General features: G+C 61.9%; 57 protein-coding genes. 6 read left to right on the plus strand and 51 right to left on the minus strand.

Annotation, left to right across the window (positions count from 1 at the left end; genetic code table 11):
• Positions 1-155 precede the first annotated feature (155 nt).
• Together CFR80_RS06755 and CFR80_RS06760 are read left to right on the plus strand one after the other, a co-directional pair.
• Positions 156-3,452: an efflux RND transporter permease subunit gene (locus tag CFR80_RS06755; protein ID WP_010513059.1), complete on the plus strand. Its 3,297-nt coding sequence runs from the start codon at positions 156-158 to the stop codon at positions 3,450-3,452.
• A gap of 5 nt (positions 3,453-3,457) precedes the next feature.
• Positions 3,458-5,026: an efflux transporter outer membrane subunit gene (locus CFR80_RS06760; protein WP_010513060.1), complete on the plus strand. Its 1,569-nt coding sequence runs from the start codon at positions 3,458-3,460 to the stop codon at positions 5,024-5,026.
• Between the two features lie 55 nt (positions 5,027-5,081).
• Here the strand turns inward: CFR80_RS06760 and CFR80_RS06765 are convergent, their stop codons facing one another.
• The 48 genes from CFR80_RS06765 to CFR80_RS06995 form a co-directional block, all read right to left on the minus strand.
• The gene (locus CFR80_RS06765; RefSeq protein ID WP_010513061.1) at positions 5,082-5,261 is read right to left on the minus strand and encodes a DUF1328 domain-containing protein; all 180 of its coding nucleotides are present in this window, start codon (positions 5,259-5,261) and stop codon (positions 5,082-5,084) included.
• Between the two features lie 61 nt (positions 5,262-5,322).
• Entirely contained in the window at positions 5,323-5,580 is a 258-nt protein-coding gene (locus CFR80_RS06770) for a hypothetical protein (RefSeq protein ID WP_010513062.1), read from the minus strand.
• Positions 5,581-5,682: 102 nt separating this feature from the next.
• Positions 5,683-6,495: an ABC transporter ATP-binding protein gene (locus CFR80_RS06775; protein WP_010513063.1), complete on the minus strand. Its 813-nt coding sequence runs from the start codon at positions 6,493-6,495 to the stop codon at positions 5,683-5,685.
• Between the two features lie 11 nt (positions 6,496-6,506).
• Positions 6,507-7,271 (minus strand): ABC transporter permease, encoded by a 765-nt coding sequence (locus CFR80_RS06780; protein WP_010513064.1) that lies wholly within the window; start codon positions 7,269-7,271, stop codon positions 6,507-6,509.
• Positions 7,268-8,311, minus strand: coding sequence for an ABC transporter substrate-binding protein (locus tag CFR80_RS06785; protein WP_029329233.1), 1,044 nt, complete (start codon positions 8,309-8,311; stop codon positions 7,268-7,270). Before CFR80_RS06785 ends, CFR80_RS06780 begins: the two co-directional genes overlap by 4 nt.
• A 170-nt stretch (positions 8,312-8,481) precedes the next feature.
• Positions 8,482-8,907, minus strand: coding sequence for a 50S ribosomal protein L17 (gene rplQ / locus CFR80_RS06790; RefSeq protein ID WP_010513067.1), 426 nt, complete (start codon positions 8,905-8,907; stop codon positions 8,482-8,484).
• Positions 8,908-8,940: 33 nt separating this feature from the next.
• Positions 8,941-9,960, minus strand: a complete 1,020-nt coding sequence (locus CFR80_RS06795) for a DNA-directed RNA polymerase subunit alpha (RefSeq protein ID WP_010513068.1) — start codon at positions 9,958-9,960, stop codon at positions 8,941-8,943.
• 121 nt (positions 9,961-10,081) lie between these two features.
• Positions 10,082-10,474 carry a 30S ribosomal protein S11 gene (gene rpsK / locus CFR80_RS06800; protein WP_003621069.1) on the minus strand — a complete coding sequence of 131 codons (393 nt, stop codon included), beginning with the start codon at positions 10,472-10,474 and terminating at the stop codon, positions 10,082-10,084.
• Positions 10,475-10,551: 77 nt separating this feature from the next.
• Positions 10,552-10,929, minus strand: a complete 378-nt coding sequence (gene rpsM / locus CFR80_RS06805; protein ID WP_010513069.1) for a 30S ribosomal protein S13 — start codon at positions 10,927-10,929, stop codon at positions 10,552-10,554.
• Between the two features lie 233 nt (positions 10,930-11,162).
• Entirely contained in the window at positions 11,163-11,822 is a 660-nt protein-coding gene (locus CFR80_RS06810; RefSeq protein WP_010513070.1) for an adenylate kinase, read from the minus strand.
• Complete coding sequence (secY, locus tag CFR80_RS06815) at positions 11,819-13,168, minus strand: preprotein translocase subunit SecY (protein ID WP_039732875.1); 1,350 nt, start codon at positions 13,166-13,168, stop codon at positions 11,819-11,821. The genes CFR80_RS06810 and secY overlap by 4 nt, the downstream gene beginning before the upstream one ends.
• A gap of 158 nt (positions 13,169-13,326) precedes the next feature.
• On the minus strand, positions 13,327-13,815 hold the full coding sequence (gene rplO, locus CFR80_RS06820; protein WP_010513072.1) for a 50S ribosomal protein L15: 489 nt from the start codon (positions 13,813-13,815) through the stop codon (positions 13,327-13,329).
• 1 nt (position 13,816) lies between these two features.
• Positions 13,817-14,005, minus strand: a complete 189-nt coding sequence (rpmD, locus tag CFR80_RS06825; protein ID WP_010506714.1) for a 50S ribosomal protein L30 — start codon at positions 14,003-14,005, stop codon at positions 13,817-13,819.
• Positions 13,998-14,576 carry a 30S ribosomal protein S5 gene (rpsE, locus tag CFR80_RS06830; RefSeq protein WP_010513074.1) on the minus strand — a complete coding sequence of 193 codons (579 nt, stop codon included), beginning with the start codon at positions 14,574-14,576 and terminating at the stop codon, positions 13,998-14,000. The genes rpmD and rpsE overlap by 8 nt, the downstream gene beginning before the upstream one ends.
• Before the next feature lie 17 nt (positions 14,577-14,593).
• Complete coding sequence (gene rplR, locus CFR80_RS06835; RefSeq protein WP_025439063.1) at positions 14,594-14,956, minus strand: 50S ribosomal protein L18; 363 nt, start codon at positions 14,954-14,956, stop codon at positions 14,594-14,596.
• On the minus strand, positions 14,956-15,489 hold the full coding sequence (gene rplF, locus CFR80_RS06840) for a 50S ribosomal protein L6 (protein ID WP_010513076.1): 534 nt from the start codon (positions 15,487-15,489) through the stop codon (positions 14,956-14,958). Before rplF ends, rplR begins: the two co-directional genes overlap by 1 nt.
• Positions 15,490-15,499: 10 nt before the next feature.
• Positions 15,500-15,898 (minus strand): 30S ribosomal protein S8, encoded by a 399-nt coding sequence (gene rpsH / locus CFR80_RS06845; RefSeq protein WP_010506719.1) that lies wholly within the window; start codon positions 15,896-15,898, stop codon positions 15,500-15,502.
• A gap of 12 nt (positions 15,899-15,910) precedes the next feature.
• Positions 15,911-16,216, minus strand: coding sequence for a 30S ribosomal protein S14 (gene rpsN / locus CFR80_RS06850; RefSeq protein WP_010513077.1), 306 nt, complete (start codon positions 16,214-16,216; stop codon positions 15,911-15,913).
• 106 nt (positions 16,217-16,322) lie between these two features.
• The gene (gene rplE / locus CFR80_RS06855; RefSeq protein ID WP_010513078.1) at positions 16,323-16,892 is read right to left on the minus strand and encodes a 50S ribosomal protein L5; all 570 of its coding nucleotides are present in this window, start codon (positions 16,890-16,892) and stop codon (positions 16,323-16,325) included.
• Positions 16,893-16,902: 10 nt separating this feature from the next.
• Positions 16,903-17,223, minus strand: a complete 321-nt coding sequence (gene rplX, locus CFR80_RS06860; RefSeq protein ID WP_010506725.1) for a 50S ribosomal protein L24 — start codon at positions 17,221-17,223, stop codon at positions 16,903-16,905.
• Positions 17,223-17,591 carry a 50S ribosomal protein L14 gene (gene rplN / locus CFR80_RS06865; RefSeq protein ID WP_007399629.1) on the minus strand — a complete coding sequence of 123 codons (369 nt, stop codon included), beginning with the start codon at positions 17,589-17,591 and terminating at the stop codon, positions 17,223-17,225. Before rplN ends, rplX begins: the two co-directional genes overlap by 1 nt.
• A gap of 15 nt (positions 17,592-17,606) precedes the next feature.
• A complete protein-coding gene (gene rpsQ, locus CFR80_RS06870; protein ID WP_010513080.1) occupies positions 17,607-17,888 on the minus strand; it encodes a 30S ribosomal protein S17 in 282 nt (93 codons plus the stop codon).
• Between the two features lie 13 nt (positions 17,889-17,901).
• Positions 17,902-18,138, minus strand: a complete 237-nt coding sequence (gene rpmC, locus CFR80_RS06875) for a 50S ribosomal protein L29 (protein WP_010513081.1) — start codon at positions 18,136-18,138, stop codon at positions 17,902-17,904.
• Between the two features lies 1 nt (position 18,139).
• Entirely contained in the window at positions 18,140-18,556 is a 417-nt protein-coding gene (gene rplP, locus CFR80_RS06880; RefSeq protein ID WP_007399626.1) for a 50S ribosomal protein L16, read from the minus strand.
• 53 nt (positions 18,557-18,609) lie between these two features.
• The gene (gene rpsC / locus CFR80_RS06885) at positions 18,610-19,287 is read right to left on the minus strand and encodes a 30S ribosomal protein S3 (protein ID WP_010506729.1); all 678 of its coding nucleotides are present in this window, start codon (positions 19,285-19,287) and stop codon (positions 18,610-18,612) included.
• Positions 19,288-19,290: 3 nt separating this feature from the next.
• Complete coding sequence (gene rplV / locus CFR80_RS06890) at positions 19,291-19,692, minus strand: 50S ribosomal protein L22 (RefSeq protein WP_007399624.1); 402 nt, start codon at positions 19,690-19,692, stop codon at positions 19,291-19,293.
• Between the two features lie 2 nt (positions 19,693-19,694).
• Positions 19,695-19,973 (minus strand): 30S ribosomal protein S19, encoded by a 279-nt coding sequence (gene rpsS, locus CFR80_RS06895; protein WP_007399623.1) that lies wholly within the window; start codon positions 19,971-19,973, stop codon positions 19,695-19,697.
• A gap of 12 nt (positions 19,974-19,985) precedes the next feature.
• Complete coding sequence (rplB, locus tag CFR80_RS06900) at positions 19,986-20,816, minus strand: 50S ribosomal protein L2 (protein ID WP_010513082.1); 831 nt, start codon at positions 20,814-20,816, stop codon at positions 19,986-19,988.
• 16 nt (positions 20,817-20,832) lie between these two features.
• The gene (locus CFR80_RS06905) at positions 20,833-21,129 is read right to left on the minus strand and encodes a 50S ribosomal protein L23 (protein ID WP_010513083.1); all 297 of its coding nucleotides are present in this window, start codon (positions 21,127-21,129) and stop codon (positions 20,833-20,835) included.
• A gap of 35 nt (positions 21,130-21,164) precedes the next feature.
• Positions 21,165-21,779 carry a 50S ribosomal protein L4 gene (rplD, locus tag CFR80_RS06910; RefSeq protein ID WP_010513084.1) on the minus strand — a complete coding sequence of 205 codons (615 nt, stop codon included), beginning with the start codon at positions 21,777-21,779 and terminating at the stop codon, positions 21,165-21,167.
• Between the two features lie 12 nt (positions 21,780-21,791).
• Complete coding sequence (gene rplC / locus CFR80_RS06915) at positions 21,792-22,475, minus strand: 50S ribosomal protein L3 (RefSeq protein WP_029329235.1); 684 nt, start codon at positions 22,473-22,475, stop codon at positions 21,792-21,794.
• Positions 22,476-22,485: 10 nt separating this feature from the next.
• Positions 22,486-22,794 (minus strand): 30S ribosomal protein S10, encoded by a 309-nt coding sequence (gene rpsJ, locus CFR80_RS06920; protein ID WP_007282720.1) that lies wholly within the window; start codon positions 22,792-22,794, stop codon positions 22,486-22,488.
• Positions 22,795-22,899: 105 nt separating this feature from the next.
• Positions 22,900-24,090: an elongation factor Tu gene (gene tuf, locus CFR80_RS06925; protein WP_010513087.1), complete on the minus strand. Its 1,191-nt coding sequence runs from the start codon at positions 24,088-24,090 to the stop codon at positions 22,900-22,902.
• A gap of 93 nt (positions 24,091-24,183) precedes the next feature.
• Positions 24,184-24,660 carry a 30S ribosomal protein S7 gene (gene rpsG, locus CFR80_RS06930; RefSeq protein WP_007399617.1) on the minus strand — a complete coding sequence of 159 codons (477 nt, stop codon included), beginning with the start codon at positions 24,658-24,660 and terminating at the stop codon, positions 24,184-24,186.
• A 15-nt stretch (positions 24,661-24,675) separates the two neighbouring features.
• Positions 24,676-25,047, minus strand: a complete 372-nt coding sequence (rpsL, locus tag CFR80_RS06935) for a 30S ribosomal protein S12 (RefSeq protein ID WP_023979007.1) — start codon at positions 25,045-25,047, stop codon at positions 24,676-24,678.
• Between the two features lie 414 nt (positions 25,048-25,461).
• The gene (gene rpoC / locus CFR80_RS06940) at positions 25,462-29,658 is read right to left on the minus strand and encodes a DNA-directed RNA polymerase subunit beta' (protein WP_029329236.1); all 4,197 of its coding nucleotides are present in this window, start codon (positions 29,656-29,658) and stop codon (positions 25,462-25,464) included.
• A gap of 102 nt (positions 29,659-29,760) precedes the next feature.
• Positions 29,761-33,933 carry a DNA-directed RNA polymerase subunit beta gene (rpoB, locus tag CFR80_RS06945; RefSeq protein WP_010513090.1) on the minus strand — a complete coding sequence of 1,391 codons (4,173 nt, stop codon included), beginning with the start codon at positions 33,931-33,933 and terminating at the stop codon, positions 29,761-29,763.
• A gap of 257 nt (positions 33,934-34,190) precedes the next feature.
• Positions 34,191-34,568, minus strand: coding sequence for a 50S ribosomal protein L7/L12 (gene rplL / locus CFR80_RS06950; protein WP_010513091.1), 378 nt, complete (start codon positions 34,566-34,568; stop codon positions 34,191-34,193).
• Positions 34,569-34,670: 102 nt separating this feature from the next.
• Positions 34,671-35,189 carry a 50S ribosomal protein L10 gene (rplJ, locus tag CFR80_RS06955; protein ID WP_010513092.1) on the minus strand — a complete coding sequence of 173 codons (519 nt, stop codon included), beginning with the start codon at positions 35,187-35,189 and terminating at the stop codon, positions 34,671-34,673.
• A 15-nt stretch (positions 35,190-35,204) separates the two neighbouring features.
• Positions 35,205-35,378, minus strand: a complete 174-nt coding sequence (locus tag CFR80_RS19245) for a hypothetical protein (protein ID WP_181418174.1) — start codon at positions 35,376-35,378, stop codon at positions 35,205-35,207.
• 92 nt (positions 35,379-35,470) lie between these two features.
• Positions 35,471-36,166 carry a 50S ribosomal protein L1 gene (gene rplA / locus CFR80_RS06960; RefSeq protein WP_010513093.1) on the minus strand — a complete coding sequence of 232 codons (696 nt, stop codon included), beginning with the start codon at positions 36,164-36,166 and terminating at the stop codon, positions 35,471-35,473.
• 5 nt (positions 36,167-36,171) lie between these two features.
• The gene (gene rplK / locus CFR80_RS06965) at positions 36,172-36,606 is read right to left on the minus strand and encodes a 50S ribosomal protein L11 (protein WP_010513094.1); all 435 of its coding nucleotides are present in this window, start codon (positions 36,604-36,606) and stop codon (positions 36,172-36,174) included.
• Positions 36,607-36,718: 112 nt separating this feature from the next.
• The gene (locus tag CFR80_RS06970; protein ID WP_010513095.1) at positions 36,719-38,341 is read right to left on the minus strand and encodes an efflux transporter outer membrane subunit; all 1,623 of its coding nucleotides are present in this window, start codon (positions 38,339-38,341) and stop codon (positions 36,719-36,721) included.
• Positions 38,338-39,624, minus strand: coding sequence for an efflux RND transporter periplasmic adaptor subunit (locus tag CFR80_RS06975; RefSeq protein ID WP_010513096.1), 1,287 nt, complete (start codon positions 39,622-39,624; stop codon positions 38,338-38,340). Before CFR80_RS06975 ends, CFR80_RS06970 begins: the two co-directional genes overlap by 4 nt.
• Complete coding sequence (locus CFR80_RS06980) at positions 39,621-42,809, minus strand: efflux RND transporter permease subunit (protein WP_010513097.1); 3,189 nt, start codon at positions 42,807-42,809, stop codon at positions 39,621-39,623. Before CFR80_RS06980 ends, CFR80_RS06975 begins: the two co-directional genes overlap by 4 nt.
• Positions 42,810-42,965: 156 nt before the next feature.
• On the minus strand, positions 42,966-44,363 hold the full coding sequence (locus CFR80_RS06985) for a sensor histidine kinase (RefSeq protein WP_010513098.1): 1,398 nt from the start codon (positions 44,361-44,363) through the stop codon (positions 42,966-42,968).
• Positions 44,353-45,090 (minus strand): response regulator transcription factor, encoded by a 738-nt coding sequence (locus tag CFR80_RS06990; RefSeq protein ID WP_010513099.1) that lies wholly within the window; start codon positions 45,088-45,090, stop codon positions 44,353-44,355. The genes CFR80_RS06985 and CFR80_RS06990 overlap by 11 nt, the downstream gene beginning before the upstream one ends.
• Positions 45,091-45,140: 50 nt before the next feature.
• Complete coding sequence (locus tag CFR80_RS06995; protein WP_010513101.1) at positions 45,141-46,481, minus strand: DNA recombination protein RmuC; 1,341 nt, start codon at positions 46,479-46,481, stop codon at positions 45,141-45,143.
• Positions 46,482-46,722: 241 nt separating this feature from the next.
• Here CFR80_RS06995 and CFR80_RS07000 point away from each other — a divergent pair, with 241 nt between their 5' ends.
• Entirely contained in the window at positions 46,723-48,087 is a 1,365-nt protein-coding gene (locus CFR80_RS07000; protein ID WP_010513102.1) for a dicarboxylate/amino acid:cation symporter, read from the plus strand.
• Positions 48,088-48,150: 63 nt separating this feature from the next.
• On the plus strand, positions 48,151-49,452 hold the full coding sequence (locus tag CFR80_RS07005) for an MFS transporter (RefSeq protein WP_181418175.1): 1,302 nt from the start codon (positions 48,151-48,153) through the stop codon (positions 49,450-49,452).
• Between the two features lie 111 nt (positions 49,453-49,563).
• Here the strand turns inward: CFR80_RS07005 and CFR80_RS07010 are convergent, their stop codons facing one another.
• On the minus strand, positions 49,564-52,893 hold the full coding sequence (locus tag CFR80_RS07010) for an AsmA-like C-terminal region-containing protein (RefSeq protein WP_010513104.1): 3,330 nt from the start codon (positions 52,891-52,893) through the stop codon (positions 49,564-49,566).
• 65 nt (positions 52,894-52,958) lie between these two features.
• Between CFR80_RS07010 and CFR80_RS07015 the strand changes: the two genes are divergently transcribed.
• On the plus strand, positions 52,959-55,973 hold the full coding sequence (locus CFR80_RS07015) for a bifunctional [glutamine synthetase] adenylyltransferase/[glutamine synthetase]-adenylyl-L-tyrosine phosphorylase (protein WP_010513105.1): 3,015 nt from the start codon (positions 52,959-52,961) through the stop codon (positions 55,971-55,973).
• Between the two features lie 124 nt (positions 55,974-56,097).
• Positions 56,098-56,604: a peroxiredoxin gene (locus CFR80_RS07020; RefSeq protein ID WP_042658743.1), complete on the plus strand. Its 507-nt coding sequence runs from the start codon at positions 56,098-56,100 to the stop codon at positions 56,602-56,604.
• Position 56,605: 1 nt separating this feature from the next.
• Here CFR80_RS07020 and CFR80_RS07025 read toward each other — a convergent pair whose 3' ends face one another.
• Entirely contained in the window at positions 56,606-56,908 is a 303-nt protein-coding gene (locus tag CFR80_RS07025; RefSeq protein ID WP_048856420.1) for a hypothetical protein, read from the minus strand.
• 137 nt (positions 56,909-57,045) lie between these two features.
• On the minus strand, positions 57,046-57,654 hold the full coding sequence (locus CFR80_RS07030) for a DUF4412 domain-containing protein (protein ID WP_029329239.1): 609 nt from the start codon (positions 57,652-57,654) through the stop codon (positions 57,046-57,048).
• Between the last annotated feature and the right edge of the window lie 17 nt (positions 57,655-57,671).

Here is a 57,671-nt window from a genome sequence, read left to right on the forward strand (position 1 = left end):
ATCGTCGGCGGCCTCGCCGTCAGCCAGCTGCTGACACTGTTCACTACGCCAGTCATCTACCTCCTCATGGATGGAATCAGCCAGAAGCTCGCGCGGCGGTTCCGCAGTGTGGATAATGGCGGCAATGACGGTCTGCCCGGACCGCAGGCTTTAACGTGACCCCCCTGTCCATCTTTGTCCGCAGGCCGGTCGCCACCATCCTGCTGACAGTGGCCCTGATCATCGGGGGGGTGATCGGGTACCTGACGCTGCCGGTGGCGGACATGCCCAATGTCGATTTCCCGGTCATTCAGGTGCAGGCGCAACAGGCCGGTGGCTCGCCAGAGGAAATCGCCAGCTCCGTCGCGGCCCCGCTTGAGCGGCATCTGGGCGCGATCGCGGACCTGACGGAAATGACATCGCAGTCATCGGCCAATCAGGCGCGGATCACGCTGCAGTTCTCGCTTGACCGCGACATCAATGGCGCAGCCCGTGATGTAGAGGCCGCGCTGCAGGCGGCGCATGCGGACCTGCCATCATCCCTGCGGCAGAACCCAAGCTATTCCAAGGCAAACCCAAACGGCGCGCCGGTCATGATCCTTGCGCTGACATCACGCACGCGCACTGCGCCGCAACTGTATGACCTTGCCTCCAACGTGCTGCAGCAGCACCTGTCGCAGATACAGGGCGTGGGCCAGGTTGAGATCGGGGGCAGTTCACTGCCGGCCGTCCGGGTGGAAATGAACCCGCTGGCGCTGTACAAATTCGGTATCGGGTTTGAGGATATCCGCGCGGCCCTTGCATCGGCCAACGCCCATACGCCCAAGGGCTTCATTGACCAGGGCGACCACCGTTTCGTGCTGGCGACCAATGACCAGGCGCATAACGCGCAGGCCTACCGCGACCTGATCGTGGCCTATCACGACAGCCGTCCCGTCCGGCTGGAAGACGTGGCCTATGTCCATGATGGCGTGGAGGACCTGCGCAACGCCGGGTACGTGGATGGCAAGGCCGGGGTGCTGGCCATCATCTTCGCGCAGGCGGGGGCCAACATCATCAACACCAATGACCAGATCCGCGCCAAGCTGCCGATGCTGCGCGAGGCCCTGCCGGCGGATGTGGACCTTGGCAAATTCATGGACCGGTCCACCACCATCCGCGCGGCGCTGGCCGATACGCAGTTCACGCTGGTGCTGTCGGTCTGCCTTGTGGTGCTGGTGGTGCTGCTGTTCCTGCGTTCGCCCCGCATTACCATCATTCCCGCCATTGTGGTGCCGACATCCATCATCACCACCTTTGGCGTCATGCGGCTGCTGGGATATTCGATCGACAATCTTTCGCTGATGGCGCTGACCATTTCCACCGGATTCGTGGTGGATGACGCCATCGTGGTGGTGGAAAACATCAGTCGTCACATGGAAGCGGGCATGGACCGCCTGCAGGCCACCCTGCTGGGCACGCGCGAGGTGGCGTTCACGGTCATGTCCATCACGGTATCGCTGATTGCGGTGTTCCTGCCCATCCTGCTGCTCAGTGGTGTGGCGGGGCGGCTGTTCCATGAATTCGCCATGACGATGTCGATCACCATTGTCGTCTCCATGGGGCTGTCGCTGTCGCTGACCCCCATGATGACGGCCCACCTGCTGCGCCAGCATGAAGTGCCCCGGTCCACCGGTGTGTTCGGGCGCATCGGCATGTGGCTGGAAACCGGCATCAATGCGACCCAGCAGGGATATGCCCGTTCGCTGGAATGGGCGATCACGCACCGCCGGATCACCATCCTGTCCCTGCCCGTGACCATTGCCATCATGGTCGGCCTGTTCATCAAGATGCCCAAGAGCCTGTTTCCCGAATCAGACACCGGCATGCTGATGGGCCACCTGATGGGCGACCAGTCCATTTCGTTCCAGGCCATGCAGAGCAAGATCGCCACCACGCAGCAGGCCGTCCTTGCGGATCGGGATGTAGTTCATGTCATGGGCTTCATGGGGGGGCGCGGCAGTTCCAACCAGGCCAACATGTTCGTGACTCTGAAGGACAAGTCGTTACGCAACGATACGCCCGCACAGACCATTGCCCGCATTACGCGCCGGCTGCGCAACATGACGGGGGCGACCTTCTATATGTCCGCACCCGGGCAGTTGCGCATTGGCGGACGGCAGAGCAATGCGGCCTACCAGTATTCGCTTCACTCCGATTCCTCGAAAGATCTGTACAAATGGACGCCGCTGCTGGTCACCGCGCTGCAGAAACATCCCGAACTGTCCGACATTTCATCGGACGTGCTGCAGGGCGGGTCGGCGCTCGATGTGCAGATCGACCGTGATACCGCAAGCCGCCTGAACATTACGCCACAGCTTGTGTCCAATACGCTGTATGACGCCTATGGGCAGCGTTCGGCCTCGGTCATCTACAATTCCCTCAACCAGTACCGCGTGGTCATGGAAGTCGAGCCGCGTTTCTGGCAGGATCCCACGACACTCAAGCAGGTGTGGGTCAGTGTTGCCGGCGGCACGGCGGGGGGCGGCACGCAGTCCAACACCATCCGGGTCAAGACCGATACGGGCACCACGCAATCGCAGCTGAGCGAACAGTCCTTCCGCAACCAGATCGCCAATACGCTGGCGGGCGGGAACAGCACCTCCACCGGGTCCGCCGTTTCCACCAGTTCGGAATCCATGGTGCCGCTGACGCTGGTTTCCGTGCTGAAACCCACCAAGACGGCGCTGAGCATCAATCATGACGGCCAGTCGGTGTCCACCACGGTTTCGTTCAACCTGAGCAATGGTGTCCCGCTGAGCCAGGCGGTGCAGATCATCAATGAAGAGACCGTGCGCCTGCACATGCCCGCCAATATCCAGGGCAATTTTGCCGGCAACGCGGCGCAGTTCCAGAAATCGGTCAACAATGAACCGCTGCTGATCCTTGCGGCCCTTGCCGCGGTGTACATGACGCTGGGCATCCTGTACGAAAGCTACGTTCATCCCCTGACCATCCTGTCCACCCTGCCTTCGGCCGGGGTCGGGGCGCTGCTGGCGCTGCAGTTTTTTGGTGAGGCATTTTCCCTGATCGCCATGATCGGGGTGATCCTGCTGATCGGCATCGTCAAGAAAAACGCCATCATGCTGGTGGATTTCGCCATCACCGCCGAACGTGACGAAGGCCATACCGCGCTGGAGGCGATCCGTACCGCCTGCCTGCTGCGCTTCCGCCCGATCATGATGACCACCTTTGCCGCCGCCCTGGGCGCGCTGCCCCTGATATTCGGCCACGGCTACGGTTCCGAACTGCGCCGCCCGCTGGGCATTGCGATTGTAGGCGGGCTGATCGTCAGCCAGGCGCTTACCCTTTACACAACACCGGTTGTCTATCTCTATCTCGACCATCTGGGGGTAGCCTGCCGCACGCAATTCAACCGGCTGTATGGACGGCTGTCCCGACGCCATCGTCTTTCCCACCAGCAGGATTCCTGATCCGGATGACACCTTTCCCGCCATCCCCCGCCCGCGCCGCCATCCGTCCATCTTCCACCGCCCGCCGTTCAGCGCGCCTTGCACTGGCGGCCCTGCCGCTTCTGGCGCTGGCGGGATGCATGGTCGGGCCGAAATACCACCGTCCTGCCGCCATCGTTTCCCCCCGTTTCAAGGAACTGCGCCCCGAACCGGGATGGGAAATGGCCAACCCGAAGCTGGCGGAACTGCCCAAGCACGACTGGTGGACCATCTATAACGATCCCGTCCTGAACGGTCTGGAATCGCAGGTTGCGATTTCCAACCAGAACATCAAGGAATACGAAGCCAGTTACCGTAACGCCCGCGCCCTGATCGACAGCGTGCGCGCGCAGCTTTTCCCGACCATAAGCGGCAGCCTGGGCTTTGACCGTGACGGACATGGCGCGGGTTCGCTGTCCTCGTCGGGCAGCAACTATGCAAAGGCGGGTTCGACCTACAACACGTATGACATCGGTCCCAGCGCCAGCTGGGATCTGGACATATGGGGCAAGATCCGGCGGCAGGTGCAGGAACAGGTGACCGCGGCGCAGGCCAGTGCCGCCGACCTGGCCAATGCCACGCTGTCGTATCAGGCACAGCTGGCGACGGCCTATTTCAACATGCGCTACCAGGACAGCCTGACGGACCTGCTGCAGCGTTATGTCAATTTCAACGAACAGGCGCTACGGATCACCCAGAACCAGTTTGACGCCGGCACAGCCGATCCCACCGCCGTCCTTCAGGCGCGCACGACGCTGGAACAGAACCGTGCATCACTGATACAGGCAGGGATCAACCGCGCACAGTACGAACATGCGATTGCCGTGCTGATTGGCAAGCCGCCCGCCGATGTCACCATCGCCCCGGCGCAGCTGTCGCGCACGGTGCCGCCCATTCCGGTCTCGGTGCCGGCCGACCTGTTGCAGCGCCGCCCCGACATTGCCGCGGCCGAGCGCACGATGGAGCAGTACAACGCCATGATTGGCGCGGACATGGCCGCGTTCTATCCGGACATCACCATCAACGCCAGCTATGAACAGAGCGGCGGCGACCCGGTAACCTCTCTCATGTCAGCAATGAACCGCGTCTGGTCACTGGGGGCATCCGCAACCGAAATCCTGTTTGAAGGCGGGTCGCGCACTGCCGCCGTGCATGAAGCCAATGCCCAGTACGACAATGCTGTCGCCACCTACCGCCAGACCGTATTGACGGCATTGCAGAACACGGAAGATCAGCTGTCCAACCTGCGCATCCTGGCCCAGCAGTCCGTGCAGCAGCAGAAGGCACTGGATTTTGCCAACCGCACGGTCGAAGTCTCGCTGAACCAGTACCGGGCTGGAACGGAAATCTATACGACCGTGATCACCAACGAGAACTCGGCCCTGAGCGATGCCGAAACCCTGCTGGGGATCCAGCAGCAGCGCATGGTGGACAGTGTCAGCCTGGTGCAGGCGCTGGGCGGCGGATGGGATGCGTCACGCCTGCCATCGAAAAACTCGTTGCAGAAGGACAACCCCCTGCTGCCGTCCTTCATTCAGAAGGACACCAACAAATAGGTCAGAAAAAAGCCCCTGCACCAATGGTGACAGGGGCTTTTTTATGGGTAGCGGGTTACTGGTTGAAAAGCGATCTGGCCGAGAGCAGCACGATCAGAACCACAATCACAAATGCCAGAATGGCAACAAAGAACAGTATTTTTGCCATTCCTGCCGAAACGGCGGAAATGCCACTGAAGCCAAACAGCCCGGCGACCAGTGATACAATCAAAAAAAACAGCGCCAGTTTCAGCATGGCATTTTTCCCTGCAAATCAGTCATGCTGCCCCAACGCGGCAGCACCATATATGTTGCCTTCAGCCCCGGCGCCGCAGGAAGACGCTTGCCAGAAAACCCAGCACGGACGCCCCCACCAGCGCAAACAGCGGGCGATCCGCCGTCACGTCACGCACGGTATCCAGAATTTCGCCCATGCCCCGCTGGGCTACGCCGCTTGCGCCCTGCAGGCGCGCGGATAGCGGGGTGCCGGCATCCCCGACAAAGCCATCCAGACCATCCTGAAGCCGGCCAATACCTTCTTCCAGATGCGCTTCAAAATTGGGGGGATTTGTCATGTTCCGTATTCCCTTGCTTGCCATAGGGGAGACGCGAAAGCCCGTCCCCCACTGCCCTATGCCTTCATGCCTGCAGGCAACAGACCCGTTGGTGCAGACTTATCATATCTCCGATGCCTGCCAATAGGCCGCATCCGCGCCCGGATCATCCTCACCCGCAATCAGCCGGCGCATGCGCTCGGCCATGGCACGCATTGCCGGGGCGGTATGATCGCGTGGGCGTGGCCCAACGGTGAAATCACCCCGCAGCCCGGCGGGATGCCCCTCCAGAATGATGATCCGGTCTGCAAGGATCAGGGCTTCGTCCAGATCATGGGTCACGAACAGTACGGTCCCCTGCCGCCGAGCATGGATCCGCAGCAGTTCGTCCTGCAGGGCACTGCGCGTAATGGCGTCCAGCGCGCCGAATGGTTCGTCCATCAGCAGCAGGTCCGGTTCGACCGTCAGTGCGCGCGCGACCCCCACGCGCTGGCGCTGTCCACCCGAAAGCTGGCGTGGCCACCGCTCCGCCATGTCCGCAAGCCCGACGAGATCCAGCGCCGCCATGGCCCGTTCCCGCCGCTGCAGCCGTGTCAGGCCCAGCCCCTCCAGCCCCAGTTCCACATTCCGCCGCACACTGCGCCACGGCATGAGCTTGGCATCCTGAAACACCATTGCCGCCGGACGATGGGCCGCCGTCGGGGACGGATGGAGGCTGACCGTGCCCTCGCTGGGGCGTATCAGCCCCATGATGACGCGCAGCAACGTGGATTTGCCAACACCCGATGGCCCCAGCACCGCGACGAATTCACCCCGCCTGATGTCCAGATTCACATGCCGGAGGATGAAGCTGCGCCCATGGTCATGTGACAGGCCGATATTTTCCAGCCTGACCACCACATCACCCGGGACCGCGGCTGTCGTGATATTATCCATAACCACCGCGTTCACCCCTGCCACCCCAGCAGCCGCCTGCGCACCGCCATGAAAACCGTGTCAGTCAGGGCATAGAGCAGCGCCATGGTCAGCATGTAGACCACCACAAGGTCGGTCGCCAGCAGGCTGGACGCCTGCATCATCCGCGCGCCAATTCCCGGCACGCCAAACAGTTCGGCCGCGACAACCGACATCCATGCCTGCCCCAGCCCCGTGCGCAGCCCTGCCAGCACACCGGGGGCCGAGGCCGGAATGACAACCGTGCGCAGCCGCGCCCAGAACCCGCCATGACCAAAGGAGGCGGCGACTTCATACAGGTCCGGGTCGATGGCCTGCACGGCCCCGTACGCAGCGTAGAAATTGATCCAGAAAACCGAAATGGCGATCACGAAGGTGGCCCCGGCGGTATCCAGCCCGAACCACAGGATGGCGAATGGCACCCATGCCAGACCCGGTATGGGCCGCAATACCCGCACGACACCGGACAGCAGTCCGTCCAGCAGGAACACTGTCCCGCATAACAGGCCGATGAGCGTGCCCAGCACCGAACCGACGACCAGCCCCATCAGGTAATGGGTCAGGCTATCGCGAATGGCCTGAACCCATGCGCCGCTACGCACTTCCCCCAGCCATGCCGGGCCAAGGCTGCTCGGCGCGGGCACCAGCCCGGATGGCACCCAGCCCAGCCGGATTACCGCTTCCCATCCCCCAAACAGCACGACAAGGCCCACCGCGCCCAGAAGCGGGCGCATCCAGACGGAACGGGTCAGCGTCATTGCGCAATCTGCCGGTAACTCTCGAGATCGAACAGCGAGGCCACGGGTTCCGCCTTGTGCAGCAGGCCACTCTGCACCTCAAAATCCTGCAGCTTGCCGACCGCATCCACGATGCTGGCGGGATCGGATACGTAATTGGAGGCTGAAACCTTCAGCGCCTCGATGATGATGTCTCTGGGCAGCATGCCACCGCCCAGCGCCTGCTGCACATAGGGTTCCGCCTGTTCCGGATCCGTGGCCAGCAGGTGCGTCGCCTTGACGAAGCTGGTCAGGAACGCGGTCTTCCACGCTGCACGGTCTGGCGCATCCTCGTTGACGATTGCCAGCACGGAACCCGGCTGGCCCGGCATGAGGTCATGCCCCGACGCCAGCACCCGCATGCCGGGCATACGATGGCGGATAATGGTCAGCGCCGGTTCACGCAGGATGGCGCCATCCACCGCACCTGCCAGGAACGCCTGCTGGGCGGCATCGATATCAATGCCGACAATATCCGCCACATCGGCAGGTTCCAGCCCGTTCCGGGCCTTGAGCCAGTAGCGCAGCAACGTATCGGGCACGGACCCGAGCGGCTGGGCCGCGATCTTGGGCTTATGGCCTGCCTTCGTGGCGAAATCCGCAAAAAGCTGACGCAGCGCATCGGGTGTCAGGGCAACGGGCTGTTCCGGCAGGTCGGCGGCCAGCGCCCCGCGGGAGACTACTTCCAGTTCCTCCGTTGCCGCACTCGCGACAACCTTCACATCCACACCATGCGCCCGGGCCTGCAGCAGGGGCAGCACGCCCGCCACATAGGCATCAATCTTGCCCGATACCAGTGCCTGAATGGCCTGTGGGCCGGACTGGAAGCGGACCAATTGCATGTCGATCCCTGCATCCCGCGCCCAGTTCTTGCCCTGCATGACAAACAGCGGCGCCGAACCAATGACCGGAATATACCCCACGCGCACCGTTGCCGCGTGAACACTGCCGCACAGACCGATCATGGCGGTCACGGCATAAAGTCCACGGCGTATGGCACGCCCCAAAACTGATCCTGTCATGGCTGAAGCCCTGTCTGCTGCGCAGGCCCGATCCTGCGTATCAATGTGATATCGAAATATACATAATCGCGATTGAATATCTATATAACGATGAAAAAATGTTGGATTCCATGGCGACATAAAAAAACCCGGCCAGAGGCCGGGCTTTTTCACGCAGGAACCGAAGTTCCTCAGGCTGCCAGGTGATCTTCCTGGTTGGCTTCGGGGCGCGGACCACTGTCCTTGCCCTTTGCCGACACATCGCGATCAACCAGTTCGATCACAGCCATATCGGCCGCATCACCGTGGCGCATGCCGGCACGCAGCACGCGGGTGTAGCCACCCTGACGCGCCTTGTAACGGTCAGCCACCGTGTCGAACAGCTTGGACACGATCTTGTCGTCACGCAGCTGGGCGAAAGCCTGACGGCGGGCGTGCAGGTTGCCACGCTTGCCAAGGGTGATCAGCTTTTCCACAACCGGGCGCAGCTCTTTCGCCTTGGGCAGCGTGGTGGTGATCTGTTCGTGCTTGATCAGGGCGACAGCCATGTTGCGAAACATGGCCAGTCGATGGGACGAGGTAACGCCGAGCTTACGGCCGGCAACACCGTGACGCATGATGTAATTTCCTGTTTTATCCGGTTCGGAGGATCAGAACGGCTCGTCGAGCCTCTTCGCCAGATCTTCGATATTTTCCGGCGGCCAGGCCGGGACATTCATACCCAGTGAAAGCCCCATGGCGGTCAGGACTTCCTTGATCTCGTTGAGCGACTTGCGGCCGAAATTCGGGGTGCGCAGCATCTCCTGCTCGGTCTTCTGAACCAGATCACCGATATAGACGATGTTGTCGTTCTTCAGGCAGTTCGCGCTACGGACCGACAGTTCCAGTTCGTCAACCTTGCGCAGCAGGTTACGGTTGAACGGCAGGTCATCCTGCGGCTCTTCCGTACGCACGGTGCGCGGTTCATCGAAGTTGATGAACAGCTGAAGCTGGTCCTGAAGGATACGCGCGGCAAGCGCCACGGCATCTTCCGGCGTTACGGCGCCATTTGTCTCGACCGTCAGCAGCAGGCGGTCGTAATCGGTGACCTGACCCACGCGGGTCTGCTCCACCTTGTAGGACACGCGCCGCACGGGCGAGTAGATGGCATCAACCGGGATCAGGCCAATCGGCGCGTCTTCCGGGCGGTTTGCCGCCGCGGGGACATAGCCCTTGCCCATGTTCACGGTGAATTCCATCCCGAACTTCACCCCTTCGTCCAGGGTGCAGATTACCAGATCGGGGTTCATGACTTCGATATCATGACCGGTCTGGATCTGTCCGGCACGCACTTCGCCCGGCCCCGTGGCCGTCAGCACCATGCGCTTGGGTCCCTCACCATGCATCCGCAGTGCGAGCTGCTTGATGTTGAGGACGATGTCGGTCACGTCTTCACGAACACCCGCCACCGACGAGAATTCATGCAGCACGCCGTCAATCTGGATTGCCGTAACCGTAGCCCCCTGCAGGGACGACAGCAGAACCCGACGGATCGCATTGCCCAGCGTCATGCCGAAACCGCGTTCCAGCGGTTCGGCCACGACGGTCGCAATACGTGAAGGTTCCGCCCCCGGTTCGACTTCCAGCTTTTCCGGCTTGATCAGGGATTGCCAGTTTTTCTGGAGGACCAAGGTAATGGCCTTTCAAGACTGATCTGCCACCAGGTCCGGTAACAGATGGTACCCCGCATGGGGGCACCGGAATGACAATCTTCCCCCGCATGCGGGGGAATACGACTAAGCAGAATGCGGTTCAGACGCGACGACGCTTGCGCGGACGGCAGCCGTTGTGCGGAACCGGCGTCATGTCACGGATGGCCGTGATCGAGAAACCGACTGCCTGCAGGGCACGCAGTGCGCTTTCACGCCCCGACCCCGGACCGGAAACCTCGATTTCCAGCGTTTCCATGCCGTGTTCACGCGCCTTGCGGCCCGCGTCTTCGGCAGCAACCTGCGCCGCATACGGCGTGGACTTGCGCGATCCCTTGAAGCCCTGGGCACCTGCGGACGACCAGGCAATTGCATTGCCCTGTGCATCCGAAATGGTGATCATGGTGTTGTTGAAGGTGGACAGCACATGCGCCACACCGGAAATGATGTTTTTCCGCTCTTTCTTGCGAATACGCGGAGCCGCAGCTTTCGCCATAGTTTTCTCGATCCTGTCAGTTCAAACGGCGCATGGGGCGGGCGGCCACCATGCTTACATACCGGGCAATCCGCTGATTAGCGGGTTGCCTTCTTCTTGCCCGCAATAGCCACGGCCTTACCCTTGCGGGTACGGGCGTTGGTATGAGTCCGCTGACCATGGACAGGCAGCCCACGCCGGTGACGCAGACCACGGTAGCAGCCAAGATCCATCAGACGCTTGATGTTCATCGCCACTTCGCGGCGCAGATCACCTTCCACGCGATACTTGCTGTCGATCAGTTCACGGATCTTGCCGATCTCGTCATCAGACAGCTCGTTCACGCGCCGCTCAGCCGGGATTGCCAGCTGGTCGCAGATCGCCTGGGCCTTGGTAGCCCCGATACCATAGATATAACGCAGGCCAATGGTGACCCGTTTGTTGGTTGGGATGTTCACGCCGGCAATACGTGCCACGCCACTTACTCCTCGTCCGCCCTGCTTCAGGGCACTAACTATCAGGCAGGGCTGCTTCACACCACCTGCCCGATTGGCAGGAGCGCCGTGAACATACCGGTTTCGAAACCGGCCAACCCCATCATCATTCATTCCGGCCATACGAGCCGTGCCATCATGGCCGACTCATACGACGCTCATACCTTGAGGGCGCGCAATATACTGCTGCCCCCATGCGAGTCAATTATTTTGCATCACTTCTTCGTGATACGATCGATAACAGCGAAGACTTCCTTGGTCACTGCATCGATGTCCGCCATCCCGTCAACACGGTACAGCCGCTTCTTTTCCTCGTAATACGGCAGGATCGGTGCGGTCTGTTCACGGTAGGCCTTCAGGCGCGCGGCCACGGTGTCCCGCCGGTCATCTTCCCGGCGAATGAACTCATGTCCGCCACAGACATCACATGTGCCTGCCACCTTCGGCTTCTTGAACAGATCGTTATATCCCGCGCCACACCTGGCGCAGGTGTAACGCCCCGCAATACGGTCCGCCAGGGCGTTCTCATCAACATCCAGCAGCAACACGGCGTCGATATGCTGGCCACTGCGCGTCAGCATCTGGTCCAGCGCCTCTGCCTGTGCCCGCGTGCGCGGGAAGCCATCCAGGATGAACCCCTTCGCACAGTCAGGCTGGCGGATGCGGTTTTCGATCATGGCAATGATCAGGTCATCCGGCACAAGCCTGCCTTCTGCCATGATGGTCTTGACCTTCTGCCCCAGCGGGCTTCCGGCCGCGACTTCCGCACGCAGCATGTCACCCGTCGAGATCTGGGCGATTCCATACCGTTCTTCCAGCCGCTTTGACTGAGTGCCCTTACCGGCACCCGGCGGACCAAGAAAGATAATATTCACCGCATTCTGCCCTTTCTGCCCCGTCCCCGGCGCATAAGTCCCTGATACTGGTGCGCAACCAGATGCGACTGCACCTGCGTCACCGTATCGATCGTCACCGTCACGATAATGATCAGACTCGTGCCGCCAAAATAGAAAGGCACGTTGTAATGGCTGATCAGGATCTGCGGCAACAGGCAGACCGCGACAAGATAGAGCGCGCCAATGGTCGTGATGCGCGTCAGGATCCGGTCAAAGAAGGCTGCGGTATTCGCACCAGGACGGATACCCGGCACAAAGCCACCCTGCTTGCGCAGGTTCTCCGCCGTTTCCTGAGGGTTGAAGGTAACCGCCGCATAGAAATAGGAGAAGAAGACAATCATCGCGGCATAGAACAGCATGTATAACGGCTGTCCCTGCCCCAGTTCCTGTCCCAGGAAGGAGAGCCAGCCCGGCATGGAACTATTGTTTACGAATCCGGCAATCGTAACGGGAATCAGCAGTACGGATGACGCGAAAATGGGCGGAATCGACCCCGCCGTATTTACCTTCAGCGGCATGTGGGTCGAATCGCCCCCGAACATGCGCTGTCCGACCTGTCGCTTCGGGTACTGGATCACCACACGCCGCTGCGCCAGTTCCATGAACACGATGAAGGCGATCGTCACGGCTGCCAGCACCAGGAAGACCAGCACAAAGAACGGCGAAAGCGCGCCCGTGTAGCCAAGCTGGAACAGGCTGGCCAGTGCATTGGGCAGGTTCGCCACGATACCGGCAAAGATGATCAGCGAGATACCGTTCCCGACCCCCCGCGACGTGATCTGCTCACCCAGCCACATCAGGAACATGGTCCCACCCACAAGGGTCAGCACACACGACACGATGAAGAACAGACCGGGAGAGACGACCGCAGATCCGGCCTCGGTATGCATGTTCTCCAGCCCGATGGCGATCCCATAAGCCTGGAACAGCGCGATCACCACCGTCAGGTACCGGGTATATTCGTTCAGCTTGCGCCGTCCGCCTTCCCCTTCCTTCTTGAGGGCCTCAAGGGAAGGGATCGCTGCCGACATGAGCTGTACGATGATCGAGGCACTGATATAGGGCATGATGTTCAGTGCAAACACGGTCATACGCCCCAGCGCACCACCGGTAAACATATCGAACATGCCCAGAATCCCGCCCTGATGCCGGGCCAGAAGCTGCCCCATCACCGTCGCATCGACGCCAGGAACGGGGATATAGGTGCCAATCCGATATACGATCAACGCACCCAGCGTGAACCAGATACGCTTTTTCAGCTCCGTTGCATTGGCAAAGGAATTGAAATTCAGATTGGCAGCCAACTGTTCGGCCGCGGAGGCCATGCGCCCATCCTTTCACAAGAACAGCGCCACCGCTGGAAGCGGGACGCTGTCATGATAAAAAAAACCGCAAAAAGTAATAAAGCGATGCGCCCGCCGAGTGCAAGCAGCATCGCTTTTATTATGCTCCGGGTACAGAACGTGCCTGCTCCCGGGACCGGTCATTCCGCGGCAGGAGCCTGCTGCTTCTGCGCCTTGACCTGCACCTTTCCGCCTGCCTTTTCGACAGCGGCGACGGCACCAGCCGAAGCACCCGACACTTCAATGGTGACGGCATGATTCAGTTCACCGTCCGCCAGAAGGCGGATGCCGGCGAAACGACCGGAACCAACCAGACCAGCCTTGGTCAGGGCTTCTTCCGTCACGACAGCGTTGGCATCGACCTTGCCTGCCGCGATCGCCTTGTCCAGCACGCCCAGATTCACGATCGCATATTCCTTGCGGAAAATGTTCTTGAATCCACGCTTGGGCAGCCGGCGATAGATCGGCAGCTGGCCGCCTTCAAAACCGTTCAGGGACACACCGGAACGCGCCTTCTGACCCTTCACACCCTTGCCCGACGTCTTGCCCTTGCCAGAGCCGATGCCGCGACCAAGACGCTTCTTGGTATAGCGCGCGCCTTCGTTGTCACGAAGTTCGTTCAGGTTCATCTCAATCCTCCACCTTGATCAGGTGGGACACCTTGCGGATCATACCGCGAACCGAAGGAGTGTCCTCCAGTTCACGCGTACGACCAATCTTGTTCAGGCCGAGGCCAATTAGCGTAGCCTGCTGACCCGGCTTCTGTCCGTTCCCGGAATGCACCTGGGTGACGCGCACTTTTGCCTTGGTATCAGACATCGGCCGTGGCCTCCGTCGTTACCGCAGCCTCACGGCGCCCCAGAATGTCCGAAACCTTCTTGCCACGGCGGTTGGCAACCGAACGCGGGCTGGCGCAACGCTCCAGCGCGGCAAACGTTGCCTTCACCATGTTATGCGGGTTCCGGGTCCCGAGGGACTTCGCCACCACGTCATTGATGCCCAGGCTTTCAAACACTGCGCGCATCGGACCACCGGCAATGATGCCCGTGCCCGCATCAGCGGAGCGCAGAACAACCTTACCCGCGCCGAAGTGACCGGCCACATCGTGATGCAGCGTACGGCCTTCCTTCATGGGAACACGGATCATTGTCCGCTTGGCGCGGTCGGTCGCCTTGCGGATCGCCTCGGGAACTTCACGGGCCTTGCCCGCACCGAACCCGACACGACCCTTCTGGTCACCAACAACAACCAGAGCTGCGAATGCAAAGCGGCGACCGCCCTTTACCACCTTCGCAACACGGTTGATCGTGACCAGCTTGTCGACCAGATCATCGCCTTCGCGGTCGCGATCGCGACCACCCCGGCCGCCTTCTCTCGGTTCACGTGCCATTATGCGTGACCCTTTCGTCAGAACGAGAGACCGCCCTCACGGGCAGCCTCCGCCAGGGCCTTGATACGCCCATGATAGAGATACGCGCCGCGGTCGAAAACGACCTTCGACACACCTGCAGCCACCGCACGCTCCGCCAGAAGCTTGCCGACTGCGCCCGCTGCCTTGACGTCCGTACCACCCTTGAGGGTCGTACGCAGGTCCTTGTCCAGGCTTGACGCTGCGGCGAGGGTCCGGCCAGCAGCATCGTCGATCACCTGCGCGTAGATGTTCTTGCCCGAACGGAACACCGACAGACGCGGACGGCCACCGCTCTTGCGGCGAAGCTGGAAACGCAGGCGCTGACGCCGCCGTTCCCGCAGATCCTTCTGCGTGCTCATTATTTCTTCTTACCTTCCTTGCGACGGATGGTTTCCGTTTCATAACGGACACCCTTGCCCTTGTAGGGCTCGGGCTTGCGGAAGCTGCGGATGTCCAGTGCGACCTGACCAACGCGCTGCTTGTCAATGCCTTCGACCGTGACCGCCGTAGGACGCGGGGTCGTGATCTTGATCCCTTCGGGAATCGCATAGACGATGTCATGCGAATAACCAAGGTTCATGACCAGGTTCTTACCCTGCACCGCGGCACGATAACCTGTCCCGGAGATTTCCAGCGTCTTGGAAAATCCTTCGGACACACCCTTGACCATACCCGCGATCAGGGAACGGGTTGTTCCCCACATCATGCGGGCCTGTGCCTGGGTGTCGACCGGCTTGACGGCAACCTTGCCATCCGCAACATCAACCGAAACGTGGCTGGACAGCGGCAGCTTGAGTTCACCCAGCTTGCCTTTTGCCGTCAGCACACCGTCAGCAATGGAAACCTGAACGCCCGACGGTAATTCGACGGGATATTTGCCCACTCGCGACATTTATCCCTCCTTAGAATACACGACAGAGGACTTCACCGCCAACATTGGCAGCGCGGGCCTCCGCATCGGACAGAACACCGCGCGGCGTCGACAGGATCGACACGCCCAGCCCGGCATACACACGCGGCAGTTCCTTGATCTTGGAATAGACGCGGCGCCCCGGCTTGGACACACGGTGGATTTCTTTAATGACCGGCTCACCATCGAGGTACTTCAGCTCGATGCGCAGCTGGGCCACACCTTTACGCAGTTCCTCGCGGGAGAAACCACGGATATATCCCTCGCGGCGCAGGGCCTCGAGAACACTGGCGCGCAGCTTGGAAGCCGGCGCCACGCATGCAGCATGCCGTGCACGCTGCGCATTGCGGATCCGGGTGAGCAGATCACCCAAAGGATCAGAAAGTGACATCGTTCCCTGCCCTTACCAGCTCGATTTGACCATGCCCGGGATCTGACCATTGGAGGCCAGGTCACGCAGGGCGATACGGCAGAGTTCGAACTTTCTGTAATTGGCGCGGGGACGTCCCGTCCGCTTACAGCGCAGACGCACGCGAACGCGCGAACCATTGCGAGGAAGTTCAGCAAGCTTGAGCGATGCATCAAATCGATCTTCAACCGGCAGAGACCGGTCCATGATGATGTTCTTCAATGCAGTCCGCTTAGCCCGGTCCCGGTTTGCCATGCGCTCGCGCTTGGCATTCCGGTTAACGGCGGAAATTTTGGCCATGCCTTGTTTTACCCTCCGGAACCTGTTGGGCCAGTCCCAACGGTTTTCCAAACAACGTGTGTATTAGGTCTTCTGGACTTCAGACGGAAGCCCTTTCGCTACATTTTTATGCAGCGAAGGGCAGATCAAACGCCTTGAGCAGAGCCTTTGCTTCCGCATCCGTCTTCGCGGTGGTCACGAAGATGATGTCCATGCCACGGATTTCGTCGACTTTGTCGTATTCGATTTCCGGGAAGACAATCTGTTCCTTCAGGCCCATCGCAAAGTTGCCACGCCCGTCGAAACCCTTGTTCGCCGGCAGCCCGCGGAAATCACGCACGCGCGGCAGGGCGATCGTCACGAAACGATCCAGGAACTCGAACATCTGCGCACGACGCAGCGTCACCTTGCACCCGATCGGCAGCCCTTCACGGATCTTGAAACCGGCGATGGCCTTCTTGGCCACGGTCTTGACCGGCTTCTGACCTGCGATCAGGGTCATTTCCTTGACGGCGGCATCCAGCTTCTTCTGGTCACCGGCAGCTTCGCCCACGCCCATGTTCAGGACAATCTTCTCAAGACGCGGAACCTGCATCTCGTTCTTGTACCCGAACTGCTCACGCAGCTTCGCGCGCAGCTCTTCCTGGTAGCGCTTCTGCATGCGCGGCACAGGGCGGGCTTCGTTCACTTCAGACATACCCGCCTCCTCAGCCTTCGATAACTTCGCCGGTCGCCTTGGCGACACGAACCTTACGACCATCTTCCAGGACGCGGAAGCCGACCTTCGTCGGGTCACCGCTCTTGGGATCGATCAGCTTCAGGTTGGACAGGTGAACCGGCATTTCCTTCTGGACAATGCCACCCTGCTCACCCATGCGGGAAGGACGGGTATGACGCTTTGCAATCGCCACGCCGCGCACGACAGCCTTGTTGGCTGCGGGCAGGACTGTAACAACCTCGCCACGGGTCCCCTTGGAACCACCGGTGGTGACCAGAACCTGGTCACCCTTCTTGATACGAGCAGCCATTACAGCACCTCCGGTGCCAGCGAGATGATCTTCATGAACTTGCGCGCACGCAGTTCGCGTACGACCGGGCCAAAGATACGGGTACCAATCGGCTCCTGCTGCTTGTTGATCAGCACGGCCGCATTGCGGTCGAAGCGGATGGCGCTGCCATCGGCGCGACGCACGGGGTAAGAGGTGCGAACGATCACCGCCTGGTGCACATCGCCCTTCTTGACCTTACCGCGGGGAATGGCCTCCTTGACGGACACGACAATCACGTCGCCGACCGAGGCAGTCTTCCGCTTGGAACCGCCCAGCACCTTGATGCACTGCACCTGACGGGCGCCGGAATTGTCGGCCACGTCAAGGTTGGTCTCGGGATGGATCATGGTCTATGCCCTTCTTTACGCCTGCGTACCAGACGTGGCACCGGCGGCAGCCGCAAGCGGCTGACCATTCCGGACAACGACAGTCCAGGTCTTGCGGCGGGAAATCGGCTTGCATTCTTCAATGCGTACCGTGTCGCCCACCTTGCATTCATTCAAGCCGTCATGCGCCGCATACTTTTTCGAGCGACGAATGAACTTCTTATACAACGGATGGATAACGCGACGATCGACAAGAACCGTTACGGTCTTGTCCATCTTGTCGCTGGTTACCCGTCCGGTCAGGACGCGCCTTGGCATCGCCCGTCTCCCTTCAGGACTTTACTGCCGGCGCGTGGCCAGCGGAACTCTTCTTCACAACCTCGGTTGCAACAGTCTTCACACGCGCGATTTCACGACGAACCTCGCGCATGCGGGACTGCCCCTCGGTCTGACCGGTCGCGTGCTGAAACCGAAGATTGAACTGCTCGCGCTTCAGATCGATGAGAAGCGTATCCAGTTCTTCAACAGTCTTGGCACGCAGATCGGCCGGCTTTGTTGCCTTTGCCATCTCACGCCTCTCCGATACGGGTCACGAACTTCGTCTTGATCGGCAGCTTTGCCGCGCCAAGAGCCAGCGCTTCACGCGCGACTTCCGGCGGCACGCCTTCGATCTCGAACAGGATTCGACCCGGCTTCACACGAGCCACCCAATATTCGGGCGACCCCTTGCCGGACCCCATACGCACTTCTGCGGGCTTTGTCGAGACCGGAAGATCAGGGAAAATCCGAATCCAGACACGACCGGCACGTTTCATGGCGCGGGTAATGGCACGACGGGCAGCCTCAATCTGGCGGGCAGTGATCCGTTCAGGCTGCAGCGCCTTCAGGCCAAAAGCCCCAAAATTCAGGGTTGTGCCACCCTTGGCCAACCCATGAATACGCCCCTTGTGGGCCTTGCGGTACTTTGTCCGCTTGGGAGAAAGCATTTTCTAAATCCTCACGCGCCGCCTGGCGCATCTAGGTCCATTGGACCCCGCAATTAGCGCTGCGGGGCCTGTTCGGCGGCGCGACGGTCCTGCGCCAGCGGATCATGGGCAAGAATCTCACCCTTGAAGATCCAGACCTTCACACCACAGGTGCCATAGGTCGTCTTGGCGGTCGCCACACCATAATCAATGTCCGCACGCAGCGTATGCAGCGGCACGCGGCCTTCACGATACCATTCAACGCGTGCGATTTCCGCGCCGCCCAGACGGCCCGAGCAGTTGATCCGGATCCCCTGCGCACCAAGACGCATGGCGGACTGCACGGCGCGCTTCATGGCGCGACGGAAGGCAACACGACGTTCCAGCTGCTGGGCGATGTTTTCGGCCACCAGGGTCGCATCGATTTCCGGCTTGCGGATCTCGACGATATTCAGCGCGACATCGGTCTTGGCCATACGGGCAAGATCCTTGCGCAGCACATCGATGTCCTGGCCCTTCTTGCCAATCACCACACCCGGGCGTGCCGCATAGATGGTCACGCGCGGCTTCTTGGCCGGGCGTTCGATCACCACGCGGGACACGCCGGCACCCGACAGCTTGCGACGCAGGTAGGACCGCAGCTTCAGGTCATCATGCAGCAGACGCGCATAGTCGGCATCAGCATACCAGCGGCTGTCCCATGTCCGGTTAATACCGAGCCGCAGCCCGATCGGATTAACTTTATGTCCCATGGATCAGGCCGCCTTCTTTTCGGTTTCAGCTTCGGGCTTCTTTTCCGCCACGACGATAGTCAGGTGGCTGAAGAACTTCTCGATGCGGGCCGAACGGCCACGACCACGCGCGTGGAAACGACGCATCACGATCGACTTGCCCACCTCTGCACGGGCAACAACCAGCTGGTCAACGTCCAGCTGATGGTTGTTCTCGGCGTTGGCGATCGCACTTTCCAGGGTCTTCTTGACCTGCTGGGCGATACGACGCTTGGAGAATGTGAGGGTGGCGATCGCCTGCGCGGCCGGCTTGTTGCGGATCAGACCCGCAACAAGGTTCAGCTTGCGCGGGCTGATGCGGATGTTCCGCGTCAGCGCCTGCGCCTCGGTTTCCGCGAGCGTGCGCGGATGCTTAGGCTTGCTCATGATCAGCCCCGCTTCGCTTTCTTGTCCGAAGAATGACCCGTGAAGGTACGGGTCGGTGAAAACTCACCGAACTTGTGCCCCACCATATTCTCGGAAACCTGCACCGGCAGGAATTTGTGCCCGTTATAGACGCCGAACGTCAGTCCGACGAACTGCGGCAGGATGGTGGATCGACGCGACCAGATCTTGATCACTTCGTTACGGCCCGACGCGCGCGATGCATCGGCTTTGTTCAGCAGATACCCGTCCACGAACGGGCCCTTCCAGACGGAACGTGCCATCTTAAATGCCCCTTACTTGCCGGTCTTCCGGCGACGGATAATCAGACTGTCCGTACGCTTGTTGACCCTGGTCTTGTAACCCTTAGTCGGCTTGCCCCATGGCGTAACCGGATGACGACCGCCCGAGGTCCGCCCTTCACCACCACCATGCGGGTGATCAACCGGGTTCATGACGACGCCACGGTTATGCGGACGGCGGCCCAGCCAGCGGTTACGGCCGGCCTTGCCCAGATGCTGGTTCATGTTGTCCGGGTTGGACACGGCACCGATGGTGGCCATGCACTCCGCACGGACGACACGCAGTTCACCGGACTGCAGCTTGATCTGGGCATAGCCCACATCCTTGCCGACCAGCTGTGCGTAGGTGCCAGCGGAACGGGCGATCTTGCCACCACCACCGGCCTTAAGCTCGATGTTGTGGATGATCGTTCCCACCGGAACCGCCGACAGGGGCATTGCGTTGCCCGGCTTGATGTCAGCCCGGGCGCCAGCAACGACCTGGTCACCTGCCTTCAGACGCTGCGGTGCGATGATGTAGGCCAGCTCGCCATCTTCATACTTGATGAGAGCGATGAAGGCCGTACGGTTGGGATCGTATTCCAGACGTTCCACCGTGCCGACCACATCGAACTTGCGACGCTTGAAATCGACATAGCGGTAGGACTGCTTGTGTCCGCCACCGATAAAACGCGAGGTGGTGCGACCGTGGTTGTTACGGCCGCCGCTCTTGTTCTTCCCCTCGGTCAGGCCCTTGACGGGCTTGCCTTTCCACAGCTCCTTGCGGTCGATCAGAACCGTTCCGCGCAGGCTGGGGGTAACTGGATTAAAGTGCTTCAATGCCATTTCTTGTCACCCCACGTCAGACCAGCTTCGCGGTCAGGTCAATGGACTGACCTTCTGCAAGCTGGACAAACGCCTTCTTCACATCCGAGCGCTGGCCGGGACGTCCCTTGAAGCGCTTGGCCTTACCCTTCTGGATGAGCGTGTTGACACCCAGAACCTTCACGCCAAACAGCGTTTCGACCGCCACCTTGATTTCCGGCTTCGTCGCGTCGATCGCGACCTTGAAACCGACCTGATTCTTCTCGGACAGGGCCGTGGCCTTTTCCGTGATCAGGGGCGAGCGGATGATGTCGTACATCGCTTCGCGCGACATGCGTTCCGCTTTTTTGCGGATTGCCAGGATGTTGGTCATGCCAGACGCTCCTTCAGTCCCTCCACGCCTGCGCGGGTAATGGCCAGCACATCGTGGTTGAGGATGTCATAGACATTCGCACCGATGGTCGGGAGAATGTCGATCTTCGGAAGGTTGCGCGCGGCACGGCCAAAGTTTTCTTCAACGGCGGCGTCCACGATCAGGGCGGAAGTCCAGCCCAGAACCTTCAGCTTCTTCGCAAGTTCAGCAGACTTGCCCGAGGCGGTCGCGGCATCAAGCACGACCAGCTTCCCTTCGGCAGCCTTCTGCGACAGCGCGGAAATCAGACCCAGACGGCGCACCTTCTTGGGCAGGTCATAGCCATGGTCACGCACGACCGGGCCATGGACCACACCACCTGTGCGGTACTGCGGCGAACGCAGCGAACCCTGACGGGCGCTGCCGGTGCCCTTCTGGCGATACGGCTTCTTGGTCGTGCCGGAGATTTCCCCCATGCCCTTGACCTTATGCTTACCGGCCCGGCGCTTTGCCAGCTGCCAGTGCACCACACGCGCCATAATATCCGTGCGCGGTGTTGCGGCGAAAATCTCGTCGGGAAGGCTGGTCTTGCCTGCGCTTCCGTTATCGAGGGTTTTGATATCGTAATCCATTGCCCTCTATCCTCAGCCCGCAGCCTCAACCAGGGCCGCCGGATACGGCGCCTCGGCATGACGGGCCTTCTTGATCGCATCACGAACGAGAACCGATTCATTCTTTCCACCCGGCACGGAGCCGCGGATCATGATCAGGTTCTTTTCGGCGTCAACAGCCGCAATCTCGAGGTTCAGCGTGGTCACACGCTCGGAACCGAGATGGCCGGCCATCTTCTTGTTCTTGAAAACCTTGCCCGGATCCTGACGGTTACCCGTCGAACCGTGCGAACGGTGACTGATCGAGACACCGTGGGTGGCTTCGAGACCGGCAAAGTTCCAGCGCTTCATCGCGCCGGCAAAACCCTTACCCTTGCTGGTGCCGGTAACGTCCACCTTCTGTCCCACCACAAAGTGGGTAGCGGACAGAGAAGCCCCGACTTCCAGGACGGCATCATCCGCAACGCGGAATTCAGCCAGCTTCTTCTTGGGCTCGACCTTGGCCTTGGCAAAATGGCCGCGGTTCGGCTTCGACACATTTTTGACCTTGGCCTTGCCCGACCCGAGCTGGACGGCAGTGTAGCCATCACGCTCGGTCGTACGGACATCAACCACCTGCAGATCATCAACCTGCAGGACAGTCACCGGCACATGTGTGCCGTCTTCCTTGAACAGCCGGGTCATACCCAGCTTTTTTGCGATCAATCCGGTGCGCATCGTCTGGACCTTAGAGTTTAATCTCGACATCCACGCCAGCGGCGAGGTCGAGTTTCATGAGAGCGTCCACGGTCTGCGGGGTCGGCTCGACAATGTCGAGCAGCCGGCGATGGGTCCGAATTTCGAACTGCTCGCGGCTTTTCTTATCCACGTGGGGGGAGCGGTTCACGGTGAACCGTTCAATATGCGTCGGCAGCGGGATAGGACCCCGAACCCGCGCACCCGTACGCTTCGCCGTGTTGACGATCTCTTTCGTGCTGTTGTCAAGCACCCGATGATCGTACGCCTTCAGGCGAATGCGGATGTTCTGGTTGTCCATCTTTCTGTTTCAGTCCAACTTTACCTGATTCGGGGGAACCCGATCCGCAATGGAAACCCGGCCGGATCGCTCCGACCGGGATCCCACACTTCAGTTACTGTCCAATCACGCAGTGATGGAAGCAACAACACCTGCACCAACGGTGCGGCCACCTTCGCGGATAGCGAAGCGCAGGCCTTCATCCATGGCGATCGGAGCAATCAGCTCCACATCCATGGCGACGTTATCGCCAGGCATGACCATTTCCGTGCCTTCCGGCAGGTGAACAACGCCGGTGACGTCGGTCGTGCGGAAATAGAACTGCGGACGATAGTTGGTGAAGAACGGCGTGTGACGGCCACCCTCTTCCTTCGTCAGGATGTAGGCTTCTGCCTTGAACTTGGTGTGCGGGGTGATGGAACCCGGCTTTGCCAGCACCTGGCCACGCTCAACGTCTTCACGCTTCGTGCCACGCAGCAGCGCACCGATGTTGTCACCGGCTTCACCGCGGTCAAGCAGCTTGCGGAACATTTCAACGCCGGTCACGGTCGTCTTCTGCGTCGGACGCAGACCAACGATCTCGATTTCGTCACCAACGTTCACGGCGCCACGCTCGACACGGCCCGTCACCACGGTGCCACGACCGGAGATGGAGAACACGTCTTCGATCGGCATCAGGAACGGACGGTCGATCGGACGCTCCGGCTGCGGAATGTAGTCGTCAACAGCGTTCATCAGGTCGAGAACGCGCTTTTCGCCAACTTCCGGATCACCGTCTTCCAGCGTCACCAGGGCCGAACCCTTGATGATGGGGATATCGTCGCCCGGGAACTGGTAAGCGGACAGCAGCTCACGCACTTCCATTTCGACGAGTTCCAGCAGTTCCGGATCGTCAACCTGGTCAACCTTGTTCAGGAACACGACCAGGGCCGGCACGCCAACCTGACGGGCAAGCAGGATGTGCTCACGCGTCTGCGGCATCGGGCCGTCAGCAGCGGACACAACCAGGATCGCGCCGTCCATCTGCGCCGCACCGGTGATCATGTTCTTCACATAGTCGGCGTGACCGGGGCAGTCGACGTGTGCGTAGTGACGCTTCGCGGTCTCGTACTCGACGTGAGCGGTCGAGATGGTGATGCCACGGGCGCGCTCTTCCGGCGCGGCGTCGATCATGTCGTACGCCTTGAATTCCGCACCACCGGCCTTTGCCAGCGTCTTGGTGATAGCAGCGGTCAGAGAGGTCTTGCCGTGATCGACGTGACCAATCGTACCGATGTTACAGTGCGGCTTATTCCGCTCAAATTTAGCCTTTGCCATCGTTTTCTCCGTTAACTCAGCCTCGTGCTGAGAGTCGGGTTGGAAAGTTCCGTTTCGGAAGCCGGGCCGGTAGATATACCGGACAGACCGCCTTTACCAGCGGTAATGACTGAATGCCTTGTTGGCTTCGGCCATGCGGTGCGTGTCTTCGCGCTTCTTGACCGCTGCGCCACGATTGTTGACGGCATCAAGAAGTTCGTTCGACAGACGATCCTGCATGGTGTTCTCGCCCCGCTTGCGCGACGCGTCGATCAGCCAGCGGATTGCCAGCGCCTGACGGCGCTCGGCCCGGACTTCGACCGGAACCTGATAGGTGGCGCCACCAACACGGCGGGAACGCACCTCGACAGCCGGCTTGACGTTGTCCAGCGCGCTGTGGAACATGACCACAGGGTCCGCAGCCGCGCCACCACGGCGACGCAGCACCTCAAGGGCGCCATAGACGATCCCTTCGGCGGTGGACTTCTTGCCGTCGTACATCAGGGCGTTCATGAAACGCGTAATGACGACATCACCAAATTTCGGATCGGGGAGAATCTCGCGCTTTACTGCGCGATGACGGCGACTCATGCCTCGTTATTCCTTTTACTTAGGACGCTTCGCGCCATAGAGCGAGCGACGCTGACGACGCTTGGCGATACCCTGGGTGTCCAGAACGCCGCGCAGGATGTGATAACGCACGCCAGGAAGATCCTTAACGCGACCACCACGGATCAGGACAACACTATGTTCCTGGAGGTTATGCCCCTCACCTGGAATATAGCTCACAACCTCATAACCGTTGGTCAGGCGTACTTTCGCCACCTTACGCAGAGCCGAGTTCGGCTTCTTTGGTGTGACTGTGTAAACACGAGTACAAACGCCACGCTTCTGCGGACAGCCCTGCAGAGCAGGAACCTTGTTGCGTTTGGCTGCGGGCTCGCGACCTTTCGCGATCAACTGGTTGATGGTCGGCATACGCCTTTCCCGATCCTTACAAAATTCGGCCGGCCAACCCCATATCTGGTTGCCGACTGTCGTTCACAACAAAACCCCAACGAATGACAACCATCCGTTCGGGCATCATATTTACATCCGGCCTGGGCAGCCCGATTCCCGGACTGCGGCACCGCATGTCTGCATGCTGCATTCGACGGCCAACGACGTCTTTCAGACAGGGCTAGCCGAGGGCGCGTTACCTACGGGCAAACTGACCAAAAGTCAAGCCTTGCGCAGGATTCGCTAGCAGTCCGACAGAGCGACTCTGTTCCATCGGACTCGGAGCACCGCTCCGTCAGGCCGCTGATACCGCCTGAATCGGATGGTGACAATAGTGCAGCACCGAATCATGCCAGATACCGACCTGCGGTATCTGGCATTTCACTCGTATTGTTATTCGGCGGCCTTGGTGGTGGCCACCGCAGCGCGGGCCTGGGCCAGACGCTGCTTGTCTTCACCCGCTGCAACGGCACGGAGCTTGTTCATCACACTGCCCGTCCCTGCCGGGATCAGGCGGCCGACAATCACGTTCTCCTTCAGGCCGTTCAGCGTATCCTTCTTACCCGCCGTGGCAGCCTCTGTCAGGACACGTGTGGTCTCCTGGAAGGATGCGGCGGAGATGAAGGACTGCGTCTGCAGCGACGCCTTCGTGATGCCCTGCAGCACAGGCATGGCAACAGCAGGGCGTTCGCCCATGTTCAGGCGCTTCGTGTTCTCTTCCTCGAACTCGATACGGTCCACCGTCTCACCGATCAGGTAGGTCGTATCACCCGGCTCAAGGATTTCCACCTTCTGCAGCATCTGGCGCACGATGACTTCAATGTGCTTGTCATTGATCTTCACGCCCTGCAGTCGGTAGACGTCCTGAATCTCGTTGACGAGATAGTCGGACAGCGCCTCGACACCCAGAACCTTCAGAATGTCATGCGGCACGCGCGGACCATCGACCAGCGGATCGCCAACCTGGACAAAGTCGCCTTCCTGAACGGAAACGTGCTTGCCCTTGGGGATCAGGTAATCCGTCTCCTCGCCCGTCTCGTCGTTCTTCACGATGACACGGCGCTTGGACTTGTAGTCCTTGCCGAATTCCACACGCCCCTCGGTTTCCGAGATGATGGCATGGTCCTTCGGACGACGCGCCTCGAACAGTTCGGCCACGCGCGGCAGACCACCGGTAATATCACGCGTCTTGGACCCTTCACGCGGAATACGGGCCAGCACGTCACCTGCATTGACCTGTGCGCCGTTCTCGACCGACAGCAGTGAGTCAGGCGACAGGAAGTAGCGGGCGTCGTTACCGTTGGCCAGCTTCACGACATCGCCATTGGCATCCTTCAGCTGCAGGCGCGGACGAAGGTCGATCCCCTTGGAAGCCTGCTTGTAGTCCACGACCACCTTGGATGTCAGGCCGGTCACCTCATCCATCCGCTCCACCAGGGTGATGGAGTCGATCAGGTCGAGGTATTCAACCTTACCGGGCTGCTCGGTGATGATCGGCAGGGTATACGGATCCCACTCGGCCATTTTCTGGCCGCGCGTGACCGCCGCTCCGTCTTCCACCAGCAGGCGCGCACCATAGGGCACACGGTAACGGGCGCGTTCGGTGCCACGATCATCCGTCAGCAGGATTTCGCAGTTACGCGACATGACGATGGGCACGTTCTGACTGTTATGCACGACGTTCTTGTTACGGATCGTCACCTTGCCGTCACGCGAGGCCTCGACCATCGACTGCTCGGCGCCACGCTGCGCTGCGCCACCGATATGGAAGGTACGCATGGTCAGCTGGGTGCCCGGCTCACCGATAGACTGCGCGGCGATGACACCCACGGCTTCACCGATATTGACCGGCGTGCCACGTGCAAGGTCACGGCCATAGCAGTAACCACATACGCCCACGCGGCTGTCACAGGTCAGCACGGAGCGGATCAGCAGGCTTTCGACACCCGCCTTCTCGATCTGCTCCGCCTGGGCTTCCTCGATCAGCGTGTTGCGCGGGAACAGCACCTTGCCGGTTGCCGGATCCAGCACGTCAGCCGCCAGCGTACGACCCAGCATACGCTCGGACAGGGAGGCAACGACTTCGCCGCCATCCATGACCGCACGGACCGTCAGGCCCCGTTCGGTGCCGCAATCTTCCTCGACAATGATGCTGTCCTGCGCCACATCGACCAGACGGCGGGTCAGGTAACCCGAGTTCGCGGTCTTCAGCGCGGTATCGGCCAGGCCCTTACGCGCACCATGGCTGGACGTGAAGTAATCGAGAACCGACAGACCTTCCTTGAAGTTGGCGATGATCGGCTGTTCGATGATCTCACCCGACGGCTTGGCCATCAGGCCACGCATGCCGGCCAGCTGCTTCATCTGAGCTGGCGACCCACGGGCACCGGAGTGGCTCATCATCCACACCGAATTGGTCGGCTTGCCGATTTCCTGCTTGGAGATCTCCTTCATCATCGCGGCCTGCACTTCATCCGTGCAGCGCGACCATGCATCGACCACCTTGTTATAGCGCTCGCCTGCGGTGATCAGACCGTCCTGATACTGCTGCTCGAACTCCTTCACCTCGGCGGCGGTGCGATCGACCAGTTCCTTCTTCTCGGTAGGGACGATCATGTCGTCCTTGCCGAAGGAAATGCCCGACTTCGCCGCATGGCGGAACCCGAGGCCCATCAGGCGGTCACAGAAGATCACGCATTCCTTCTGGCCGCAGTGACGGTAGACCGCATCGATGACGTCCGACACGATCTTCTTGGTCAGCTGGCGGTTGATCAGCGAGAACGGCAGCGCCGCATTGCGCGGCAGGATCTGGGCCACGAGCATGCGACCCGGCGTGGTCACGACGGTCTCGCGTGTAACCTTGCCCTCGGCATCGACATTCTCGATCCGCGCGCGGATCTTGTCATGCAGCTTCACGGCGCCCGTGCTGAGCGCATATTCCACTTCGCCAACGCTGGAGAAGGACGGCGCGCCCGCAACCGTCACCTGCCCCTTGTCATCATAGCTGTTCTGGTCAGGCGTCGCACGGAATTCCGGCGTCTCGAGGCTGAGGTAGTACAGCCCCAGCACGATATCCTGTGACGGCACAATGATGGGCTTGCCGTTGGCGGGGCTGAGGATGTTGTTGGTGGACATCATCAGCACGCGCGCTTCCAGCTGGGCTTCGAGGCTCAGCGGGACGTGTACGGCCATCTGGTCACCGTCAAAGTCCGCGTTGAAGGCGGTGCAGACCAGCGGGTGCAGCTGGATCGCCTTGCCTTCGATCAGCACCGGTTCGAACGCCTGGATACCCAGACGGTGCAGCGTCGGCGCGCGGTTGAGCATGACGGGATGTTCACGGATCACTTCTTCAAGGATATCCCAGACCTCGGGACGTTCCTTTTCCACCATCCGCTTCGCGGCCTTGATGGTGGTGGCGTGACCGTATTTTTCCAGCTTGGAGTAGATGAACGGCTTGAACAACTCCAGCGCCATCTTCTTGGGCAGACCACACTGGTGCAGCTTCAGTTCCGGCCCGACCACGATGACCGAACGGCCGGAATAGTCGACGCGCTTGCCCAGCAGGTTCTGACGGAAGCGACCCTGCTTGCCCTTCAGCATGTCGGACAGCGACTTCAGCGGACGCTTGTTCGCACCGGTAATGGCGCGCCCACGGCGGCCGTTGTCAAACAGCGCATCGACCGATTCCTGCAGCATGCGCTTTTCGTTACGGACAATGATGTCCGGCGCACGCAGTTCGATCAGCCGCTTGAGACGGTTGTTACGGTTGATGACGCGACGGTACAGGTCATTCAGGTCCGATGTCGCGAACCGGCCACCATCCAGCGGCACCAGCGGGCGCAGTTCAGGCGGAATGACCGGCACCAGGTCCAGGATCATCCATTCCGGGCGCGATTCACTGTCGGCAAAGGCCTCGACCAGCTTCAGGCGCTTGACCAGCTTCTTGCGCTTGGCCTCGGACGTGGTGTCCTTCAGTTCCTGGCGCAGTTCTTCCTTTTCGACCTTGCAGTCGATGCGTTCCAGGATCTTCTTGATCGCTTCCGCGCCGATCCCGACCTCGATCCCCTCGTCGCCATGCTCATCCATGACATCAAGGTACTGGTCTTCCGTCAGCAGGCTGTACTGCTTGAGCGGCGACGTGCCGGGTTCCAGAACCACGTAGCTTTCGAAATACAGGATCTTTTCCAGATCCTTCAGCGTCATGTCGACCATCAGGCCGATACGGCTGGGCAGCGACTTGAGGAACCAGATATGGGCAACGGGGCTGGCGAGTTCGATATGGCCCATGCGCTCGCGCCGGACTTTTGCCAGCGTCACTTCAACGCCGCACTTTTCGCAGATGATACCGCGGAATTTCATCCGCTTGTACTTGCCGCACAGACATTCGTAATCCTTGATCGGACCGAATATCCGCGCGCAGAACAGGCCATCACGTTCCGGCTTGAATGTCCGGTAGTTGATGGTCTCGGGCTTCTTGATCTCGCCGTACGACCAGGAACGGATCTGCTCGGCCGAAGCCAGCTGGATCTTGATCTGATCGAAGGTCATGGCCTGGCCGCCCTGACCAAGGATCTTCATGAGTTCATTCATGCGCCGCAAACCCCCTGAGGGAATGAAGCGGAAGCAGCCGCGTTACCTGCTCCCACTCCTGAAAGAAAAATGTATGGACCGACGTGCAACATTAAGGCCCGGTCAGGAACCGCTCTGTTCCAGGTCAACATTCAGGCCAAGGGACTTCAGTTCCTTGATCAGGACGTTGAAGCTTTCCGGAATACCGGCTTCGAAATCATCCTGCTCGCGCACGATGGCTTCATACACCTTGGTACGACCGGATACGTCATCCGATTTGACCGTCAGCATTTCCTGCAGTGTGTAGGCGGCGCCGTAAGCTTCCAGCGCCCACACTTCCATTTCACCAAAGCGCTGCCCACCGAACTGCGCCTTACCACCCAGCGGCTGCTGGGTCACCAGCGAGTACGGGCCGATGGAACGGGCATGTATCTTGTCATCGACAAGGTGATGCAGCTTGAGCATGTAGATGTAACCAACCGTGGTCTTACGCTCAAACGGTTCCCCCGTGCGTCCGTCGATCAGCTGCGACTGCCCGGATTTATCCACGCCGGCCTTCTGCAGCATGGTCTCGATATCCGGGATGGACGCACCATCGAACACCGGCGTTGCGATCGGCACGCCCTTGCGCAGGTTGCCACACAGCTCCAGCAGCTGGGCATCGGTCATGTCACCGATCTGCTCGTCATAAACCGCGTCGCCGTAGATCGACTTCAGTTCATCCAGCAGTTCCTGCCGCTTTTCACCGTGGCGCTGGTATTCATCGGCCAGCTGCGCCACCTGACGCCCGATATTGGCGCAGGCCCAGCCCAGATGCGTCTCAAGGATCTGCCCCACGTTCATGCGCGACGGCACACCCAGCGGGTTCAGCACCAGATCGACCGACGTACCATCCTCAAGGAACGGCATGTCCTCGACCGGCACAACGCGGGAGACGACACCCTTGTTGCCGTGACGGCCAGCCATCTTGTCACCCGGCTGGAGCTTGCGCTTCACCGCGACAAAGACCTTGACCATCTTCATCACGCCCGGCGGCAGTTCGTCACCGCGCTGCAGCTTTTCCACCTTGTTGTCGAAACGGGCCTGGATCTTGGCAACGGCGGCATCGAATTCACGACGCAGCGTTTCCAGTTCCGCCATGACCTCGTCAGACATCACGGTGATGTTGCGCCATGCGCCACGCGGATGTTCGGACAGGACCTCATCCGTAATGACCGTGCCGGAACGGATGCCCTTGAAGCCCGTGCCAGCCGTCTGGCCAATCAGATGTTCACGCAGCCGGTTGTAGAACGAACGTTCCTGAATGGCGCGTTCATCGTCACGGTCCTTGGCGAGGCGTTCGATCTCGGCGCGCTCGATGGCCATGGCGCGCTCGTCCTTATCCACGCCACGGCGGGAGAACACGCGCACATCAACAATGGTACCTGTCGTGCCAGGCGGCAGCTTGAGCGAGGTGTCACGGACGTCAGACGCCTTTTCACCGAAGATGGCGCGCAGCAGCTTTTCTTCCGGCGTCATCGGGCTTTCGCCCTTCGGCGTGACCTTGCCGATCAGGATGTCACCGGGGTTCACCTCGGCGCCCACATACACGATCCCGGCTTCGTCGAGGTTGCGCAGTGCTTCCTCACCGACATTCGGGATATCGCGGGTGATTTCTTCCTGACCCAGCTTGGTATCACGGGCCATGACCTCGAATTCCTCGATATGGATCGAGGTAAAGACGTCATCACGCGCGATCCGTTCGGAAATCAGGATCGAATCTTCAAAGTTGTAACCATTCCAGGGCATGAACGCGACCAGCACGTTGCGGCCCAGCGCCAGTTCACCAAGTTCCGTGGACGGACCATCAGCGATGATCTCACCCGCGCGGACCTGATCACCCACGCGCACCAGCGGACGCTGGTTGATGCAGGTGGACTGGTTGGAACGCATGTATTTGCGCAGGCGGTAGATATCCACGCCCTGCGTCGCACCGGCCTCGTCCGTCGCACGGACAACGATACGGGCACCATCGATCTGGTCCACGATACCATGGCGACGCGCAACGATTGCCGCACCCGAGTCATGCGCCACGGCGGCTTCCATGCCCGTGCCGACCAGAGGCGCATCGGAACGCACCAGCGGCACGGCCTGACGCTGCATGTTCGAGCCCATCAGCGCACGGTTGGCGTCATCGTTCTCAAGGAACGGGATGAGGGCCGCAGCGACCGAGACAAGCTGCTTGGGCGACACGTCGCATGCCGTCACATCGGTGGGCGGAACCTGGCGGAAGTCACCACCACGACGCACCGAAACCAGATCGTCCGTCAGGTGGCCCTGCGCGTCCTGGCTGGCATCAGCCTGGGCGACGACCAGCTTTTCTTCCTCCATGGCGGAAAGATACTTCCAGCCATCCTGAAGGACGCCGTCTTCCACCATGCGGTACGGGGTTTCGATAAAGCCGTACTTGTTCACCTTGGCGTAGGTGGCCAGCGAGTTGATCAGACCGATGTTCGGGCCTTCCGGCGTCTCGATCGGGCAGATACGGCCATAATGCGTCGGGTGCACGTCACGGACCTCGAAGCCCGCACGCTCACGTGTCAGCCCCCCCGGACCGAGTGCGGAAAGACGACGCTTGTGCGTGACCTCCGACAGCGGGTTGGTCTGGTCCATGAACTGGCTGAGCTGGGAGGAACCGAAGAACTCACGCACCGCAGCGGCCGCCGGCTTGGCGTTGATCAGGTCATGCGGCATGACCGTATCGATGTCGACCGAACCCATGCGTTCGCGGATGGCGCGCTCCATGCGCAGCAGGCCGACGCGGTACTGGTTTTCCATCAGCTCGCCAACCGAACGCACGCGACGGTTGCCAAGGTTGTCGATATCGTCGATCGCGCCGCGACCGTCCTTCAGCTCACACATGATCTTGACGGTGCGCAGGATGTCTTCCTTGCGCAGGACACGCACCGTGTCGGGCACGTCCACGCCAAGGCGCATGTTCATCTTCACGCGCCCCACGGCGGACAGGTCATAACGGTCGGGATCGAAGAACAGGCCGGAGAACATGGCTTCCGCCGTCTCGGGCGTCGGCGGCTCACCGGGGCGCATGACACGGTAGATGTCGGTCAGCGCCTCATCGCGCGAGGCGTTCTTGTCCACCGCAAGCGTGTTGCGGATCCACGGGCCGTTGGCCGCGTCCACCGCCAGGGTGGACAGGGTGGTCAGGCCGGCTTCCTCAAGTTCTTCCAGCTTCTGCTCGGTCAGTTCGTCACCGGCTTCGGCATAGATCTCGCCCGTGCTCTCGTTGACGATGTCGGATGCGATGAAACGTCCGATCAGGCCAGCGGGGCCGACCAGCACTTCCTTGGTGGTTTCCGCAATCTTGCGGACCATGCGGGCGGTCAGCTTCGCGTCGACCGGGGCCACTTCCTCACCCGTCTGGGCGTCAATCAGCGGCTCGAGCAGCTTCATGCCACGGAAGGCGTCCGCATCAAAACGGCGGGCCCAGCCCTTTTCCGTCTTGGCGAATTCGACCTTGCCATAGAAGTAGCTCAGGATCTCGTCCGGGGACATGCCCTGGATTTCCATGGACTCCACGTCCCCGCCCTCGGCAGCCTTGGCGGCGCGGGCGGCTTCGGACTCCGCACCTTCCAGGGCGTACAGCAGCGTGGTGACCGGCAGCTTGCGCTTGCGGTCGATGCGGACGTAGATCAGGTCCTTGCTGTCGAATTCGAAATCGAGCCACGAGCCGCGATAGGGAATGACACGCGCCGCGAACAGAAACTTGCCCGAAGAATGGGTCTTGCCCTTGTCGTGATCGAAGAACACGCCCGGGCTGCGGTGCATCTGGCTGACGATGACACGCTCGGTCCCGTTGATGATGAAGGTGCCGTTATCGGTCATGAGCGGCATGTCGCCCATATAGACCGGCTGTTCCTTGATATCGCGGATCGAGCGCGACCCGGTATCTTCATCCACGTCCCATACGATCAGGCGCAGGATCACCTTCAGCGGCGCGGCAAAGGTCAGGCCACGCTGGATGCATTCCTCGACGTCATATTTCGGCTCCTCCAGCTCATAGCTGACGAATTCCAGACGCCCGCGCCCTGCAAAGTCATTGATCGGAAAGACGGAACGGAACACTTCCTGCAGGCCCGTCGGCGTCCGGCTGTCGGGCGCCACATTCATCTGAAGGAACGTTTCGTAGCTTGCCCGCTGCACGTCAATCAGATTGGGCATCGGAGCGACCTCGGGTATGTGCCCGAAGCTCTTGCGGATGCGTTTGCGTCCCGTGAACGATTTTGTAATCGCGTTCATCGCCTATCCAGCCCCCATCCACACAGGTCCGCACGACCGTGACACGAATGTCACGCGGACTGCGCGGCCCGTAAAAATCCTTGGCGGGCCGCATCCGGGCGTAATGCCCTGACCGACCCCATCTACCACCAAAGGCACCCGAAGCCTTGCGGCCAGGGTGCCTGTAACGGCCAAGGGGGCGGAAACCAGACGGTTTCCACCCTCACCTGAACAATTAGCCAGAGTGCGTCATAACGGACGCATCCCGATTGGCCAACTTATTTGATTTCGACAGAAGCGCCGTTGTCTTCAAGGGTCTTCTTGATCTTTTCGGCTTCATCCTTGCTGGCGCCTTCCTTGATGGTCTTGGGCGCACCCTCGACCAGATCCTTGGCTTCCTTCAGGCCCAGACCCGTGATCGCGCGGATTTCCTTGATCACGTTGATCTTCTTGTCGCCCGCCTTGGTCAGGACAACGTCGAATTCCGTCTTTTCTTCTGCCGGCGCGCCACCAGCAGCGGCACCCGGTGCAGCAGCCACGGCAACCGGAGCAGCAGCGGAAACGCCCCACTTCTCTTCCAGCAGCTTGGACAGCTCGGCAGCTTCCAGAACGGTCAGAGCGGACAGGTCTTCAACAATCTTGTTCAGATCGGCCATAATTTTGGTCTTCCTAATTTATACACTGGTTGGCACAGCACAATCCCGTTTTTTCAGGAAAATGCCATTTTGTTGATAACCCGGCGGGCCGGGTCATAGGTCTCAGGCTGCTTCGCCCGTCTTGGCATAGGCACCAAAAACCCGTGCAAGCTGTCCGGCCGGCGCCTGGAGCACGCCTGCGATACGCGTTGCCGGCGTGGAGATAAGCCCCACCAGCTGCGCGCGCAGAACGTCCAGGGACGGCAGCTCGGCCAGAGCCTTGATGCTTTCGACGTTGAGCGTCTGGGCACCAAGCGATCCACCGAGCAGAACAAGCTTGTCATTGGTTTTGGCGAACTCGACCAGCACCTTCGCCACTGCCACGGGTTCATCCGCCCACGACAACGCGGTCGGCCCCTTCAGCAGCGGCTTGATGCCTTCGAACTGGGTCCCTGCCAGGGCGAGAGAGGCCAGCCGGTTCTTCGCGACCTTGTGTGTAGCTCCTGCCGCACGCACGCGACGCCGAAGTTCCGTCACATCAGCCACGCTCAGCCCGTCATTACGGGTGACGATGACCATGGACGTCTTCGCGAACACGGCTGCGAGGGAGGCAACAAACTCCCGCTTCTCCGTACGGTCCAAATCCCGTCTCCATCATCATCTGCCGGCATGAACCGGCAGATAGGGTTTACCCTTGGGGCGCGCGGCAAGCCTGCGACACCCCGGTTCGCCTGTCCTTTCAAACGGAACAACCAGTGCGGGCTTTCGCCCCGATCCGGCAATCCCCGTCTCCCGGTTGCAGCCCGTGCGGGCAATCAAGGCTTGTGCCACATCCGGTCATGGACAGGTTCGGAAAATGGCGACAGGGTCGCCATCTCCTGTTCCCTCGCCCTTTTTACGGGGCAAGGTCATCCTTCAGTCGATCAGCCCGCGGTGAAAGCGGACGCGTCAACCGTAACACCCGGCCCCATGGTGGAGGACAGGGCGATCTTCTTGACATACGTGCCCTTCGCACCCGCGGGGCGGGCCTTCTGGACGGCGTCCACGAACGCACGGATGTTTTCGGCCAGCTTGGCTTCGTCAAACGATGCCTTGCCAACGCCTGCATGCACGATACCGGCCTTTTCCGCGCGGTATTCGACCTGACCGGACTTGGCTGCGGAAACCGCGCCCTTCACGTCCATGGTCACGGTGCCCAGCTTGGGGTTCGGCATCAGACCACGCGGGCCAAGGATCTTACCCAGACGACCGACCAGCGCCATCATGTCCGGCGTCGCGATGCAGCGGTCGAACTCGATTTCGCCCGCCTTCACCTTTTCAGCCAGATCCTCGGCACCAACCACGTCGGCACCGGCGGCTGTCGCTTCCTCGGCCTTCGGGCCACGGGCGAACACACCAACGCGCAGGGTCTTGCCCGTGCCGTTGGGCAGGGACAGCAGGCCACGGACCATCTGGTCGGCATGACGCGGGTCGATGCCCAGGTTCATGGAGATTTCGACGGTCTCGTCAAACTTCGCCTTGGCGTTCTGCTTGACCAGGTTGATGGCCTCATCAAGACCATACTGCTTCATGCTATCGACAGCGGCGCGGGCTGCGGTCAGACGCTTGTTCTTTGCCATTGTAATCAGCCCTCCACCACGTCGAGACCCATGGAGCGGGCGGAACCCGCCAGCATGCGCACGGCGCCGTCGATATCGTTGGCGTTCATGTCTTTCTGCTTCGTCTCGGCAATCTCGCGCAGCTGCGCAATCGTGACCTTACCGACGGACGCGGCCTTGCCTACGGTCGAGCTGCCCTTGGAAATCTTGGCGGCCTTCATCAGGAAGTAGGTGTTCGGCGGGGTCTTGGTAATGAAGCTGAACGTACGGTCGGCATACGCGGTAATGACGACGGGAATCGGCATACCGGGTTCGAGACCCTGCGTCTTTGCGTTGAACTCCTTGCAGAACTGCATGATGTTCAGGCCGCGCTGACCCAGTGCCGGACCAACCGGCGGGGACGGATTCGCCTTGCCGGCGGGGATTTGCAGCTTGATGTAGCCAACGATTTTTTTGGCCATATCCGGGGCTCCTGACTGTTTCACCCGGACCGCGGTTCTGGTGGCCCGCCCCTGCCCCGCATGGGCAGGAAGCGCGACCTCCCGCGTTCCGATAAGAGGCGCGCACCTACCGCTATTTGGAGGGTGCTGTCAAGTCCCCGTCATGAAATGACCTGCCCGACAGGTCCAGGGAATCGGGGCCATTATCAACATTCACGCCACTGAAGGACCGTGGCATGCGCATATGCGTGTACTGCAGGGGACCAAACGGCTTGATCTGCTTGTTATTTGGCAGCTCGGCCGTGGTCCAGCCCCCGCCCAGTGAACGGATCAGTTCCACCTGCGCCTGCATGTAGCGCGTTTCCACCTGCACTTCCGCAATCCGGGCCTGCAGCGCCGCCACCTGTGCCACCACCACATCGAGGTAGTTGGTCAGCCCACCGGTATAAAGCTGCATGGTCATGTTCTGCGTACGCATGGAGGCCTGCACGGCCTCGGCCTGCTGGACGGATTCGATATTCAGGTCATGGGTCAGGCTCAGACCGTCTTCCACATCCTTGAATGCATCCAGCACGATGGCGCGGTACTGGTCTTCCGCCTGCCGGTACTGAGACCAGTTGCGCTGCACTTCCGCGCGCCGCAAACCACCCTGGAACAGGGGCATGACCGCCTGCGCGGCATAGTTGTACATGCCGTTGGCGAATTTATCGAGCGTGAAGCCGTTATCCATGAAACCGGCTGTCGCGCTGAAGGTTACACGCGGATAGAACGCGGCGCGTGATACGCCAATGGCGCGGTTCGCCGCCGCCATGTGCCGTTCGGCACTGGCAATGTCGGGACGCCGTTCCAGCAGGGTGGCGGGAATGCCGACAGGCGTCGCGACCTTGGGAAACGTAATCTGCGCACGGGGCTGGATATGGAAACTGGTTGGCGTCACGTTTACCAGAATCGCAATGGCGTGTTCCATCACGGCGCGTCGGGCCTGCAGGTCCGTATCCGACGCCTGGGTGGAGGACAGCTGCGTCTGCGCGCGCGATACGTCGATCCCGGCCGCAATCGCGCCGGCCTGCCGCATCTTGGTGATCTTGACTGCGGTTTCGTAATACCGGATCGAGTCGAGATAGACCGCGTGCTGCGCATCCATCCCGCGCAGCTGCATGTAGTCATTGGCCAGTTCGGACTGGATGCTCAGCCTTGCCACCGCGAAATCGGCCGCCGCCGCCTGCGCCAGACGCTGCTGGACACGCCTGCGGTTACGGATGGCGGACCAGAAATCCGGCTCCCACCGTGCGGCAGCGCTGTACTGCTCGGATGACATGTAGATCGGCCCCTGCGACCCCGCGCCACGCCACAGCCGGTGGCTGGATCCCTGGTTCTGGGATGCCCCTGCCCCGCCGGTGATCTGCGGATACAGGTTCGACTGTGCTTCCGCCGCGATGTCACGCGCCTGGGTGAAGGCTTCTGCATCGGCCTGCAGGTTGGGGTTCAGGTGGCTGGCGCGTTCCTCCAGTTCATCAAGGGTGGAGTCATGGAAGACCTTCCACCAGTCACCACGGGCTACGGCATCCTGCGGGGTGCCGAACTGCATCACCCCGTCACCCTTCCAGTTGTCGGGCAGCATGTAATGCTGGGCATGATATTTGGGGGCCAGGTCAACGCAGCCCGCCAGCGTACCGGCAATGGCGGCGCATCCCGCCAGCGAAAGCATGCGACGCGACAGGCGGGCGCAGGGCAGGTCGCGTGGCGCTCCATTCATTGACGCACCCCCGTATCGCCTGCGTTGCTGTCCCCTGCCGGCATGGCCCGCACGTCGTCACCCTTGTCCACCGCCGGCGAGGCCGTGGCGCCAGCGTCGTTATATCCCGGCGTCGCGCCGACCAGATAGACCTTCTGGCCCTCCAGCAGTCCAGCCGAGGGGTTGTTCACAATCCGGTCCTTTGGACCGATACCCGCCAGAACCTGCACTTTCGTCCCCAGATTGGTGCCAACCGTTACATTGCGCAGGCGTATGCGGTCATCGGCGTCCACGACCGCCACCTGCATGCCCTGAGCGCGAAACACCAGGGCACCTTCGGGAACTATCAGGATATCGGGGTCACCGGGTGCGACAAAGTGTACATTGGCATAGGAATCCGGCCACAGTTCACGCTTGTCGTTGTCCACCACCAGTTCCGTCGTCACGGTACGCGTGCCGGCGCTGAACGCCTTTGCCGTAGCAAGGAACTTGGCCTTGAACACCCGCCCCGGATACTGCGGCACAGATACATCGCCTTCCAGCTTGGGGCTGATGATGTCGGCATAATCCTGCGGCACGGACACGAACACGCGCATGCGGTGCACGTCCGCCACGCTGAACAGTTCGGTTGCGTTCCCGCGTGAGGAGACATCCCCGCCACCGGCGTTCACGTAATCGCCAACATCGGCCAGGCGGGATGTCACGACCCCGTCAAACGGGGCCACGATCTGCTTGAACGCGATCAGCGCGGCATAGCGGGAGACTTCATGCCGCGCGGCCTCGACCTCCGCCTGGTTGACTTCGGCATTGGCGGCCTGCACGTCCACTTCCTGCTGCGACACGGCCTGCGTGCCCTGCAGCGCGCGCCAGCGTCGGGCCGTGATCTGCGCCAGCCTGTACCGCGCCATGGCCACGTCAAAATTGGCCTTGGACGCGGCGTACTGCGCATCCAGCCCCGGCGTGTCGATGGTGGCGAGGATCTCGCCCGCCTTCACCTTCGCGCCGATATCCTTGTACCACATCTGCACATAGCCCGAGACCTGCGCGAAGATCGGGGCCTGATACCATGCCGAGATATTGCCCGGCAGGTCCAGCGTACGCGTCTTGGGCCCCTTCTGCGGCAGGATCACCTGCACGCGGGGAATGGCGGCATCCTGTGCCGCGTCCTTCAGGTGCGAGACATGGATCCGGCGTTCAAGGATGCCACCCGCAACAATGGCGGCCACCACAACCCCACCCAGGGTGACATACAGCCGTGCACGCCCGGACATGCGCGGCGGGGGGTTTTCGCCTGTGGCGGTCATGCGTGCTCTCCTTCGCCAACGGCGGACTTCTTGGACTTTCTGGAGTGAATCAGGGCGAATACGCAGGGTACGAACAGCAGCGTGGCGCAGGTCGCAACCAGCAGGCCGCCCATGACGGCACGGCCCAGCGGGGCATTCTGCGAATTGCTCAGTGACATGGGCAGCATGCCGATGATCATGGCCGACGCCGTCATCAGCACGGGGCGGATACGTTCATACCCCGCCTCGATCGCGGCCCGCAGCGCATCCCCATGCACATCCATCCGTTCCCGCGCGAACGAGACGACAAGGATGGAATTGGCCGTGGCCGTGCCCATGCACATGATCGCCCCCGTCAACGCAGGCACCGACAGCGCGGTATGCGTCAGGAACAGGCTCCATGAAATACCGGCCAGCGCACCGGGCAGCGCGGTAATGATGATGAACGGATCCATCCACGACTGGAAGTTGACCACGATGATCAGGTACACCAGCAGGATCGACATCGCCAGCCCGCCGATCAGCTGGATATAGGCGCCGTTCATGGTCTCAGCCTGCCCACGGATCGTCAGGCTGGAGCCAGCGGGCAGGTCCTTGCGCACGCTGTCCACCACCCGCGCGACTTCACGCGAGACCGCGCCAAGGTCCAGCCCTTCGGTCGAGGCGTAGATATTGAACACCGGCATGATGTTGTAGTGCGAGACCTCGCCCGGCGTGCCTGTCTGCACGATATCGCTCAGCCCGCCCAGAATCTGGGGCGCCCTGTCCTGCGGGTTGCCGTCCCCCTTGTCGATGGGAATGGTCTCGAGGTCGTTCATGGTCTGCAGGAACTGCAGCGGCGTCTGGATATCCACCAGGTGCGACACCCCCGTCTTGGGGTCCAGCCAGTAGGTCGGCGCCACCTGCCCGCTACCCGACAGGACGGCCAGCGCATTGTTCGCCACATCCGCCTCTGTCAGGCCGGTGCCCAGCGCATAGGTCCGGCGCGCATTGACGCGCAGCGTGGGCGTATTCAGCGGTTCCTGCACTGCCACGTCGGCAATGCCGGTAACATGGCGCAGCTTTTCGGCCAGCTTTTCGGCAAAATCGAAATTGGCGTACAGGTTACGCCCCGTCACCTGCACATCCAGCGGCGCAGGCAGGCCGAAGTTCAGGATCTTGGCCGTAAGGTCAGCCGGCATGAAGGTGAGTTCGGTACCCGGGAATTTCTCCACCAGTCCCTTGCGCAGGATGGTGCGGAATTTGGCAACGGGCGCTTCCTCGTTCTTCAGCGTCACGGTCAGGTCACAGTCCTGCGCGCCTACGGTCGGCGTGGGAATGAAGGCCTGGTTGAGCGGGCTGAACGGCAGGCCGCAGTTGTTGACGATCCCCTCGACCTGTCCCGGCAGCAGGCGTTCGATCTCGTCATTCACCAGCATGGAAATCTTGCCGGCTTCCGCGATCTTGGTGCCCATCGGCGCGCGCATGTGCAGCGCCAGCGCGTTGGAATTGATTTCGGGGAAGAAGTCCTGCCCCGCGAACACCAGCAGCACGAGTGAGGAAAACGCCGCGATGCCGAATATCGGCACGAACCGGCCGCGTATGCTGATCAGATGTTCCAGAATGGCGCGATAGCGGTTGCGGAAGGTCACGAATTTCCGCTCGAACCCCTGCTGGAAGCGTCCGAAGATATTGCGTGGTTCCTGGTGGCCGCCCGCCGCCCTGGCCGCCGCATGCGCCTCGACCTGTGCCGCCAGCATGTATTTGGCCATGGTCGGCACCAGCGTGCGCGACAGGATGAAGGACGCGATCATGGCGAAGATGATGGCTTCGGCCATGGGCATGAACAGCCAGCCCGCGACACCCGTCAGCTGGAACAGCGGCATCCACACGATACAGATACATAATGTGGACACAAAGGTGGGGATAACAATCTGGTTGGCGGCATCAATGATGGCCGTTTCCAGATCCTTTTCCATTTCCAGATGGGCGTCGATGTTCTCGATCATGACAGTCGCGTCATCCACCAGGATACCGACCGCAAGCGCAAGCCCGCCCAGCGTCATGACATTGATGGTCTGCCCCGCCATGCCCAGCCCGATGACCGAACACAGCATGGCCAGCGGGATGGAGGTGGCGATGATGACCGTCGATCGCCACGACCCGAGGAACAGAAGCACCACAAGGCTGGTCAGCAGGGCGGCAGTGCCCATTTCCTGCACCACGTCACGCACCGCCTCCTTCACGAAGGTCGAGGCGTCGCCCAGCACGGTAATGTCCACCCCCGGCGGCAGCGTGCGCACGATGGACGGCAGCAGCGCCTTGATCCCGCTGACCACCGACAGGGTGGAGGCATCGCCACTTTTCATGATGACGATCAGCACCGCCTGATGCCCCTTGACCAGCACCATGTTGGTCTGGGGCGGACCGCCGGCATGCACCCATGCCACGTCACGCAGGTAGACGACGGCGTTGCCTTCCTGCTTGATGGGCATGTTGTTGAAGCTGTCTATTTCCTCTGGCGAGGCATTGGTCTGGACCATCCAGTCAAACGCGCCGATCTGCTGGTCACCGGCGGGCAGCACGATGTTCTGCTTGCCCAGTGCGTTGCCGATATCAGTTGCGGACAGACCATGGGCCAGCAGCTTGCTCTGGTCCAGATCGACCATGATATTGCCCGGCTGGCCGCCATACGGGTTGGGAATGGCCGCACCCGCCACCGAAACCAGCGCCGGCCGGATCAGGTTGGAGGACATGTCATAGATCTGCGACGCCGTCATGGAATCGGACGACACCTGCAACGTCAGCACCGGCACGGATGATGCGTTGTAGGTCAGCACCAGTGGCGGCGTCATGCCCGCGGGCATCTGCTTGATGACGGTCTGGGAGACGGAGGTGATCTGCGTCTGCGCCACGGCGGTATCGGTGCCGGGCTGGAAGAACACCTTCACGATGCCGCGTCCGTAATAGGACTGGCTTTCGATATGTTCGATATTGTTGACCGTCGCGGTCAGCGCGCGCTCGTAATAATAGACGACGCGGCCCGACATGTCTTCGGGCATGAGACCGGTATAGGTCCAGCAGATCGCAACGACGGGAATGTTGATGCTGGGGAAAACGTCGGTTGGCGTGCGCAGCAGGCCACGGACACCGAACACGACAATAAGGATGGACAGGACAACGAAAGTATAGGGCCGCTTGAGCGCGGTAACGACGATACCGTTCATGCGTGACCTGTTTCCATCCGCCCTGTCGGCTGACCGCCGGTTACGGATTCCGTGTCGCGCACGGACCCGGACAGGTGGTGTTCGTACATATCTCGTCTCCCCGTCTGTCCTTCTGGTGTTAATGGGGGCAGGACGGGTGGCAAATGAAATTTCAATTTAGTTTCCGGTCTGGATCACGTTCGACGGTGGGAAAATGATGCTCATTGTCACGCCGGGCAGGCTGTCATGCATGCGCGACGGCATGATGTCGAGCCGCGCGTGATGCAGCGCCAGAATGGCCGACACCAGACTGAGGCCAAGCCCGCTGCCGGGAATGTGGCGACTTTTGTCCGAACGGTAGAAACGCCCCATGACGGCCTTGCGTTCCTCCGCCGGAATGCCGATGCCGGTATCGACAACCTGCAGCAGCGCACAGTCGCCGCTCATGCGGGTACGGATTTCCACCCACCCGCGTTCGGGTGTGAACTTTATGGCATTGTCCACCAGGTTGGCCAGCACCTCGATCAGCAGATCCCGGTCCCCCTGCACCTGTATCGGCCCGTCACCGGCCACGTGCGACAGGCGGATGCCCTTGGTTTCGGCAATGGGTTCATACAGGTCCACTATGTCGGTCACCAGCGTGTCAAGGTCCACCGTACCGAAGCCCGCGCGCCTGCGGCCGTTCTCGATCTCGCCAATACGCAACAGCGCGGTGATGATGGAAAAGGACTGGTCCAGATCATCTATGGTACGGGAAATGACATTGCGCAGCGCGGCCGCCGAATGATCGGCGTTCAGTGCGCGGTCAAGGCGGGCACGTACGCGCGCCAGGGGCGTGCGCAGGTCATGGGCGATGTCGTTGCCCACGTCGCGTATTTCATCCAGCAGCTGCTCCAGCCGGTCCAGCATGCGGTTGACGCTGCCCGCAAGGCGCTGGAGGTCATCATCCTGCTTTCCCGCCGGCAGGCGTTCATGCAGGTCACCTTCCATGATCCGGTCGATGGCCTCATGCATATCCTTTACGCGTGACAGGGCGCGGTGGCTGAGGATGATGCCCGTAACCAGCGCAAACAGGACGGTCGGCACGATCGAAACCAGCATGGAATGCCGCATCATCAGCCGCAGCTCGGTGCGCATGTGCCGGCTTCGCCCCAGCACCAGGTACCGTCCCCCCGGCACGCTGACCGCCACCATGCGCAGCACCGTGGCGGAACCGCCGCCCATCGCCTCCGGCCCGATGACATGCACATGCCCGTCCGCCACCAGTCCTGTGGGCCAGCTGTGCAGGTCGCCCACGATGTAATGCTGCTGCGTATCAAACAGCGTCGTGACGTTCATGATGATGCGCAGGTCATCGGTGGCGCGGTCACGCACCTGCTGTTCCAGTTCGGCGGGGGTTTCGCGCTGCAGGATACCGGCCTCGCGCAGCAGCAGCATGTCCGAACGCCGGGCCTCGAACACGCTGGCCTGGCTGTAGCCGAAAAAGAACTGCAACGCCGCCGAACCGATCATTGCCGCCACCACCGCCAGCGTCAGGCGGAAGGTGGCGGTACGGAACAGTTCGTTACGAATCACGCAGCATGAACCCCGCGCCGCGGATGCTCTGGATCAGGGGCGGCCTGCCGCTTTCATCGATCTTGCGGCGCAGCTTGCCGATATGCACGTCAACCAGGTTGGTCTGGGGAATGAAGCGGTAATTCCACACATCCTCCAGCAGCATATTGCGCGTCAGCACCTGTCCCGGTCGGCGCATGAGGTATTCCAGCAGCCGGAATTCACGTGGCAGCAGGTCAATAAGCACGCCATCGCGCGTGACGGTGCGCTCGATCAGGTCCATTTCCAGCGGACCGACACGCAGCATGGTACGGCGCGACGTATCGGGCCTGCGCAGCAGCGCCTCCACCCGCGCGGCCAGTTCCTCCATCGCGAAGGGCTTGGTCAGGTAATCATCGCCCCCCGCCTTCAGCCCGCTGACCCTGTCATCCACCGCGGACAGGGCGGACAGCACCAGCACCGGCACATGGACCTTGCGCTCACGCAGGGTCTCGATCAGCGTCAGGCCATCCAGTTCGGGCAGCATGCGGTCCACGATCATGACATCGAAATGCGCGTTCAGCCCCATGGACAGGCCGGCAGCGCCTGACTCCTCATGCTGGACATTAAACTGGCGGCTTTCGAGTTCCTCCGCCACTTCCTGCGCGATCTTGCTGTCATCCTCCACCAGCAGGACACGCGGCGCGGCCCCGCCCGTGGGGGGAACGGGCACGGTTTCGGGACGGTGGGTTTCGGACGGAACGCTCATGATTCCTCTTTATGCAGCGCGGGCCGGAACACGGCCAATTAAAATCGTTTTCAGCTACGCCCCATACCTCCGGCCCCTTCCCGCGACCATGCGGGCGTCATGTCCGTCTGCGCGCCGCCGCCATCATCCGTGGCGGGCGGTGGGGGAAAGCCGTCATCCCCGGCAGGTGCGGTGTGGGTATCCACATCCAGTTCACGCAGCCTGCGGGTGACAAGGCCCGTACGCCTGCGGGCTTCATCAATGGAGGATGACATGGCGGATGCATTGCGGGCCAGTTTTTCCAGCACCCCATCCATGCGCAGCATTTCCTGGCGCGTGGCCCCCAGCAGGCGCGCGATGTCATCAGTGCGCCGTTCCAGCGCAAGCGTGACGTAACCAAGGTGAATGGTCCGCAGCATGGCGGGCATCAACCCCGGCCCCATCACGATAACGCGATAGGTCCGGCCGATTTCGTCCAGCAGGCCGGGAATCCGCGCAACCTCGGCATACAGCCCGTCGGTGGGCAGGTACAGGACGGCGAATTCAACCGTGACAGGCGGCACGATATATTTGGTCGCGATCTTGCGGGCCTCGATACGCAGGGTGGTTTCCAGCGCGCGACGCGCGGCGCGTTCGGCATCGGGGTTGCAATCCTCAACCGCCTGCAGAAGGCGCTCGTAGGCTTCGGTCGGGAATTTGGAATCAATGGCCAGCACCGGCGGCACGGTGGCGCGTACCGGCATGCGCACGGCGAATTCCACGACCTCGCGGCTGTCATCACGCAGGCGGCGGTTGGTTTCGTACGCCCCTTCGGGCAGCACGTCATCCAGAATGCTGCGCAACTGGGATTCACCCCACCCGCCCCGTGTCTTGACGTTGGAAAACAGGCGCTTGAGATCGCCCACCTGCGCGGTCATGGCCGAAACCTCGCCCATGGCCTTCTGCATGGCGGCAATCTGTTCCAGCACACGCTGGAAGGATGTCTGCATCTGCTTTTCAACAGCCTGATGCAGGCGTTCATTCACGGCGGCGCGCAGTTCATCACTCTGCCGCCTGCCCTCCTCCGCCATTTCGCGCAGGGATTCGGACTGCGTCACCCGCATGTCCGCAAGGTCGCGGCCCATCATGCGGGCAATGCGGTTGAAGGTTTCGGTCATTTCCTGGTGCCGCTGGTCCAGCCGCGTTGACAGCGCGCGTTCAATATCCGCCATGCGGGCGCGCTGGGCCTCGTTTTCAGCCACGCGGGCCGCGGTCTCACGCTCCATCATCACGCACAGCCGCGCCAGCTGGTCCGCTTCCCCCTGCCCTGCCATAAGCGAAAGACGGCGCAGCACGATCAGGGACACCAGGCACGATACGGCGGCAAACACCACCCCGAGCCACAAAAGCGCAGATCCGGACATATCGGACATGGTGGATGATTTCCCATCAGACAGAACAAAACATGTCCGTGCCCTGTAACGCCGGGGATGTAAAGCCATCATGTTTTTTTGGAATATCTGGCAACCGTGATATGCAGCAACCGTAACATTCCGCCTTTCACCTGATTTTCAGGTTCGCATGGCGCCAAAACCCACTAGCGTGCCCCGGCATGCCTTCACCCCGCCCGTTCGCGGTGCCGGAAACCGAACCGTTCTTGAGGACCCATCCACCATGCCCGAGGAAACGCCGACCTGCCCGCAAGCCCGACCGGCGCGGCGCGGATCCCTGTTTCGCAGCCTGTATGCACAGGTTGTCATCGCGGTCGTGGCGGGCATCGTGCTGGGCTATGCCTGCCCGCACGCGGCCGTGACGCTGAAGCCGCTGGGTGACGGGTTCATCCGGCTGGTCAAGATGGTGATCCCGCCGGTCATCTTCCTGACGGTGGTAACGGGTGTCGCCAGCCTGTCCGACCTAGGACAGGCGGGGCGGCTGGCGGGCAAGGCGATGGTGTATTTCCTCACCTTTTCCTCGCTGGCGCTGGTGGTGGGCATGGTCATGGCCAACATCGTACAGCCGGGCGCGCATATCCACGCTGACCCCGCGACGCTGGATACCCATGCGGTGGCCGCCTATACCGCGCGTGCGCAGGCCCATTCGTTCAGTGACTTCCTGCTCAACATCATTCCCGACACGGTAGTCAGCGCCTTTGTGTCCGGTGACATCCTGCAGGTGCTGCTGATCGCCATCCTGTTCAGCATCAGCCTGTCGCACATGGGGGCGAAGGGACAGGCCATCCTGACGCTGCTCAAGCAGCTGACGCAACTGGTGTTCGGGGTGGTGCGGCTGGTCATGTATGCAGCCCCCATCGGCGCGCTGGGGGCCATGGCGTTCACCATCGGGCGGTTTGGCATCGGGTCCGTGCTGCACCTCGCCTTCCTGGTGGCGACGTTCTATGCCACGTCCGCGCTGTTCGTGGTGGTGGTGCTGGGGGCGGTCGCGCGGTGGAACGGCTTCCGCATCCTGCCGCTGCTGGCCTACCTGCGTGAGGAACTGCTGATCGTGCTGGGCACCAGTTCGTCTGAATCGGCGTTGCCCAGCCTCATGACCCGGATGGAAAACGCCGGCTGCGCACCCTCTGTCGTGGGACTGGTGGTGCCGATGGGCTATTCCTTCAACCTTGACGGCACCAACATCTACATGTCGCTGTCGGCGCTGTTCATCGCGCAGGCGACGGACGTGCATCTGGGGCTGGGGCAGCAGATCAGCCTGCTGCTGGTCGCCATGATCAGTTCCAAGGGTGCAGCGGGGGTCACGGGGGCGGGCTTCGTCACCCTTGCCGCGACGCTGGCGGTGGTGCCTGACGTACCGGTGGCGGGCATGGGGCTGATCCTGGGCATTGACCGTTTCATGTCGGAATGCCGGTCGCTGACCAATATTATCGGCAACGCGGTAGCCACCATCGTGCTGGCCCGGTGGGAAGGCGCGCTGGATACCGACCGTCTGGCTGCCGCCCTGTCGGGCCGCATCAGCGATGAAGATGCTGACACCCCCATCATCGCCGGCACGACCGCCCTGCCCGACCGCCCGTCCCGCTAGGTCACGCGCGGCATACGCCTTTCCTTTCCCTGACGCTCCTTTCGCATCCATAGGTTGCCCATCATGCCTGTTTTCACGATCCAGACCGGCGCGCTGACCACCGCGCAGAGAATACGAAGCATTATTGCGGGTTCATCCGGAAATCTGATCGAATATTACGATTGGTACGTCTATGCGGCATTTTCCATGTATTTTGCCCATGACTTCTTTCCCAAGGGCAACCAGACGACAGAACTCCTGCGCAGTGCGGCGGTGTTCGCCATCGGTTTCCTCATGCGGCCGGTGGGCGGGTGGCTCATGGGGCTTATGGCGGACCGGCACGGGCGACGCGCGGCGCTGAGCGTTTCCATCGTTGCCATGTGCGCCGGCTCGCTGGCTATTGCCGCCTGCCCGACATATGACCGCATTGGCCTTGCGGCGCCCTGCGTCCTGCTGCTGGCACGCCTGCTGCAGGGGCTGAGCCTGGGGGGCGAATACGGGGCCAGCGCCACGTACCTGTCAGAAATCGCACCACCCGCGCAACGCGGGTTTTATGCCAGTTTCCAGTATGTCACGCTGGTCATGGGCCAGCTTCTGGCACTTGTGGTGCTGCTGATCCTGCAGTTCGTCCTGCTTACACCCGCGCAGCTTGGGGCATGGGGCTGGCGCGTTCCATTCTGTATCGGCGCGCTGCTGGCGCTGTCCATCCTGTGGTTCCGGCGCGGCATGGCCGAAAGCGAACAGTTCAATGCAGCCAGCCATGACCCCGCTGCCCATGGCGGCCTGCGCGTACTGCTGCGCCACCCGCGCGAGGTACTGGGCGTATGCGGCCTGACGCTGGGGGGCACGGTCGCGTTCTATACGTTCACCATCTACATGCAGAAATATCTGGTCAACACGTCCGGGCTGAGCAGGGAGCAGTCCACGCTGGTGTCCACCGCGTCGCTGGTCGTGTTCGCCATGGTCCAGCCGGCCTTTGGCGCACTGTCGGACCGGGTGGGCCGCAGGCGGCTGCTGCTGTCCTTTGGTGTTATCGGCTGTCTTGCGACCGTCCCGCTCATGCAGGCGCTGTCCTGCGTGCAGTCCCCACTGGCGGCGTTTGGCCTGGTGACGGCGGCCCTGATCGGGATTTCGGGCTATACGTCCATCAACGCGGTGGTCAAGGCGGAACTGTTTCCCACCCGTATCCGTGCGCTGGGGGTGGCGCTGCCCTATGCGCTGACCGTCTCGATCTTTGGTGGCACGGCGGAATACGTGGCCCTGTGGTTCAAGCAGATCGGGCATGAAGGGCTGTTTTACTGGTACGTGACCGGATGCATCGCCTGTTCGCTGCTGACCGTGCTGTTCGTGCTGCCCGGTCATGACCGCATCACGCAGGAACGCTAAAAAACAAAAATTTGGAGTGCCGCCTTTTTTCAAAAAGGCGGTGTTCTTTCAAAGCTTTTAAAAAAAACTTCACCCAGAACTTCCCGCTGTTTTACGGGCGGGCCCGCACCCTCAGTGAATATGCATGAGGTTGCGCAGGAAACCGGGGAGCAGCATGGCGTACGGGTTCACGTGCACCGCCGGGTTATCCATCGGCCCCGTGACCTGATACGTGGCGGACACGACGCCACCATTCTTTTCAGGGCTGAACAGCCAGCCCAGCAGCCCCGGCAGGTGCCCCGGCGCCGCGTTCACGGCAAAGGCGGGGATGATGGTGCCATCGAGGTTGAGTGTCTTCTTCTCGAGGTTCACGTCACCTGACACCGTGGCCCCGAGGGAGGCATTGCTGACCAGCCCGTCGGCAATATGGATATTGCCTTCATCCAGCGTGACGGGCGCATCCAGTTGTTCGACCTGAAAGCTGGGCGCATGCGGCGCACGCAGCCAGCCATAGATCGAGGCATTGTTGGCCATGCGCACGACTGCCGGCACGTTGCGCAGCACGAACGGCCCCATATGCACCTTGCCCGAGAAGGGGGCAGTCGCGACACTGTCGTCAAAGCTGCCGGTAATGTCGGTCACGCCGCCCTGCATTTCATCGGTCACCTTCATGTCCTGCAGCAGCGTGCCAAGGCTGGCCACATGCACGTCCAGCACACGCGTATTACCCTGCGGGGTCAGGTGTGCCTCGGCGGCGACCGGTCCTTCCACCGTCATGACGCCGCGCGTCAGGCGCACGCCATTGGTTTCCAGATGGCTATGCACATTCGTCAGCGTATCTTTCGGGCTGTAATACAGGGTGCGGGCATCCACATTCAGATCCCACCTGCGCCCCGGCGGCCCCTTGACGCGGCCACTGGCCATTTCGGGAACATGATAACCACTGCTGCCCTGCTGGCTGGCCACCTTGGCGGATGCGGTATCATCCCTGGCGGTCTGGAATGAAACCAGCGGCGACAGGTCCAGCACTCTTGCCGCCACATTCACCCCGATCGGGTCACTGTCACGCACCGGCAGCGTCACCGATGCATTGCCCATGGACCGGCCGACATGGAACCCGCGCAGGATCAGGCGGCGCGCGACGCCGGATGCGGTTTCGGCATGGCCATCGATCAGCAGGTCAGGCCCGACGGCACGGATGTTTTCGATGCTGGAAATCTGGCCATGGTCAAGATCCAGTTCGACGGAGGCATTCGCCTCCTGCCCCACCTTCTTGGACCAGATGGGGATGGCCAGCGCCGCACGGTCAAGGTCAAGGTCGATATCCACCTGCGCCCTGCCGCCCACGTAACGGTCGTAATCCACATCCAGCTGGGCGCTGCCGGAAAAATGCTCGCCCATCTCGAAACCGGCACGCCGCACCCCTTCCGGCGTGACATGTCCCTGCAGGCTGGCGCTTTCCACCGCATGGACCATCGGCCCGCTGCGGAAATCCATGGTATAGATCACGCTTGAGGGAATCCCCGCCAGCACCCCGGTCCCCTGCAGCAGCAGGCCGTTGATCGTGGCGTCGATCCCAAGGTTGCCATTATCCAGCGGCCGCCCCACCACCACATTGCCCAGATGGACCCGCCCCAGATCGGTATGGCTGCGCAGGTCGATCTGGTCCAGCCGCACATGCGCATCCAGCGGCAGCGCGATATGCAGCGACACATTGGCCCGCCCTTCGGGGTGGGTGAAGGACATGGGATGGCGCGACAGCACATTCAGCCGCGGTTCGGCCAGCAGCGCCAGCACATCGCGCGCATTCCCCAGCAGGGTGACGTTGATGTCCCCCAGCTGCACCTTTTCATTCAGGCCCGTAATGCGCATGGAACCCGGCCCGACCTCGATCCGGCCTGTCCCGGTGGCGTCCACATGGCGGTTCGCAAGGTCCACCAGCTGATAGGCATGGCCGAAGCGGATCATGATTTCATCCGGGCCATCGAATGTCAGGTGGGCATCCATGTCATGCATGGGCGGGATGGGACGCAGCCAGTGCAGTTCCATATGGTCGGCGTCAATCGTCCCCCCCAGCGAGACGAGGTCCAGCCCGTCCCAGCCCCTGTGGCTGGACAGCCCCATATTCACCTGCAGTTCCTGCACGTGTCCTTCAGGAATGTTCTGCGTCACCCACCGACGCGCCCCCTTCATGGCGCGGGGGGGCCAGAAATCGCCCAGCGTCGCAAAATCCAGGGACCGCGCACGCGCCGCGACATTCAGCGCCACCGCCTTCGGATGCAGCAGGGATGCCGATTTCAGGTCCGCCGTAGCATCCAGCGTGGGACCGCTGCCATCATCGGTCGCATGGCCCGGCGCGCGCAGGTGCAGTTCCAGCCGCTTCAGCATGACATGCAGCGGACCATCAAACGGTGCATTGCCCGGCCCCGGCCCCAGCGCGCCCACCAGGTCGGCCTCCCCTTCACCCACAAGGAACTGCCCGGCCTTGCGTGTCGTGACCTTCCCGTTGCCCGCGTTCAGGTGCAGCGTGAAATCACGCGGCATGAGGAAAGGCATATCCCGCCCGCCATTACGGAAGGCGACCTGCAGTTGCCCCCCCACCGGCAGGCCCAGCGGTTCGACCTCCTTCTGTCCCGGCGCAAAGGCTGCGGGGCTGATCGGGTCAAGCTGCAGGGTCCAGTTCACCTGCCCCGGCCCGACGCGATCGCCCGTGCCATGCACCACCAGCCGTTCGCCATTGCCCTCCAGCCCGAGGCGGACATCACCCGTAATGCCCTTCTGCCCGGACTCCGTCACGACCTTCAGCCGCGCATCGGCTTCACCCAGCCGCCATGTGCGCCCGGTCATGCGATCGGCAAAATTGACATGGGTATCGGATATGACCGCCTGCCGCAGCGCCGTCAGGTCCACGGGGGCCGGTTCTTCGGGTTTGGTCGAGGGGTATGGCGTGTCAGGCCCAAGGTCGAGACCGAATTTGCCCTGGCTGTTACGCGCAAGTTTCAGCCGCCCATGTGAGGCGGAGAGTTCAAGTATCCGCACGCTGCCATGAAACAGCGCCGGACTGTCCAGTGTCAGCCGCCCCCGGCGCAGGGTATCGGCAACCTGCCCGTCACGGCGCTGGATCCGCACATCCTCCACCCATATGACCAGAGGCGCGCGCAGGCCTTCATGCACGGCGTTCCACCCCATACGCACATGCCCGGCGGACAGGGAGCCGATGATGTCCTGATGCCGCAGGCCATGGGCAACCGGCAGCGGCATGAGCAGGCTGACCACCGGCGTTACATCCAGCGGCCCGGCGGACAGCCGCACCGTCAGCCCCAGCAGCAGCACGGCAGGAAGTGTAATGCACAGCAGCACCAGCCAGATCACCACGCGCCCGGCCGCCATCACCGCGCGGCGCACGCGGCCGGGACTGGACACCGGGTCCGGGGCGGGAGAGGGTTGACCTGCTTCCGTCATGCCGCCCACGCTATGCCATCACGCAAGGCCGCGTGACTTTTCAGCCCCTTACCGGACCGTTCGCCATGGACCAGCCTGCCTTCCCCCCCCTCGCGCCGCATCCATCGTGGCATGGCTGCACATGGCCCCACGCGGCCGATACGCGCGCGGCCCGTATCCTGCGTGAAAACCTGACGGATGCCTGCGCGCGCGCAGGGCTGCCCGACATTGCGGCGATACCCGGACTGGGGCCACTGCTGGATGCCATCGGGGGAAACAGCCCCTACCTGTCCGATCTGGCGCTGCGCGACACGATGGCCTTTGCCGACCTGCTGAGCGATGGGGCGGATACGTGCGTGCGGCGCATCCTGTCGGATCTGGAGGCCCTGCCGCCCGAAACCGCCCGCGCGGAGGTCATGGCTGCATTGCGCGTTGCCAAACGGCAGGCGGCGCTGGCCATTGCGCTGGCCGATATCGGCGGCGCATGGACGCTGGAGCAGGTCACCCTCGCGCTGAGCCAGCTGGCCGAGAATGCACTGGGCGCCGCGGTCAGACATCTGCTGCTGCATGCACATGACACCGGGCGGCTGCGCCTGCGTAACCCCGAAACCCCGTGCCGGGGCAGCGGCTTCGTGGTTCTGGCAATGGGGAAGCTGGGCGCGCGGGAACTGAACTACTCCTCGGACATAGACCTGATCATCCTGTATGACCCGGACCGTCACCCCGGCAATGGGGAACTGCGGCATACCTTTGTGCGCATGACTAGCGATCTTGTCACGCTTATGGAAGCGCGTGATGCAAATGGTTACGTTTTCCGCATGGACCTGCGGCTGCGCCCGGACCCGTCCGCCACCCCTGCCGCCGTGTCCTTTCCCGCCGCCATCCAGTATTACGAAAGCATGGGCCGGACATGGGAACGCGCGGCAATGACAAAGGCGCGGCCCGTCGCGGGAGACATTACGGCGGGGCGCCGTTTTCTCAAAAGCATTCATCCGTTCGTATGGCGCCGCCATCTGGATTTCGCGGTAATTGACGATCTGCACGACATGAAAGCACGGATCGACCGCCACCGTAACGCGGGACATGCCAACCTGGGCAGCCTGCCGCCCGAATTCATCCGCGATCCGGACGCGGCCACGGGCTGGCTGCTGGGACAGAACGTCAAGCTGGGACAGGGCGGCATACGGGAAGTGGAATTCGTGGCCCAGGCGCTGCAGCTGGTATGGGGCGGCAGGCGGCCCGAACTGCGTGACCCCACCACGCTGGGCGCATTGCGCAGGCTGCGCCGCGCGGGTCTGCTGGAACGTGAGCAGTCCGCAATACTGGCCCGCAATTACCGCATGCTGCGACAGGCCGAACACCGGCTGCAGATGCGCATGGACCACCAGACCCATACCCTGCCGGACACACGTGACGGATTCGCGCGCTTTGCGACGTTCATGATGGCATCGGGTGCGGGGGACCTGGCCTGTGGCATACTGTCGGTCATGCAGCGTTCGCGCCGCACCTTCGATCTGCAGTTTGCCGAAAATGACGCGCAGGACATCACCATCGCCCCTGAAGATGCCGATGCCGCCGACCGGCTGCTCGAGCACGGTTTTCCCGCAGCCGACATAAGCGACGCCCTGGTCATCCTGAACCGGTGGGAGGGCAACCGCCTGCGCGCGCTGCGCTCGGACCGGGCGCGCAAGCTGCTGCGTCGGCTGCTGCCCGCCATCATGACGGAAATAGGCAAGCGCCGGCAGCCGCTGACCGTGCTGCGACGGTTTGACGCGCTGCTGGAACGCCAGTGGGCGGGGGTGCAGTTCCTGTCGCTTCTGGAACGCAATCCCGCGCTGATCCACCGCATCGTCACGGTGCTGGACTGCGCGCCATTCCTGGCGGACCATCTGGCGCAGACGCCCTCCGCGCTGGACGGGTTGCTGGACATGGATGGCGGCCCCGGCGCGCTGGGCACTGCCACGGCGCTGGTGCGGCGGCATATTGCAGGTGCGCAGTCGGCCGAACAGGTGCTGCCGGTACTGCGCGGCCTTGTCTGTGGCGAGGAATTCCGCCTGTCGGTCGCACGCCTTGAACACCGCATGAGCGAGGAACGCGCCGCCCGTGCGCGCACGGCCATGGCGGAAACGGTGATACGGGGCCTGTTGCGCGTGGTCAGCGCCGAACACAGGCGCCGCCATGGCACGGTGCCCGGCGGGTCCATGTCGGTGGTCGCATTGGGCAAGGCCGGATCGTGTGAAATGATGCCGGGATCGGACCTTGACCTCATGCTGGTGTTCGATCACCCCACCGATGCGGGGGAAAGCGTCGTCCCCGCCACAACACCTGCCGATGGCCTGCCCCCTCGCCCGCTGGCGGCCGGCACGTATTATGTCCGGCTGGCGCATGCCTTTGTCGCGGCACTGACCGCGCCGGGGCGCGAGGGACCACTGTACGAGGTGGACATGCGGCTGCGTCCGTCGGGGTCCAAGGGGCCGGTTGCCGTCTCGCTGTCCGCCTTCCGCCGCTATCACGCGGAATCCGCATGGACCTGGGAACGCATGGCCCTGACGCGCGCACGCGTCGTCGCGGGACCGCCGCGGCTGAATGGCGAACTGCGCGCGGCCATTGCCACGGCACTGGGCCACGGCGCCCGCACCGCGCAGGAACGCGACCAGATCATCCATGACGTGCGCCACATGCGCGAACGCCTTGCCCGTGAACGCCCCGCCACCAGCCTGTGGGACATCAAGCGCCGTCGCGGCGGACTTATGGATGTGGAATTCGTGGCCCAGGGGCTGCAACTGCTGACAACTGATCCCACCAACCGCCGCCAATCCACCCGCCTGGCCCTGCTGCGGCTGGCGCAGGGGGGGGAAATCGCCCCGGCCGATGCACGCCTGCTGCGGCGCGCCGACCTGTTCTGGCGGGCGCTGCAGGGGCTGATCCGCATCATTTGCGGCAGTGAGATACCCGATACCATTCCCGCCGCCAGCCTTGAAATCCTGACGGGTGAATTCCGGGTGGCGGACGCGGACAGGCTGCTTGCGCGCATGGACCGCATGGCTGCTGACGTACGCGAAGTATTCGACCGGCTGTTTCCGCCCACCACGGACACATAAGCGCGCGGCGCGCATGGCGACGGTTCCCGAACGGGACAGGGCGGTGCATGATCGCCCCCATTCCACGACTGCATGCATCCCCCCGATGGGGGCGGCGCATGCAGCCAGATCAGCGAGGCAGGTCATGAGCGACACGACACCCCCCTTTCCCGAACCCGGCAGCGCCGTTCCCGATTTCAGCATGCCCGCAAGCCACGGCCGCGCGGTCAGCCTGCATGCACTGCAGGGACATCCGTTCGTCCTGTATTTCTATCCCAAGGCCAATACCTCGGGCTGCACGAAGGAAGCATGTGAATTCCAGGCCGCATTGGCGGACCTGCATAAAGACGGCGTAACCGTCATCGGGGTTTCACGCGATGACATGCCCGCGATCGAAAAATTCGTAGCCGACCATGGCCTGACCTTCCCGCTTGCGTCCGACAGTGACGGCACGGTGACCGAGGCCTATGGCGTATGGGTGGAAAAATCCATGTACGGTCGCAAATACATGGGCATTGAACGCGCGACCTTCCTGGTCGATGCCACCGGGCACCTGGTCCAGGCATGGCGCAAGGTCAAGGTCACGAACCACGTCGCCGCCGTGCGCAAGGCCATTGCGACCCTGACGCTACAGGCGGCTACCGGCGGCTAGATCAGTAATACGGCCGACCCGGCCCGCCATAGGGGCCATAGACCACCACGGGCGGCGGCGGAGGCGGCGGTGCATAATAGGCCATGGGCGGCGCCGGGCGGTAATACATCGGCGGCGGCGGAGGGGGCGGCGGCCCGTAGGCATCAACCATGGCGCCCGCCACGGCACCGCCGACAAGGCCGCCAACCAGCCCGCCGACAAACGCATCGCCACCACCACGCCCGTGGGCCTGTGCCTGCGGGGCGGCGACCGCAAGCCCTGCAAGAATCAGAAGCCCTGCTGCGATACGTCCTGTCTTCTTCATCAACCTGTTCCCGTTACTGGTCCTGATCTGGCGGGATGAAGCCTCCCGCCGGGGTCATGTAAACAGCACCGTGATGGCGATTTACGGGCAGATCCTGCCCTTTTCGTGCCATAAAGCGTACCGCGCCGGTCCCCGGTTCAGGGATGGGCCGCGTGCAGTTCCTTCAGCCCCGACGGGACGGCAAACACGCTTTCATCCTGTGGCGTGCGCGTAACCGATGATGCTTCGACCATCACCTTGCCATCACGGATGACCTCCATCATCACGCCGTCATCGGTGTAGCAGATCTCGCTTGAACGCTGGTCGGTGTCCTGCGTCTGCCACAGGGCACAGGGTATTCCCGCAACCTTTGACACACCCGTGCGCAGCCATGTGCCCTGCGCGCGCTGGCCCATCTGCACATTGGCGGCACCCGGCGCCGGGATGACCGTCTTTATCTTCTGGCCCGGGTTCACCACCGTCAGGGTCCCGGCATGATAGTCGGTAATCATGTAGGTGCTGGTATTGGCCGGGTCCACGCGCTGCATCATGCGGCTGGCGGACCAGCGCATGCGCTGGCTCATGACCTCGCTCGTGTCATGGGGGGGATAGATGGTGTAGGTCACATCCACATCGACCTGCGGGGTGACATAGGGGCTCTGGGGATCGGGATCGGCGGCGGAGGCATGGCCTGCGCCTGCCATTCCCGCCACCAGCAGACAGGCCGCCACTACCGTCCGGCGGCCGCCATGCGCATATCGTGTCACTTCCTGTAATCCTTGAA

This window comes from Komagataeibacter oboediens (genome assembly GCF_003207815.1).
In the GTDB taxonomy this organism is placed as follows: domain Bacteria; phylum Pseudomonadota; class Alphaproteobacteria; order Acetobacterales; family Acetobacteraceae; genus Komagataeibacter; species Komagataeibacter oboediens.

Coding starts and splice junctions, on each gene's coding strand:
- rpsN (WP_010513077.1), bottom strand. CDS start 16,216: ATGGCCAAAATTTCCGCCGTTAACCGGAATGCCAAGCGCGAGCGCATG.
- rplB (WP_010513082.1), bottom strand. CDS start 20,816: ATGGCATTGAAGCACTTTAATCCAGTTACCCCCAGCCTGCGCGGAACG.
- CFR80_RS06775 (WP_010513063.1), bottom strand. CDS start 6,495: ATGGATAATATCACGACAGCCGCGGTCCCGGGTGATGTGGTGGTCAGG.
- rpsE (WP_010513074.1), bottom strand. CDS start 14,576: ATGGCACGTGAACCGAGAGAAGGCGGCCGGGGTGGTCGCGATCGCGAC.
- rplC (WP_029329235.1), bottom strand. CDS start 22,475: ATGCGCACCGGATTGATCGCAAAAAAGCTGGGTATGACCCGGCTGTTC.
- rpmC (WP_010513081.1), bottom strand. CDS start 18,138: ATGGCAAAGGCAACAAAGCCGGCCGATCTGCGTGCCAAGACTGTTGAA.
- rplV (WP_007399624.1), bottom strand. CDS start 19,692: ATGAGCAAGCCTAAGCATCCGCGCACGCTCGCGGAAACCGAGGCGCAG.
- secY (WP_039732875.1), bottom strand. CDS start 13,168: ATGGCCTCCGCGGCCGAACAGTTGGCTGCCAATCTGAATTTCAATTCC.
- rpmD (WP_010506714.1), bottom strand. CDS start 14,005: ATGTCTGATACCAAGGCAAAAGTGCGCGTCACCCAGGTGCATTCCGGG.
- CFR80_RS06770 (WP_010513062.1), bottom strand. CDS start 5,580: ATGACAAATCCCCCCAATTTTGAAGCGCATCTGGAAGAAGGTATTGGC.
- CFR80_RS07005 (WP_181418175.1), top strand. CDS start 48,151: ATGCCTGTTTTCACGATCCAGACCGGCGCGCTGACCACCGCGCAGAGA.
- CFR80_RS06765 (WP_010513061.1), bottom strand. CDS start 5,261: ATGCTGAAACTGGCGCTGTTTTTTTTGATTGTATCACTGGTCGCCGGG.
- rplO (WP_010513072.1), bottom strand. CDS start 13,815: ATGAACCTGAACGAACTTCGTGACAACGAAGGCGCGCGCTATACCAAG.
- rpsL (WP_023979007.1), bottom strand. CDS start 25,047: ATGCCGACCATCAACCAGTTGATCGCGAAAGGTCGCGAGCCCGCAGCC.
- rplN (WP_007399629.1), bottom strand. CDS start 17,591: ATGATCCATCCCGAGACCAACCTTGACGTGGCCGACAATTCCGGCGCC.
- rplE (WP_010513078.1), bottom strand. CDS start 16,892: ATGTCTGAAGTGAACGAAGCCCGCCCTGTGCCGCGCATGCAGAAGCGC.
- CFR80_RS06975 (WP_010513096.1), bottom strand. CDS start 39,624: ATGACCGCCACAGGCGAAAACCCCCCGCCGCGCATGTCCGGGCGTGCA.
- CFR80_RS06990 (WP_010513099.1), bottom strand. CDS start 45,090: ATGAGCGTTCCGTCCGAAACCCACCGTCCCGAAACCGTGCCCGTTCCC.
- tuf (WP_010513087.1), bottom strand. CDS start 24,090: ATGGCAAAGGCTAAATTTGAGCGGAATAAGCCGCACTGTAACATCGGT.
- CFR80_RS07015 (WP_010513105.1), top strand. CDS start 52,959: ATGGACCAGCCTGCCTTCCCCCCCCTCGCGCCGCATCCATCGTGGCAT.
- CFR80_RS06980 (WP_010513097.1), bottom strand. CDS start 42,809: ATGAACGGTATCGTCGTTACCGCGCTCAAGCGGCCCTATACTTTCGTT.
- rplR (WP_025439063.1), bottom strand. CDS start 14,956: ATGAGCACGCAGAAGGATCTGCGGGAACGGCGGCGTCAGCGCCTGCGT.
- rpsG (WP_007399617.1), bottom strand. CDS start 24,660: ATGAGTCGCCGTCATCGCGCAGTAAAGCGCGAGATTCTCCCCGATCCG.
- CFR80_RS07010 (WP_010513104.1), bottom strand. CDS start 52,893: ATGACGGAAGCAGGTCAACCCTCTCCCGCCCCGGACCCGGTGTCCAGT.
- CFR80_RS06995 (WP_010513101.1), bottom strand. CDS start 46,481: ATGTCCGATATGTCCGGATCTGCGCTTTTGTGGCTCGGGGTGGTGTTT.
- rpsH (WP_010506719.1), bottom strand. CDS start 15,898: ATGTCACTTTCTGATCCTTTGGGTGATCTGCTCACCCGGATCCGCAAT.
- rplK (WP_010513094.1), bottom strand. CDS start 36,606: ATGGCCAAAAAAATCGTTGGCTACATCAAGCTGCAAATCCCCGCCGGC.
- rpsK (WP_003621069.1), bottom strand. CDS start 10,474: ATGGCGAAAGCTGCGGCTCCGCGTATTCGCAAGAAAGAGCGGAAAAAC.
- rpsJ (WP_007282720.1), bottom strand. CDS start 22,794: ATGGACAACCAGAACATCCGCATTCGCCTGAAGGCGTACGATCATCGG.
- CFR80_RS06970 (WP_010513095.1), bottom strand. CDS start 38,341: ATGAATGGAGCGCCACGCGACCTGCCCTGCGCCCGCCTGTCGCGTCGC.
- CFR80_RS06760 (WP_010513060.1), top strand. CDS start 3,458: ATGACACCTTTCCCGCCATCCCCCGCCCGCGCCGCCATCCGTCCATCT.
- rplA (WP_010513093.1), bottom strand. CDS start 36,166: ATGGCAAAGAACAAGCGTCTGACCGCAGCCCGCGCCGCTGTCGATAGC.
- CFR80_RS06785 (WP_029329233.1), bottom strand. CDS start 8,311: ATGACAGGATCAGTTTTGGGGCGTGCCATACGCCGTGGACTTTATGCC.
- rpsS (WP_007399623.1), bottom strand. CDS start 19,973: ATGGCACGTTCCGTCTGGAAGGGCCCGTTCGTGGACGGGTATCTGCTG.
- CFR80_RS06780 (WP_010513064.1), bottom strand. CDS start 7,271: ATGACGCTGACCCGTTCCGTCTGGATGCGCCCGCTTCTGGGCGCGGTG.
- CFR80_RS07020 (WP_042658743.1), top strand. CDS start 56,098: ATGAGCGACACGACACCCCCCTTTCCCGAACCCGGCAGCGCCGTTCCC.
- CFR80_RS06905 (WP_010513083.1), bottom strand. CDS start 21,129: ATGTCGCGCGAAGCGATGTACGACATCATCCGCTCGCCCCTGATCACG.
- rpoB (WP_010513090.1), bottom strand. CDS start 33,933: ATGAACGCGATTACAAAATCGTTCACGGGACGCAAACGCATCCGCAAG.
- rplQ (WP_010513067.1), bottom strand. CDS start 8,907: ATGCGTCACGGTGTTGCCGGCCGTAAGCTCGGCGTTACCTCGTCCCAT.
- rpoC (WP_029329236.1), bottom strand. CDS start 29,658: ATGAATGAACTCATGAAGATCCTTGGTCAGGGCGGCCAGGCCATGACC.
- rplD (WP_010513084.1), bottom strand. CDS start 21,779: ATGGATTACGATATCAAAACCCTCGATAACGGAAGCGCAGGCAAGACC.
- CFR80_RS07000 (WP_010513102.1), top strand. CDS start 46,723: ATGCCCGAGGAAACGCCGACCTGCCCGCAAGCCCGACCGGCGCGGCGC.
- rpsC (WP_010506729.1), bottom strand. CDS start 19,287: ATGGGACATAAAGTTAATCCGATCGGGCTGCGGCTCGGTATTAACCGG.
- rpsQ (WP_010513080.1), bottom strand. CDS start 17,888: ATGCCAAGGCGCGTCCTGACCGGACGGGTAACCAGCGACAAGATGGAC.
- rplF (WP_010513076.1), bottom strand. CDS start 15,489: ATGTCGCGAGTGGGCAAATATCCCGTCGAATTACCGTCGGGCGTTCAG.
- rplP (WP_007399626.1), bottom strand. CDS start 18,556: ATGCTTTCTCCCAAGCGGACAAAGTACCGCAAGGCCCACAAGGGGCGT.
- CFR80_RS07025 (WP_048856420.1), bottom strand. CDS start 56,908: ATGAAGAAGACAGGACGTATCGCAGCAGGGCTTCTGATTCTTGCAGGG.
- rplL (WP_010513091.1), bottom strand. CDS start 34,568: ATGGCCGATCTGAACAAGATTGTTGAAGACCTGTCCGCTCTGACCGTT.
- rplX (WP_010506725.1), bottom strand. CDS start 17,223: ATGGCTGCTCGTATCAAGAAGGGTGACCAGGTTCTGGTCACCACCGGT.